Here is a 41588-nt window from a genome sequence, read left to right as displayed (position 1 = left end):
ATATTACAAGTGGAACTGTTTTTGGTAAATAATCAGTAAATGTCATAAATCAAACAAGGAATATCACAACCAATATTACCTGTTATCTTATGAACTTTGTACTCAAGAAATACAATTAAAAAGTTCAAAACAATGGAAAGCAAAAACCTTCAATTCAAGACAAACCTTAACTGTGGTAACTGTGTTGCTAAAGTACAGGGTGATTTAGATAGCGCTAATGGTATCAGCGAATGGAATGTAGATACTACAAATAGTGATAAAGTCCTTACGGTTAAATCGGAAGGAATCAGCGAAGACGAAATCGTTACAATTATTAAGAAAAAAGGGTTTAAAGCCGAACCTATTTCACAATAATATAATAAGCAATTCATTAATCATAAAAAAGAGATAAAAAATGAAAAAGTTAATAATAGCAATAACCGTAATGTTGTTTGGATTTTCTGCCTTTGCACAAAACACAAACAATCTGTTAAACAGTTACATCAGTGTAAAAAACGCTTTAGTAAGTAGTGATAGCAAAGCAGCGAGCACCGCAATTTCGGTTTTCAACGATGCAGTAAAAGGTGAAGATAATTTTTCACAGAAAACTGATCTGTTAAAAGCGACAGAAAAATTAAACAAGGCTGGAAACAATATTGAAAAGCAAAGAGCAGCTTTTAACGATGTTTCTACTATAATGTGGAAACTGGTAAAGTCGTCTGATAAAGTAATTCAACCTGTTTATTATCAGTATTGTCCTATGAAAAAAGCATATTGGTTGAGCAAAGAGAAAGATATTAAAAATCCTTATTATGGCTCATCAATGCTTACCTGTGGCAAAGTTGCAGAAACTAAATAATAAAAACCTTTAAGGCATTGCTTATTGAGCAATGCCTTTTAATCTTTGTATAACCAATGCGATTTTTAAAATGAATAATAAAAAATTTCTTCACAAAAAGTTGTTGCTGCTAACTCTGTTAGCGCTCTTCATATCACAGGTCGGTATAGCCCAAAAAGTAGTACGTTACGATTTGTATGTAAAAGATACCATCGTAAACTATGCAGGCAAAGAAAAAAGAGCAATCGCTGTAAATGGGCAAATACCAATGCCAACACTTGAATTTACTGAAGGCGATACGGCAGAAATAGTGTTACATAATCAACTTAAAGAAAGTACCTCATTGCATTGGCACGGATTATTTCTGCCCAATAAAGAAGATGGCGTTCCTTTTTTAACGCAAATGCCCATTGAACCTGGTGAAACCTTTACGTATCGTTTCCCTATTATTCAAACGGGAACGCATTGGTATCATTCTCATTCAGGATTGCAAGAGCAGATTGGTATGTATGGGAGCTTTATCATGCATAAGAAAGCTGATGATAAAACATTTAGAAAAGGGATTGACGATTTACCGGAAATTCCCATAATGCTAAGCGAATGGACGAACCTGAAGCCCGAAAATGTACACCGTATGCTGCACGCAGCAAGCGACTGGTTTGCGATAAGGAAAGGCGCAACACAAAGCTACGCCGAAGCCATTAGAAGCGGAAAATTCAAAACCAAGCTGAACAACGAATGGAAGCGTATGTTGGCAATGGACGTGAGCGATGTGTATTACGACCGTGTAATGATGAACGGTAATCATCATACCGATTTAAAAAGCATTGACGGCAAGCCCTTAAAAGCAGGCGATAAAGTACGTTTACGCATTTCCAATGGGGGTGCATCGTCTTACTTTTGGCTGCGCTATGCAGGCGGTAAAATTACCGTAGTGGCGAGTGATGGCAACGATGTGGAGCCTGTGGAAGTGGACAGGCTGATTATTGCTGTATCGGAAACTTACGATGTGGTTGTTACCATTCCCGAGGACGGCAAAGCCTTTGAATTTATGGCAACCACCGAAGACCGTACCCAATCCACAAGCTATTTTATTGGCAACGGTACAAAACAATTGGTCGGGGAAATGCCACGCCTGAAATATTTTGAGGGTATGCAAATGATGAACGATATGATGAAGATGAACGGCGACCTGGAAGATATGGGAATGAATATGAGCCTGAACCAAATGGATATGAACGTAGTGATGTACCCGGAGATTACAGGCGAGGAAAAGAGCAAAAAAAACAAGGGTACAGCACCGTCTATGGAGCATCACGGCGACCATAAGATGAATAGCGACGAAGACCCCAACCGTTATAATGCTAATGCGTTGAGCGACATTAAAACGCTCAATTACGCAATGTTGAAATCGCCGCATAATACCACGCTTCCGGCTGATGCCCCGGTTAAGGAACTGAAATTTACCTTAACGGGAAATATGAACCGTTACGTTTGGAGTATGGATAACAAGGTTTTGGCAGAAACAGATAAGATACCTGTTAAAAAAGGCGAAGTATTGAGGATTACGATTTATAATAACTCAATGATGCGCCACCCGATACACCTGCACGGTTTTGATTTCAGGGTGCTGAATGAGCACGGCGAAAATGCACCGATGAAAAACATCATCGACATTATGCCGATGGAAACCGATACGATAGAGTTCCTTGCGAATACCGAGGGTGATTGGTTTTTCCATTGTCATATCCTGTATCATATGATGGCAGGTATGAATAGGGTTTTCGCTGTGGATGATTACAAAAATCCGTATTTACCCAATAAGGAAAAAGCATATAAAATGTTGCAGCGTGAAAGCAATATGCCACATTTGATGGCTCAAAGTGATTTTGCGACCAATGGTATTGACGGAGAAGCAATGTTGATGAACGCCCGTTACAGTTTGGGTACGGAATGGCGTTTAGGCTATAATGATATGCACGGCTATGAAGTGGAAACGCATTTGGGACGTTACATTGGTAAAATGCAATGGCTGATGCCTTTTGTCGGTTTCGATTGGCGATACCGCAGAATGGGAATGGACGAGCACGAGAAAAACCTCTTCGGACAGGTTAATAAAAAAGACAACCGAGCTGCTGTGAGCTTAGGGGTAATGTACACCTTGCCGATGTTGGTCAACGTACAGGCAGAAGTTTACCACGACGGTATTTTCAGGGTATCATTGATGCGGGAGGATATACCTATCTCCAGACGGTTAAGAGCCGGGTTTATGGTCAATACCGATTTGGAATATATGGCAGACCTGCGGTACATTTTGACGAGGCATATCGGTATCAGGGCGCACTATGATAGTGATATGGGCTTTGGTGCAGGACTTTCGCTCAATTACTAAAGGATTTCATTCATAAAATAGACAAAGGTTGTAGCGGTTATGCTATAACCTTTTTGCATTTACAATACCAGACTAAATCAGTAAACCTCACAAATCAAACAAGAAATATCACAATAGGCAGCCCGAAACAAATTGCCAATTTTGCATCATAAATTTTAAGATTATGACAGCAAAAATAAAATGGAACAACGTGTATCTACTGTTTACCTCGCAGGCGTTGTTCCAGACTGCATCCATATTGGTCATTACACTTTCGGGTGTGGTAGGCTTACAAATGGCTCCCGATAAAAATCTGGCGACCTTACCATTGGCAATGATTACCGTAGGTACGGCAGGTATGATGATACCCGCATCCCTCATTATTAGAAAATTAGGTCAGCGCAATGCCTTTATGATAGGTACACTGATAGGTGTTTTGTCGGGTTTGGTTTCGTGGTACGGTATTATCCAAAATTCCTTTTGGCTGTTTTCAGTGGGTAATATGCTCATTGGTACTTATCAAGGCTTTTCGCAATACTATCGTTTTGCGGCGGCTGATGCCATTCCCGACTATGCGAAAAGCAAGGCAATTTCTTTTGTTATTGCAGGTGGCATTGTTGCAGCATTCGCAGGACCCAACTTAGCGAGGTTTACGCAGCATTTAGGGGCGGTTCCTTACGCTTATCCCTACTTTTCTATTATCCTGTTAAGCGTGGTCGCTTTGGGTGTTGTTTCCTTTTTAAAGCTGCAAAGAACATCTGCGGTACAAACCAATGAAGCGGTAAAGAAAGGTCGCCCGTTAAAAGAAATCATTAAGAATAAAGATACCATACTTGCAATACTGGCATCATCTACCGCATTTGCCGTAATGGGAATGTCTATGACTGTTACCCCGATAGCAATGCACAGCGTAGGGCATTCGTCCGACAGCTCCGCAACGGTTATCCAGTGGCACGTATTAGGTATGTTCCTGCCGTCATTCTTTACAGGTATGCTTATTCAGAAATTCGGCGTTTACCGTATCATTATTTCCGGTTTGGCGATTTTGTTCCTGTACATCATCATTGCCCTGATGGGAACAGGCTTTGCGCATTTCGTTTCCGCATTGTTCATCGTGGGCTTAGGTTGGAACTTCCTGTTTATCGGCGGTTCGTCATTGCTTACCAAAGTGTACCGTCCCGAAGAGAAAGAAAAAACGCAGGCTTTCCACGATTTCACGGTTTTTGCAGTAATCAGTATTGCTAGCTTCTTTGCAGGCAGCCTGTTTAATTACTGGGGTTGGAATGGCGTAAACATTGTACTGATACCGATGCTTATCATCACATTGATAGCGGTTATCAGGATTGTAATGAGCCAAAAGAACAGCGTTAGCAATCAGTAAAAATCGTAAATCAAACAAAGAATATCACAATAGATACAACCCATTTAATGCGGAAATTTGTATTGTAATAAGAGAGATAAATAAATGAATAATTTAAAACCATATTACTAAGCACGGTTGTTTCACTGGCAGCGTTATCTGCCTGCAACAATTCAGAAAGTAATAATAAAAAATCAGAGGATATGAATGCACATCAGCACGCAAATCACGACAGCGCATACGCTTGTCCGATGCACCCGGAAGTAAAAGGAAACAAAGGCGATAAATGCCCTAAATGTGGTATGGCTTTGAGCCCTGTTAATAAAGAGAAAAGCCAGTATGAAGTAAAAGTGGCTGCCGACCCGCAAAATGTGGAAGCAGGTAAACCAACTAATCTATCCATCGCCATTAGTGAACACGGTAAAAATGTACCGTTGGAAGTAGTGCACGAAATGAAAATGCACCTTTTGGTAGTGAATGAAGAACTGACCTGGTTTGACCATATCCACCCCGAAGAACAGGCAGACGGTTCTTATAAGGTTTCAGAAACATTCCCTACAGCAGGTAAATACCTGTTATTTACCGACTACAAACCGAACGGAGCCGAGGGAGAGGTCAATAAGCAAACCATTGAGGTAAAAGGTACGGCAGCAACACAAACAGCCGATTTAAAGACAAAATTGGTTTCAACCGTAGATGGTTTTACGGTAACGCTGCTTAACGGCGAAGACTTTAAAACAAACAGAAATCAGGGCTTGCAATTTTCGGTAGAAAAGGACGGCAAGAAATTAGAGGAAAAGGATATGCAGAATTATCTCGGAGCGACTGCCCATATCGTAATGATAAGTAAAACTAATAAGGATTTTCTACATATACACCCGGTATCAAAAGAGAATTTCCCAATCTATGCCGAAACGCTTATCAAAAAAGCAGGGCTTTATAGATTGTGGGCACAGTTCAAAATAAACAATGTGGTACATACGGCAGATTTTACTATTACCGTATCAGAAGGCGAAAAATCGGTAGAAGACCACAGCCACCACACGCACAACCATTAATAGTCTGTAACAGGAAAACAGTAAAAGTCACAAATTAAACCCGGAATATCACAATAGCAGACTTCGGGATTATGTTGAATTTTGCGACAGTTCAAAACAATAGTAAATAAGTTTAAAAAAATATGGAAAATACAGAATTTCAGTTCAAGACCAATCTTAATTGTGGCGGTTGTGTATCAAAGGTAAAAGCGGATTTGGACAGTACCGACGGTATCTGCGAATGGAATGTAGATACAGCCAACAATGACAAAATTTTAACCGTAAAATCAGAGGGTATAACACAAGATGAAATAGTTGCCATCGTTAAGAAAAAAGGCTTTAAAGCAGAACCATTAGTGGTTTAATCTCTTAGCCCTATCCAGTTTTAATTAAGGATAGGGCTCTCTTATACTCAATCAATACATACTAAAATGAGGCAATTTATTGTGGGCTATCTGCAATTGCTGCCTCATTTTGTGCTTTTTAATTGGTTTCATACTTTAAATTTCGCTTTCGATGACAAATTATTACCAAACTATAATAAACGAATTAGACGATAGAATTAACGAATTGACCTATGAGCCAAGTAATTCATTGATATCGTATGAAAATGCAATTATATCAGTCTTGCAGAAACTTGAGGAGATAAAAAAATACATTAAGAAGAATGGATTTAAAGATGATGAAGCCGAAATACTTTTTTTCAAACAGCTAAAGCCTCAATTAGTATCGAAGCTCATCTACTTCAATGCCATTTACAAGATTGAAACAAAAAGACCACGAGGCGGCGATAAAATCATCAAGAAATATCTGAATGTTGAGCTTTCCAAAATCAAGAGGTATTTCGATGCTAATTTGGAATTTTACAAGTATTACAGAACCAACAGCACTCATCTGGACTATAAATTCTTTTTACGTGGCAAGCACGATATAAAGTTGAGTTTAGACACCTATTATTTTGAAGCAGACCATAATTTTGCAACCTCGCACGATTACAAGGTAGCTAAGATTATTGCCAACGACTTGATACAGGTTTACCTCGAAGACCAGTTGAGCAATAACAATCAGAGAAAGCTACTTGAAACGCCTCCCCTAAACTGGACAGGTAGTAAAACTTCACTCATTGAGTTGATTTATTCGCTGCATTCGCAGGGTTCAATTGACAATGGTAATGCAGATATAAAAATCATCGCCAAGACTTTTGAAAATATATTTAATATTGACTTAGGGGATTTCTACCATTCCTATTTGGAACTGAAAGGCAGGAAGATAAACCGAACAAAGTTCCTCGATAGTCTTCGGGATGCACTTATCAAAAGGATGGACGAGCAAGACGAAAAATAAAGGTAAAGTTTCACTGCTTTACCTTTATTTTTTATACATTTGCAGTAATGATTTACAAGGTAATTGAATGAAAGCAAGTGTAGTAAGCACCATTACTAAATCGTTACCGATAACTCTTTCGGTTCTTGTAAACTACTCTTTATTAGTCAGTTTTGACTAAATTAATCTTTTTAAAGAAAAAAACAAAAGGATGTCGCTTCGATCTGGGCTAGAAGATTCGTTTTTTCAGGAAAAAATGATGTTTTTTGTGATAAAATGTAAAGTATTGAAATTCAAATACGAAGCTTTTTCTGATGTTAATTAAGGTTTAAATTTAGCCTCTAGATAAAAATTAGTTGTTAAAAAGTGTGTGTTTTTTACTTTAAAAAGTTAAATTCGCAATGCACGTAATAAAAATGATTTTTTTGAGTTTAAAAAATAACGTTTTGAGCTCATGGAATAATAATAAAGATGTAATTCAAAAAATATGGTCTATAGGTTAATAATAGTTTTGTTTTTTTTCGGTTTTGGAGCTTTTGCACAAGATAATTTCATTAAGCACAAAATTTCGCAAGGAGAAAACCTTTCTGTTATAGCTAAAAAATATGGAGTAAAAGTAAAGGAAATTGCTGATGCGAATCCAAACGCTCCTAAAATTCTTAAACTGAACTCTGTTCTTTTAATTCCTAATAAAAATAAAAGCACAACAAAAGCTAAAACTAAAACAGTTGAAGCGGTTGTGAATAATACTCTAGGCTCACATGAGGTATTGTCTAAAGAAACACTGTGGGGGATTTCTAAAAAATATAATGTCAGTGTCGATCAGTTAAAACAAGCCAATCCGCTTTTGGAAACTGAAGGGCTGAAAGTTGGGCAACAAATCGTTATTCCTTCAAATAACGTTGCTTCAAACGATAAACCTGTAATACAAGAAATAGCTCCTGCAGAAGTTGAACTCATAAGAGAGGTTAAAACTAAAGAAACTAAATATGGAATTTCTAAAGAATACGGAATTTCAGTTGCAGAATTAGAGCGTCAGAATCCTTCTGTCAAAAGAAAGATGCCAGTTGGATATCTTTTGAAAATACGCTTGCCAAAAGAAAAAGCCGATGCGATTCAAGCATCAAAAATACTTCCAGAATCTAATGAAAACGTAGTTTCTTCTTCAACTCAAATTGCTGAAAGTACCGCTATTCCAGAAATAAAAAGAGATTCTACCTATATCAAAGCATCAACAGGAAGTTATTCAGGATTAATTGATCAGCTTATCGCAAGTGCAACCGAAAATATAGGAACACGTTATCGTTCTGGTGGCACCACAAAAGCAGGTTTTGACTGTTCAGGATTAATGTTTTGCACTTTTGGCAATTTTGATATTAAGCTGCCAAGAAGTTCAATAGAACAATCTCGAATAGGAACCAAAGTAGCTTCAGACGAAGCTCAAAAAGGAGATTTAATTTTCTTTAAAACCAACGGACGACGCCACATAAACCATGTTGGGATGGTTGTAGAGAATATCGATGGCGAAATTAAATTTGTACATTCATCAACACACGGAGGAGTAATTATTTCCTCTACAAAAGAGCCTTATTATACTAGATCATTTTCTCAGGTAAATCGTGTTTTAGAATAATCTTTTTTAAACAAAAGTCTTTTGTAATAATTCCAATCTGAAGGGTTTGTTCCAAAAATCAGAAACGTATTTGTTTTCTTTCACTTTGTTGATTTCGTCGGTATCCAAAGTAGACGAAAGTACGAAGATTTCAATTTTATCTTTTATATTTTCAGCAAGTCTTTCGAATTCATCTAAAAATTGAAATCCGTTCATAATAGGCATCTGAATGTCTAAAATTATAACCAGTGGTTGGTTATTTTGATGTTTAAGAAGCCACTCCAATCCTTCTTTTCCATTATTGGCAATATATAATGGGTTAACATCTAATCCTTTTTTAAGTAATTTTTTTGTGACAAACTGATCAATTAAGTTGTCTTCTATGATAATAAATTGAGATCTAAATGGCATGTTGGTTAGGTATAGTTACTATAAATTTACTTCCAATACTACTTTCTGAAAAAACAGAAATATCACCTTTGATATTTTCAACGGCTTCTTTTACGATATATAATCCTAATCCGGAACCTTTGTTTTTGTTGGTTCCGAAATACATATCAAAAATATTTTCTTTGTGTTCGTCTTGAATTCCAATTCCGTTATCCTCGACTTCAATTTTGTTCAAACCTTCGCTGAAATATGTTTTGACTGTAATGAACATTTCTTGTTTACTGCAATCGGCATATTTTATAGCGTTTGAAATTAGATTGTTGATGATGATTTTTAGACGAAGACTATCGCTCTCAATTTGATCTATCTCAATTTCCTGTGTGAATTTTATTCTACTGGCATTTTCAATATGCATTAATTGTAAAATAGCTTCATTAAACAATTCTTTTAAACTGACAGGTTCCATGATTACCTCTTTTCTTTTGTTTTTAGAATAATCAATAATGTCGCTAATAAATTGATCCTGACGAGCCAGACTTTGATGCATCATTTGCAGATAACTACGAACCTGATTAACATCGTCTTCTAATGCTGTGATTTCGATTAGCCCTTTTAATGAAGTTATTGGAGATCTAAGATCGTGGGAAGCACTGTAAACAAATCGGTCTAATTCACGGTTTACAATCACCAGATTTTCGTTTTTAACTTCGATTTCTTTTTTCGAAATCAAAAGTCTTTTAACCATAATCGAATAGTAAAGACACACACTGCAGATTATAATCAGGATGAAAAAGATATTTGTAAAAATGAGCAAATCTTTTATTTTGCGTGTTCCTTCTCCTAAGATGTTAGAAAAATTACGTTGATTAATTGTTAGTTGATCACTTATTGTGCTTATTTCTTTTAGGTAACGTTTTTGATCTTCGAGAGTTAGAAGTTTGTGGTTAATTTTGGCATTAATTTCTTGGCCAATAACAAATAATTGAAAAATGAGTTTGTCGCCTTTTCCCCATTCTTCTATGGCTTTTGATAAATAAGAAACTTGCTTGAAATTGTCAAATAACCAAATAATATCATCTAAATCTTCTTCGTGATTTCGACCAATTAATAATCCTTTTCGAGCGATTTTATTGTCTCCTGCTTTTAAAAGTGTAATTCTTGCAGTGCCATCTCCTTGTGGTATTTTTAATTCTTCCAAATACAATTTCCATTGATTTGGATTTTTGGTATAGAGATAAGTTATAAGATGACGGGAAGCATCTTTTTGTCCCTTAGAATAATGCGATTCTCCATTTACATAAGCTCTGCTTGCAGATAGCATTTTAATGGTGAAAAAGTTAATACAGATAAGTAATGCGCAAGAGATGAAAACAATTAAAATAAGGATAAAGACATTGGGAAAACGAAAGTTTTTTAAAGCTTGTAACTTAGACATAAACTTATAATTAGTAGGTTAATAATAAAGGTGTCTTTCTTTGTTTTTTCTAATCTTAAAACAATCTTATGGGGTAAGATTATTTTAATGTTAAATTAAACATTTGTTAAAATTATAGGCGTTTAAAAAATAGATTTGGAATGATTTACTCAAATATAATGAAATTTATCTTATAAGTTTTACAAAAAAATGACTTTCAAGCAAATTTTTTTATAATTCGTTGATTTTTGTTTAAGTCGTTAAAAGGTAGTTGTTTAGGTGTTTTCTTCGTGTAGAAAACTAAAATTTAGCATAAAGAATTAACCTTCTGAATGCATAAATAGATGGAACGTTTGGGAAATAAGTATTTATTCTTTTTTTAAATTCTGTACTTAATTCGTGAAATTGATTTTCATTCAATCGTTCCTGATAAACGGTTAGTGCTGAACCAGAAATAAAATCGAAAAAATCATTTTGTTTGGCTGAAATTATAGGATATACTTTTTCATATATGATAAGATCTTTTCCTCCATTGTCGAACAGAATTGTAGCATATTCATCTAAAGTCAGAACAGGAGAAGGTCTTGTCCAATTATTCAGATAAGAAGCAAAAGGTTCTTCTTGAACTAGATTTAAAAGTATTTTATTGAGAATGTTTTCGTTTTGCTGTGGCATTTGTACAGCCAATTGCCCACCAGCATTTAGGTGCGAAATGATTCTCGGAAAAAGTTCTTTATGATCGTCAACCCATTGTAGTGCTGCATTTGAAAAAATCAAGTCCCATTTGGTTTCTTCTTCTAGTTGTTCTAAAATAGTTTTTTCTTTAAACTGAAGATTTTCTCTTGCAGGAGCTTTTGTCAGCATTTCGGCAGAATTATCTACACCAAGAACATTGGGTTCAGTTAATCTTTCGGCTAGTTTTTGGGTTAGTTCGCCAGTTCCACAACCTAAATCAATCACTTTTAGATTGGGTTTGTCAACAATATGGCTAAAGAGATCTTCAAATGGTTTAAAACGTACTTCTTTAAATTCGTTGTATTTTTTTGGATCCCAAGTCATAATGAATGTTTTTATTTAAAGATAAAAAAAATCTTTAAGCTTTAAAAATCACAAGAACTTATCTAATTGATTTCATGCCAAAAATGCCCACATCCATTTTTGCATTCTGTATTTCTTCTTTCGGTATCGGTTATTTTAAAAATCCAAAGTAGAGCTGTTATTGTTTTCTTATTTTCATTCTCGGGAAGTGCCTCCAGTTTGTTAAAAGCAATTTTTGTTGGAAATTGTTTCAGAATTACAATTGAAGTGTAAGTCGGTTTTAATGGAATTGTATTAATTGCCATTTGATAACTTTCTGAATTGTAATCTGTTTTGTTTGGAATTGAATTAAAAATATAGAATTGAAGGGTTTTGAAAAGTTCTTTAAAATTATAACTCTCCAATAAAATTTGCAAGCCAGAATCAAAGCCTATTTTGCTCTGAGCAATTTTATTAATTAATAATTCGTGTTGTTCCATACGATAAAAGTAAGACTTATTCTTAAATGAGTTACTCAAAAAGTTCTTATGAAAAAGATTTGCGTAAGGGATAGAGGCGGTATCCTTTTATGGAGAGAAGCGGAATAAAAGATATAGCCGATAGCCCGACCCGAAGGGATACGCCCAAATTATTAAACTTAGATTTTGTTTTAAATTGGTTTTGATTATGACTCAAATTGACAGATAAGGGTAAGATTGGAATTCGGAATTTTTGGATTTGGGATTTAAAAAAAGTATATCTTTAACCAACACTAAACCAATAAAAATGCAAGAAAACGACCAAGAACATTTTAAAAGAGAACTCGGATTATTAGACGGAACCATGCTTGTGGTTGGCTCTATGATAGGATCTGGGATATTTATTGTAAGCGCTGATATTGCTCGGCAAGTGGGCTCGGCAGGATGGCTGACTCTCATTTGGCTAATCTCGGGATTAATTACAATTATCGCCGCAGTAAGTTATGGCGAATTAAGCGCGATGTTTCCAAAAGCTGGCGGACAGTATGTGTATTTAAAAGAAGCGTACAACAAATTGATTGCTTTTTTGTATGGTTGGAGTTTTTTTGCTGTAATCCAAACCGGTACAATTGCTGCTGTGGGAGTAGCTTTTTCAAAATTTGCAGCTTATTTGTATGAACCTTTAAGTGACGAGAATATATTGTATGAATTGGGTTCGTTTAAGCTCAATGCAGCACAATTGGTTTCTATTTTTACAATCGTTTTGTTGAGTTATATTAATAGCCGAGGAGTAAAAAATGGTAAAATTCTCCAAACGGTTTTAACCATTATCAAAATTTTGTCATTGGTTGGATTAATTGTTTTTGGATTAACGCTTGCCGCTAAAGCTTCTGTTTGGGATGCAAATTGGGCTGATGGATGGAACACACGAACATTTGATAAAGAAAGTGGCTCATGGCTACCAATTGGCGGAACGGCTTTGATTTCTGGAATTTCTGCTGCAATGGTAGGATCTTTATTTTCTAGTGATGCCTGGAACGGAGTAACTTTTATTGCTGGAGAAATTAAAAACCCACAACGTAATGTTGGCCTCAGTTTGTTTCTTGGAACTTTTATTGTTACGATTATTTATGTTTTAACGAATATTATGTATCTAGCTGTAGTTCCTCTTGATGAGATTGCAACAGCAAAATTTGATCGTGTTGCAGTTGTCGCTTCAGACTATATTTTTGGAAATGTTGGAGCGCTGATTATCGCAATTATGATTATGATTTCAACTTTTGCCTGTAACAACGGTTTAATTATGGCTGGTGCAAGAGTGTATTATACGATGGCAAAAGACGGTTTGTTTTTTAAAAAAGCGGCCGTTCTCAACCGATCAAGTGTACCAGCATGGGCATTATGGGCACAGTGTATTTGGGCTTCGGCTTTATGTCTTACCGGAAAATATGGTGATTTATTGGACTTTGTAATTATCATTGTATTGATTTTTTACATCCTGACAATCTATGGAATTTTCATTTTAAGAAAAAAGATGCCAGATGCAGAAAGACCGTATAAAGCATTTGGATATCCATTTTTGCCAATGTTGTATATCATTATAGCGGCTGCAATTTGTGTTTCGTTATTAATTACAAAATTTTCAACCTGTGGATGGGGAGTTTTGATTATGTTGACAGGAATTCCTGTTTACTATTTAACCAAACCAAAAGAGGAGTAGTTTGCCTGAAGTTTAAAATTCTAAATTTTTATTATAAAATTAAAGCGTCTTGTAATTTACAAGACGCTTTTTTTATAGAGTAAGATTAAAAATTGTTGTTGGATAAATCGTTTGTAATTCTTTCTTCTGTTGGTCTTAGGAAAATAAGATAGATGATAAGCAATATTCCAAATAAGATGAATTCAGGTTTTAAGAATAATATCAAAAAAGCAGCACCTTCAAGAACTGCCCATCGCATAATAGAAGCTGTTTGATAAATTGGAAGTTTATCCTCCAGTTTTAATTTCGGATTAATCTGTTTTAATTGTGTTTTAAATAGTATACTGCTTAAAACAATAGCCAGAACCGGAATGATAAGATATACAATCGATGACGAATCGATAGGTGGAATATTGAGGCTCTCTAGCGTAAGATCGCCTATAATGTAATACGCAATAATTGTCCCGGCACAAATGCCAAGGTGAATAATTTGTAAAGCTTTGATTTTCTCGGTCATGATTTGGGTTTGTTTGAGGTTGAATTTATGCAAGTTAAGGTTAATTGTTCTTAAAATGGATAATTTCCTGCCGAGATTTTAGTGAATATATAATCACAAAAAAAAGACACTAGAATTATAGTGTCTTTTAAATGTAAATAATCGTTGTAAACCTGAGTTAAAGTACAATTGGTTCATCAACAGATTTTATAGTTGAATTAATAATAGACAAAGTCAGAGGATCTGTTTCTCCTGAGAAGAAAGCTTCTAAAACTTCCTGAAAGATTGGATTTGTATTTTCTGTTAAAGAAAACAAAGTCATACAAGAACGTAATTTTCGAGCATCTAAATCTCCAAAAATTCCATCAGCCGATTTCATTTTAAAAGTTAATAACAATTCTGAAATCTCGATTAAATGTTTTCCTAAAATTGGATGTTCCAAATAATCTGTAGCTTCTTTTAAATCATTAATGGCATAAAGATTTGCAGTATCGCTTTTTCCTAAGCCTTTTATTTGCGGGAAAATAAACCACATCCAGTGTGTTTCTTTTTTCCCTTTACTGATTTCAGAAAGGGCGGTAAGATAAAGTTTGTTCTGTGCGTCTAAGAAACGCGCTAAATCATTGTTCGAATAGGCCATTACGGTATTGTATTTTAAAAAAGGTTGCAAAAATAGTAAAAAAGATAGGTTTTGCCTAGTAAAAGGTTCATATAGTGCATGTTTTAACTTTTTAAAGAAGGAATATCCTACGTTGTTTTAATTAAAAAATGCTTCTTTTTGAAGATTCAATGCTATAAAAATCAAAGATTTCGATTGGTTCTTCTAAAGGTAAGATTGATCCTCGGCAAAACATCGCGAGCTGTTTTCGGAACTTGATGTTGCCAAAAACTATTAGTCGTTCCCGCCATTAATAAGAAAGATCCATGATGTAGCGGAATCTCAATAGGCGCAATATCTTTCCTGAATTTATGACGTAGCTTGAACATTCTCGTTTCTCCAAAAGTGACAGAAGCAATAATAGGATTTGGGCCAGAATTATCTTCTCTGTCACTATGCCAGCCTACACCATCGTTTCCGTTTCTATACAAATTGAGGAGTACGGCATTAAAATCGAGCTGTGTTTCTTTTTCGACACGGCCTCTAATTTTTAACAATTCATAAGTCCAATCAGGACCTTTTGGATCTGCTCCAGTATTGTCTTTGTCCTCGTACCAAGCAATCATTCTCGGCACCGTATAGGTTTTATCATAAATTTCCATTTCATATTCTCTCCATTTGGTCTTACGAAGTATTCTTTCATAAAAAGCATCAGATTCTTCTTTGGTGAAGAAGTTGTCGATTAAAATCAATTCAGAATCTGGAATATCAAATATTTTTTTTCCTCCCAAACCTGTGGTAAATAATTCGGTGTCGCTAAATAGTGTCATAATTCAGATTTTAGTTTTACAGCTCTATTTTATTTGTATTCGGTTTAGGAAATGAAAAATTGTTTATTGAAGAATACTTTACGTGGATATTTTTCAGCGTAAGCAAAAATTAACTGATCGATATATTGATTGCTTTTATAAGGTGTCACGTAACTTTTTACTTCATCAGAATCGTTAATTGCTATATCTCTTGAAATATATCCCATTCCATAAAAATGGCCATTTTCAATCCAGATACAGCTTCTTTCGTCTGAAGATCGTCCCTTGTCTATAATGGCAAAACTCGGTCTGTTATTCAATAAAAAGGAAATGGCATTGTCGACTTGTTCATTGTGAAGTAAAACATCTGGCAATTCTTTTATTTCATTGTTATAGAAAAATTCGCCTTCCTCGGGTCTTGAATATTTACAGAAACGATGGTCGATTTCAAATTGTTCTGCAAGACTTCGCAAGAAATGAATACCAGTATGTTGGTTGTTGAATTCATGAATACAAGTCTGAAATTTGGTCATTTTTCCGAGTGCCAAATACTTATAACCATTTCTAGCTTCGTATTGATAAATACCAAATTTGGCTTCAAAACGTTTTAAAGCTCTGTTGTAAGTGGGCCAAAGTTTTTTGATTTCGGTACATTCTAAAAGAAGCGCCATCAATTCAGTTGCGCAGATTTCAAATGAAATTCCGTAAATATCTCTCAGAAAATGCTGTCTTTGCGGATTGATATTATTTCCCGTAAAATGCGAAGTCACTCGTTTTTTCAGATTGATCGCTTTTCCAACATAAATGACTTTCTTCTGTTGATTATAGAAATAATAGATTCCGGGTTTAGCCGGTAAATTATTAAAATCGTCTGCAGGAAGATTTGGAGGCAAACGTTGATCTTCTGCTGTTTTCTTGATCATTTTATCAATTTCTCCAGCATCATCCCATTCTAATAAAAGTGAAAATAATAGAGCAGTGGCATCGGCATCTCCGCCTGCGCGGTGTCTGTTTTCTAAAGATATATTTAGAGAATTGCAAAGATTGCCTAAACTATAAGAACCTAATCCGGGCTTGATTTTTCTCGCAGCACGAACCGTACACAATTTTCTCGCAGACCATTTAAAACCCGCTTGTTCCAATTGATGATGCACAAACGAATAATCGAAGTTGACATTATGTGCCACAAAAACACGATCGGTTAACATTTCTAGAACTTTCTCTGAAATATCATCGAAAATTGGTGCATTAGCAACCATTTCGTTATTAATTCCGGTTAATCCAAAAATAGAAGGAGGAATGTCCTGCTCAGGATTTACAAGTGTTTCGTAACGATCCAACACATTTGTACCGTCATGAATAATAATGGCAATTTCTGTAATACGGCTTCCACTAGCATTCCCGCCTGTGGTTTCAATATCGACTATGGCATATTCTTGCTTCTTCATTTGTATATAACGTAAAATGTTCTATTTCTGTTGTTTACTTAATTGTCGCGAATAGATTCATAAGTTTTTTCTTTTTTTAATCTCGCAAAGTCGCAAAGTTTTTTCTTTTTAAGTTTTTAAATAAAAACTTTGCGCCTTCGCGACTTTGCGAGCAATTTTCATCGCTTAAGAATTAAACTTCATTCGATGTCTAGGCATATTAATTTCATGAGCTGACGGATACGGTTTTCTATTCGTCATACTGATATCTTCTTTAATCTGATTTTGTGTTCGATATTGATCTTTAGCATCCATATATCGCGGATCTGGAATGAAAGGCATTTTTGCCATTTTAAGAATCGTAATCGTTGGAAAATGATAATCGACTTCTACATTTCCTAACAAAAGATAACAGCCTCCGCCCTGAAAAGGATGTTGAGCCAAACTATCTGGAAAATGCGCTGTATCAAAATAAGTGCCTTCATGATCAATCCAAGTTCCAAAATACATCGTGCCTTTTTTGGTCGGAACGTGTTTTCTTGAAATCAAATAAGCCAGCATTCGAACTTGTCTTTTATGATATTTTACTAAATCTTTCGCCATAATATCGCCTCGATGTTTGGTTTGTAAAAGATCGAAAACCGTACATGAAATAGGAAAACTCAATAATTCGATTTCATCAAAAGCATCTTCAAAAATAGAACGTTCTAAAACTGGCAATTTGAATTCTTTAGCAGGTTCTTGAAGTAATTTCAAATTCCTGTTTTCGGGCTTAAAATTGTTCAGTAATAAACTCGCAGTAATCAAAAGCTGATTTTTTGTTTTTCCTGTAAAACGAAAAGCACCAATGAAAATGAGTACTTTAACACCTTCAATTCCAATCGGAATGCGATTGATGAAATCTTCTAAAGAAAGAAATTCGCCGTTTTGTTCTCTTTCAGATTCAATTAAATGAGCAACTTTAGATTCCAGACTCTGTATGTGCATAAAACCTAAATAAATATCAGTTCCATACAAAGTGGTTTGATATTCGCTTTTATTCACACACGGATTATGAACGGTTCCGCCCGACATTCGCGCTTCGTGTACGTAAACCTCTGTTCTATAAAATCCGCCTTGATTGTTGATTACCGCTGTCATAAATTCAACGGGATAATTCACTTTCAAATACAAACTCTGATAACTTTCAACTGCATAAGACGCCGAGTGCGCTTTACAAAAAGAATAGCCTGCAAAAGATTCAATTTGACGGTAAATTTCCTGACTCAAAGCTTCTGGATGTCCTTTTTGAGCACAACTGGCAAAAAAGTTGTCTTTCACTTTTTGCAAAGCTTCCAAGGATCTTCCTTTTCCTGACATCGCACGACGCAGAATATCTCCGTCGGGTGCGGGAAGTCCCCCGTAATGTTGGGCGATTTTAATAACGTCTTCTTGATAGACCATAATTCCGTAGGTTTCGCCAAGATGTTCTCTAAAAACCTCATGAAAATATTCAAACTGATTCGGATTGTTATGACGAAAAATATACTCTTTCATCATTCCAGATTGTGCTACTCCAGGACGAATGATAGACGAAGCGGCAACTAAAATTTTATAATTGTCACAATTCAATCGGCGTAATAATCCACGCATGGCTGGACTTTCAATATAAAAACAGCCAATTGTATCTCCTTTTGCCAAATGAGAATTACAAACTGCTTCATCTTTAGAAATCGAAGTATTACGAATATCTACTTTGATACCTCGATTTTTTTCAATCAGTTTTACGCTGTCATCAATATGACCAATACCACGCTGACTTAAAATGTCGAATTTGTCAAAACCAATTTCTTCGGCAATATGCATATCAAAAAGTACGATTGGAAATCCTTTTGGAGGGATTTCTAATGGAGTATAATTGGTAATGGGTTCTTCAGAAATGATAATTCCGCAGGCATGCATACTACGTTGGTTTGGATATTTGTTCATCATTTTACCATATTCCTGAACCAACCTTACAATTTTATTGGTAGGATGTAGTTCTTCTGGATTTTTTGCCAAAACATCCAATTCTTCTTTTGGAAGACCAAAAACTTTTCCAACTTCTCTAAAAATAGAACGGTATTTAAATTCGACATTCGTACCACAAAAAGCTACGTGATCTCTACCGTATTTTCCGAAGATATATTCTAAAATTACATTGCGTTCCTGCCAGCTCCAATCAATATCAAAATCGGGTGGAGTTTTACGATTCAGATTTAAAAAACGTTCAAAATACAAATCAAGTTCTATTGGACAGATATCGGTAATTCCAAGACAATACGCGATGATGCTGTTGGCACCGCTTCCGCGTCCGATGTGCATAAAACCTTGACTATTGCTGTATTGAATAATGTCCCAAGTAATTAAGAAATAGGCGCTAAATTTTAATTCGTCAATAACTTTTAGTTCTTTTTCAACACGTGCTTTTGCTACTGTATTTTCTTTTCCATAACGAAGTTCAAAACCTTCCATCGCTAGGACAGTAAGCATTTCTATATCTTCTTCACGGCTTTTTTTAAAGTATTTTTTGTTTTGCGGAACACCAAATTCATATTGAAAATTACATTCGTCAATAATGCGTTGTGTATTCGAAATGATTTCAGAATATTTTTCATAGAAAGGCAAAAGACCGTCTAATGGTTTTATAAAATCAGAAGTTTTGCAAAAATCTGCTTCGGTAAGTTTTGACAGAATAATATTGGTATCAATTGCCCGAAGCACTTTATGCAGATTGTATTCTTTTTTACAGCTAAAAGTTACAGGTTGTAAAACCACCATTTTAGCCATTTTGTTTTTATGTTTTGAAGTCAGAAGACTTGAAACTTCTTCAGGACGAACACCAATAAATTCATTTTCAAAAAGTGTTTCTGGAGCATTTTCTAAAGTATAAATTACAAAAGCAGATTCAAATTTAGGTGCTCGTAAAGGCAAAGTTTCTCCGCTGAAATTATGATCCGTTAAAAAGCGATTCATTTCAGCTAAACCTTCAGCATTTTTAGCTAAACCGATATATCTGAATTCATGATTACAGCGAAATTCCATTCCAACCAAAGGCTTAATTCCGTTTTTCTCACAATCTCTTATAAAATCATAAATTCCAGTTACTGTATTAATATCAGTTAATGCCATTGCTTTTACATCATGCAAAACAGCCTGCTTGACAAGTTTATCAAGAGGAATCGTGCCATAACGCAGAGAATGATATGAATGACAGTTTAAATACATATTAAGGTTTAGGATTCTCGTTTTTTCGTTTTAAAATTTCGTCTTTAGTATTCGGTTTAAAATGAGCACCAGCACAACGCATCACAGCATCAAAACCATAACGGCTTTTCATTTTGTCCATAGCGGCATAAAGTGCGAGCATTTCCTGAGTATCTTCAAAAAGATCAATTTGATAGGTTCCGCGAACTAATCCGCTAAAGCGAACGCCAATCAAGCGCAGACGCATACGACGCTGATAGACTTTTTCGAAAAGTTCCATTACGGTTTTAGTCAAAATATGATCGGCAGAAGTGTATGCAACTCGAGATTGTTTGGTTTCTGTATCAAAATTGGCGTAACGAATTTTAACCGTAACGGTAGAAGTCAGCCATTGTTCAGAACGCAATTGAAAAGCCAGTTTTTCGACCATTCCTAAAAGCACTCTTTTGAGTTTTGCAATATCAATTGTATCCTGAGAAAAAGTATGTTCGGTCGAAATAGATTTTCTTTCGCTATAAGGTTCAACAGGCGTATGATCGATTCCGTTGGCTTTTTTCCAAATATCGAGACCATTTTTTCCAATCATTTGCTGTAAAACTTCGGCAGGCATTTCGGCTAAAGTCTGAATTTTACGAACGCCAATTCGGGATAAAAGCTGAAATGTTACGGTTCCGACCATTGGTATTTTCTGAATCGAAAGCGGATTCAAAAAAGTCTGTACTTTATGTTCTGGAATTTCAAGATTTCCTACTGGTTTTCCTTCGCCAGTAGCAATTTTAGAAACCGTTTTATTGATTGATAATGAAAAACTAATCGGTAATCCAGTTTCTTTAATTACTTTTTGAGCCAATTCATCGGTCCATTTATAACTTCCGTGAAAACGATCCATTCCGGTAATGTCCAGATAAAATTCATCGACACTGGCTTTTTCTAAAACAGGCGCTTTTTCTTGAAGAATTTCGGTAACATCGTGAGACATTTTTGAATATAATTCCATGTCACCTTTCATGACTTTTGCATCTGGACAAAGTTTTAATGCCATTTGAATTGGCATGGCAGAACGAACTCCAAATTTACGTGCTTCATAGGAACAAGAAGCCACGACACCACGGTCGCCTCCGCCAATAATAAGCGGAATTCCATTAAGTTCCGAATTGGTGAGTCGTTCGCAGGATACAAAAAAGGTATCCAGATCCATATGTACAATTGCCCGTGCCATTTTCCTTTTGTTTTTGTATGAAACAAAATTAGTACAGATTAGAACATTTTGTGTATATTTGCTGTTCCAAATTATAACAAATTTATTATGTCCTTATTTTCAGACAACATCAGAGCATTAAGGGTTAAGCATAAAATATCTCAAGAGAAATTAGCTGAAAACCTTAGCATTACCAGAGGTAGATACGTAAAATATGAAGACGGAACTTCAGAAGCGCCGTACGATATTTTAAAGAAAATTGCATTGTATTTTCATATGAGTATCGATTTGATATTATCGGTCGATATTCGTAAAATTGATGTGCAAAATTTGATAAAACTAGAAGGCAACCGACTTATTTTGCCTATTCAAGTAGATAGTTTTGGAGAAAACTTTATTGAAATTGTATCTCAAAAAGCAAAAGCAGGTTATCTAAATGGATATGCTGATCCAGAATATATTGAAAGTTTACAACAGATTACGCTTCCGTTTTTAGGCCCTGGAAAACACCGCGGATTTCCCGTTGAAGGCGATTCGATGCCTCCGCACGAAGATGGTTCTATTATTATTGGTCGTTATGTAGAAAAGTTAGGAGAGGTTATGGATGGTAAAACCTATATTTTGATTACTAAAAATGAAGGAATGGTTTACAAACGCCTCAATAAAAATAAAAAGAACAGTTTGGTTTTAGAATCTGACAATAGTTTTTATCCAAATTATGAAGTGAAAGCTTCTGATATTTTGGAAATTTGGGAGTACGAATGCAACATTGGCCGTTCAGATAAAAAACAAGAAACGACGGAAACTGGAGCTATGAAAGATTTACTTTTAGAATTAAAAAGAGAAGTTCGAGAAATTAAGAATAATACTTCTAACGCTTAATTTTTTTTCCGCCACGAATTCACGAATTATTTTAAATAAAAATTCGTGAATTCGTGGCGGAAAATTTAGACATATACCAAAATGAACATCCAAAAAGCCAAAATCGAAGATCATATCCGTTTAACGGAAATCACCAAAAAGTCAAAAGCGTATTGGAGATATTCTGAAGAACAAATTGAAAAATGGAGTAATAATCTAACAGTTACAGCAGATTATATTGAAACAAATCCCGTTTTTAATTTGGTTATTGAAAATCAGATTGTTGGTTATTATTCTTATTTAAAACAAGAAGATAATAAGGTAAAATTGGATAACTTATTTATTTTACCTGAATATATTGGAAAAGGATTTGGTTCTTTTTTAATGAATGATTTTTTGAAAAGAATGAGAAATGAAAAATGTCAAAAAATCATTTTAGATTCAGAACCCAATGCCGAACAATTTTATCAGAAAATCGGATTTACAAAAATCGGAGAATTTGAAACTTCAATAAAAAATAGATTCATGCCGATTATGGAAATGAAACTATAAAGGTTCTAAGGTGCTGAGATGCTAAGATTCTGAGGCTTTTAAAATCGCCACGAATTACACAAATTAGCACAAATTTTATTTAAAAACACGTATAATTTAGACCAAAATAATTCGTGTAAATTTGTGTAATTCGTGGCGAAAAATCTCAAAAATCCTTTCAATCTGTGGCAAAAAAATTAAACCTTCAACGTAAACCAAAAAGTACTTCCCAATCCTAAATTACTTTCTACGCCAACGCTTCCGTTTTGTGCTTCAATAAATTCTTTGCTGATTGCTAAACCTAATCCAGTTCCCGATTTCTGACTTCCTGGAATCTGAAAATATTTATCGAAGACTTTGTCTTTATATCTTGGCTCAATTCCTTTTCCAGTATCAATAACTTGAAAAACCATTTGATTATTTTCTTCTTTTAATTTAATGAGAATCGTACTTTTTTCAGACGAATATCGGATTGCATTAGATAAATAATTAATCAAAACCCAGCCTGTTTTTTCAGCATCGGCTTTTACGTGTTTTAGATTTTCATCGGCATCAACAATTAGCTGAATCTGTTTTTGATCGGCTTGAACTTTTACAGCTTCTACAGCATATTGTACAATTTCATGCGGATTGCTTTTGCCAATATTCAACTGAATATTCCCCGTTTCCAATTGGGATAAATTCAATAATTCACCCGTGATTTTCAATAAACGCTGACTGTCGTCTTTAATGCTTTCTACCAATTGTTTTTGGTCGTCGTTCATATCGCCAGTTTTAGCATTTTCAAGTAATTGAAGACTCAATTTTATAGACGCAATTGGTGTTTTTAATTCGTGTGAAACAGTGGCAATAAAATTGGTTTTAGCAAAATCCAATTCTTTAAAAAGTGTAATATTTCGAAGAATAATCACATCGCCAATATTAATTTCCTTTTCTTCGCCCGTTGGTGTTATCGTAATATTGTGGATTTCCTTTTCGAAATAACTTTCTTTTCCGTGAGCAAAAATTTTGAGAGGCTGTTTTTTCGTAGTTTCATTTTCTTTCAGAATTAAAGAACGAATTAAATCATTAGAAACCGCTAATTCAGAGGCAGGTTTTCCAATAATATCTTCCGATTTTAAACCAACAATTTTCAGCGCTTCATCATTCACAAACAAAACAATTCCTTCGTTATCCAAACCAATAATCGGATCGTTCATATTATTGATCAATGTTTCCAATCGTTTTTTCTCAAACAGCAATTTATAAACATTGCTGTCATGATATTCTTCCAGCTTTTGCGCCATCGTATTAAACGATTTGGCAAGATCTCCAAATTCGCTATGACTCGTAAAATGAACACGTTCTGAATAATTTTTATTGGCAATCTCCTTAATACTCAATGTTAATTCCTTAATCGGATTCGCAATGTTATTCGGAAGATTAACCAATAAATTAAAAGCAATTAAAAAACACAAAGTCCCCACAATGGCAATCGACAAATTAGCCGTTTCAGCCGATTGTTTGGCGATGTCGCTTTTCTGTTTTATAGCGTCGAGATTCAGCTTCATAATAGCAAAAATATCTTGACGAATTTGTGCTTTTATAGTTTCATCAGAATTGTTTTTAGTCAGAAGAGCAAAACTTTCTTTCAGCTTTTCGGTCGCTTGTTTTTCGCCTGGTTCCGTAATATTTCGGGTTTGCTTTTTAAGATTTTCCTCAAAATTCAAAATCGTTTTTTTTGAATCTGATTTTATTTCGTCCAAAGCAAAAATCATGTTTCGCGAATATTCCAGCGTATTGTAATTGGATTTCAAAATATTCTCTGTGTCCTGCTTAATCAAGAAAACAGAATAAGCACTCACTAACGAGAGAATGATGATCATTAAAAATAACAATCCAACACCCAGATTCAATTTGGTTTTAATTCTCATAAGTTTAAAAACAAGTTTTTTATATACGAACCATTAAGATATTAAGAAAATTAAGGTTTAGCACCTAGTTTTAATCTAGAATTAGAACATTAAGCTTAATGTACTTTAGACAAAGAAAAACTTAATTTACTTAATCTCTTAATGGTAAAAAAAATCAAGATAGAATAACAAGATCGACGTTTGATAACGACAATTTATTCAGCAAACGCCTGAAAATTGTTGTTGACAAAATTACTTTAAATAAATTCAAATGCGGTTTCCCGATGCAGACAGTTGTAATTTGTTTTTCTTCAACAGTTGTCAAAATTGCATTGGTAATATTCGAATTTTCTAACTTAATAACTTCGGCTCCCAATTGCACAGCGAGTTTAAAGTTATTAATTAAATGCCTTTGTTTATCAAGTGCAATTCTTGTACTGCTTTCTTGTGGCGTTTCGACATACAAAACATACCAAATCCCATTGTAATAACTTGCCAAACGTGCTGCTTTTCTAATCACAATTTTAGCCGTTTTATCATTACTGCTAATGCAAGCCAACAATTTTTCATGACGCAAAGCATGCAGATTCGGAACTTCATTTTCTACTTTTCGAACGACTTGACTTGCAACTTCTTTCAAAGCCAATTCACGCAACTGCAGAATTTGTTCGGACTTAAAAAAGTTCTGCAAAGCCATCTGAATTTTATCAGCCGTGTAAATTTTGCCTTCTTTTAAACGAGCAATCAAATCTTCTGAAGTCAAATCGATATTCACTACTTCATCAGCCAGACGCAAAACATTATCAGGAATTCTTTCCTGAACATCAATTCCAGTAATACGTTTTACATCTTCATTTAAACTCTCAATATGCTGAATATTGACAGCCGAAATCACATTAATTCCAGCCTCTAGAATCTCCAGAACATCCTGCCAGCGTTTTTCGTTTTTGCTTCCTTCCACATTTGTATGCGCCAATTCATCAACGATAACCACTTCTGGTCTAAGGTTGATGATGGCTTGAACATCGAGTTCATCAAGTTCTTTTCCTTTATAAAAAATCGTCCGTCGTGGAATAATCGGCAAACCAGACAATAACTCATGCGTTTCCTTCCGCATATGCGTTTCGATGTAGCCAATTTTGACATCGATTCCGTTTTTCAATAACGAATGCGCTTCCTGAAGCATGCGGAAAGTTTTACCCACACCGGCGCTCATTCCAATGTAGATTTTAAATTTCCCTTTTCGAGATTTCTGAATCAAATCCAGAAAATGCTGTGCGTTATTTTCGTTTTCCATTTTTAGGTTTTTTTGCCACGAAGACGCTAAGCCACTAAGTTTTTTGTTTCACGCAGATTTATAAAGATTTAAGCTGATATTCGCAGATTATTTAAATTAAAAATCCAATTTAATCTGCTTTAATCTGTAAAATCTGCGTGAAATATTTTTTTCTAGAAGCTAATAGCTAATGCAGATGTTACAAAAGTATTAGTGTCTGTTGGCAGATTGTTTTTGGTAAAAATTTCATCTTTGCTTGACAGATTTCTCGCTTCAATTCTAAACATAACATTATCCGTAATTAAGTAATCAAAGTTAGCTGAAAATCCGTAGGTTTTGAATCCGTTTGGCGTTGACGTTGCGATAATTACACCTTTTTCGTCACTGTAATATTCCCCTCGCGCTGCCAATTGAATTTTATCTGTCGGTTTGTATTGCAAAATCAAAACAGGCGAAAACCACGTATCGTATTTATTACTGTTTTTAGCTGATTGCTGCGAACCAATATCAAAACCAGTTGTCAGATTCGTTTTGTCTGTTACTTTAAATTGTCCGTAGAAATTATTAAAGTAACGCCATTTTTTGTCAATATCAGGCAGTTCATTTCCTGCGTATGTGCTCCAATTCAAAACCACTCTGTCAGTAGGTTTAAAAGTTACTTGTGTTCCAAAAGCCGGAGTTTGATTTCCGTCGATTTTCTGAATTCTCTGCCAGCCGTTCAAATACATCGCCGCCAAATACCATTTTCCAGAATCAGAAGTGTAGCCAATTTTTACGCCTGCTTCATAATAAGGTGAATTCTCAGCAAGAATACTTCTCGTTAAATTCGAGCAGTCTTTTCCAATTGCACTTTCAAAACCAATATGCGAAGGCATAATTCCCGCATCAATCCACAAATCATGTTTCTGCGAAATCTTCACACCAACATTTGCTTCATAAACATTTTGCAATAAATCCTGTTCAGCCGACATATTATATTGTGCATAAGTTCCTGCCATCAGCGCAAAATTCCCTCGAATATTTTCTTTCGAATAATTCACTTTCGCCAAACCCAAATTCAGGTTCACTTCATTGCTTCGGTTATAATTATAAAAAAAGTTTGGCCGTGTATGATTTTCCGGTTTCCCGAAATCATAACTATAATAAACATCTACATATCCCGAAAACGTAAACGGATTTTTAGATTCTTCTTGTGCGTGTAAATTGCTAAAACCAAAAGCGATTAAAGCGGTAAGTATTATTTTTTTCATAAGTCATTGCGAGGAACGGAGCAATCTCGTCCTCTTAATTAAATTAATATTTAGTAGATTTTTTAGGAGCTGTTTCCCGCTATCCGTTTCAATCTTTTGTGCCGAACCCCGGCACAAAAGGATTTCCACTACTATCGGGGCTAGGGCATTTGGGGTAAAAAGGCGTATTATTTCCTGTAAGATTTTCAAAACCTTGCAGGTATTTAATTTTTAAGTTTAGTTTTCGATTAAAATTTGCGTCTAGTTTGTCATTTCGACGAAGGAGAAATCTCCGCAAGAAACTCCACACAGAGAATCGACAATACTTTGACGAGCTACTTGCGGAGATCCCTCGTTCCTCGGGATGACAAACCGTGTGGTTACTGTGCTTCTAAAGGGAAATCATACCTACAAGGTTTTCAAAACCTGTTAGGATAAAACTTAGAATCTTAGCAACTCAGAACCTTAGCATCTTTTAACGCAACGCATCTAAAGCCACATTCAACTCCAAAACATTCACAGTTTCAGGACCAACAACAGCCGTATTAATTTTAGATTCCACCAAAGCTTTTACTTTAGCTTCAGCTAAATTTCGTTCTTTAGCCACACGTTTTACTTGGACCAAAGCACCTTGAGGAGAAATATTCGGATCTAGACCACTTCCTGAAGCCGTAACCATATCAGCTGGAATTTCAGCTTTTTTCAAGTAAGGGTGAACAACAAGGAAAGTATCAATTCTCTTCTGCACCAAAGTTAAATATTCAGCATTGCTCGGACCTTTATTGCTTCCGGCACTTCCCGCAGCATTGTAATCAACTGCCGAAGGTCTTCCCCAGAAATAATTCGATTTATCAAACTTTTGTCCGATTTTCTGATAACCAACCACTTTTCCGTTAACCGAAAGTGTTTCTCCTTTTCCTTGATTAGGAGCAATTTGTGCGATTCCGTAAATCGCAAGAGGATAAATAACTGCGAATAAGATTAAAGTAACTGCAGTAAGTTTTATGATTGAAAATATTGTTTTCATTTTTTTGAGGTTCTGAGGTTCTAAGTTGCTAAGATTCTAAGTTTTTCTTCTCGGAACTTAGCAATTTAGTACCAATGTTTTTATTGAGTTTTTTCCAAACCCGACAGGCTTTTAAAACCTGTCGGGTTTAATTTTACATGAATAGTGCAACAATCACGTCAATTATTTTTATTCCGACGAAAGGAATAATCAATCCTCCAAGCCCATAAATCAAAAGATTACGTTTTAAAATAGCACTCGCACCAATCGGACGATATTCAACACCTCTCAACGCCAGCGGAATCAAGATCGGAATAATAATCGCATTGAAAATTACAGCCGATAAAATCGCACTTTCTGGACTGTGTAAATGCATAATGTTCAAACCTTGCAGTGCTGGAATCGCAGTAATAAAAAGAGCAGGAACAATCGCAAAATATTTAGCAACGTCATTCGCAATTGAGAAAGTGGTTAAAGTTCCGCGAGTCATTAAAAGCTGTTTTCCAATTTCGACAATCTCGATAAGTTTCGTTGGATCATTGTCAAGATCGACCATGTTTCCGGCTTCTTTAGCTGCTTGAGTTCCGCTGTTCATGGCAACGCCCACATTAGCTTGGGCAAGAGCAGGAGCGTCATTTGTTCCATCACCCATCATGGCAACTAGACGACCTTCAGCTTGTTCTTTTCTTATGTAATTCATTTTATCTTCAGGCTTCGCTTCAGCAATAAAGTCATCAACTCCGGCTTTTTCAGCAATAAACTTAGCCGTAAGCGGATTATCGCCTGTAACCATAACCGTTTTGATTCCCATTCTGCGCAAGCGCTCAAAACGTTCTTTCATTCCGGTTTTAATGATATCCTGCAATTCGATAACACCTTGGATTTCGTTGTTTTTGATCACCACTAAAGGCGTTCCCCCATTAGAAGAAATTGAGATAACCTGTTGTAAAGTATCTTCAGGAAAAGCATTTCCAGCTTGTTCTGCGATTTTTTTAGCTGCGTCTTGAGCCCCTTTTCGAATATTGGTCCCATCTTTTAAAACCACACCCGAAGTTCTGGTTTCAGCAGTAAATTTTATGGTGTGTGAAATGTCTGAAGTCGTTTGTAAAAAACTCGCTTTTGCTTCACTTTTTACATCGATCATTTCACTTAATTCTAAAATACTTTTTCCTTCGGGAGTATCATCCGCAAGCGAACTCAATACCGCAGATTTAACGAAATCTTCAAAAGAAATACCTTTAGTTGGATAGAAATTGGTTGCTTTTCTGTTTCCAATGGTGATTGTTCCCGTTTTATCCAAAAGCAAAACGTCAATATCTCCAGCAGTTTCAACCGCTTTTCCCGATTTTGTAATTACATTGGCACGTAGAGCTCTGTCCATTCCCGCAATTCCAATCGCAGAAAGCAAACCTCCAATTGTCGTTGGAATCAAACAAACGAATAGCGCAATAAAAGCTGCAATAGTAATAGGAGCGTTGGCGTAATCGGCAAAAGGTTTTAGGGTAACACAGACAATCACGAAGATTAAGGTAAAAGCAGCTAATAAAATAGTCAACGCAATTTCGTTTGGCGTTTTCTGACGGCTTGCACCTTCAACCAAAGCAATCATTTTATCCAAAAAGCTTTCCCCAGGTTCTGAAGTTACTTTTACTTTGATTTTATCAGACAACACTTTTGTTCCTCCCGTAACAGAGGATTTGTCTCCGCCAGCTTCGCGAATTACAGGAGCACTTTCTCCCGTAATCGCACTTTCGTCGATTGTCGCCAGACCTTCTATAATTTCACCGTCGGCAGCTATTAAATCGCCGGCTTCACAAATGAAAATATCGTCTTTTTTTAATTGAGAAGAACTGATATTTTTGATTTCTCCATTTGGCAAAATCTGTCTTGCAGGAGTTTCTTCACGGGTTTTTCTTAAACTGTCGGCTTGTGCTTTTCCTCTGGCTTCGGCAATAGCTTCGGCGAAATTGGCAAACAAAAGCGTTACAAATAAAATTAGGAAAACAATTAAGTTGTAAATAAAACTGCCTTGATCTGTTGCGCCCATTAAGATCGAAACGCAAACGGCAAACATAATGGCAGTTCCAATTTCTACGGTAAACATTACCGGATTTTTAATCATCATTTTTGGATTCAGCTTCACAAAAGATTGCAATAAAGCTTCTTTTACCTGTTTGCTTTCAAACAATGATGTGGATTTATTAGTTGTCATTTTATATTATATTTTGTTTCACTGAATAGATTTTTAAACACATAGAAACATAGATTTTACTTTGCGGAAAAGGTATTTCACTTGCATACACTCACATAGCTATGTGTGAAAACTAGTTTTTCTTTTATACTCTTTTATGGATTTAATTCCTATGTTTCTATGTGTTTAAAATATTTCAGCATTAAAAAAATGAATTATTATTTCAGTGTAAAATATTCAGCAAGTGGACCTAACGCCAGCGCAGGAAAGAAAGATAAAGCGGCAACAATAGCGATTACAGCAAAAATCATGATTCCGAAAATTGTGGTATCGGTTTTTAAAGTTCCTGCACTTTCTGGAATGTATTTTTTATTGGCTAATAAACCAGCAATTGCCAAAGGTCCAATTATCGGAATGAAACGGCTTAACAGTAAAACAATTCCCGTAGTGATATTCCAAAACGGATTATTATCGCCTAAACCTTCAAAACCAGAACCGTTGTTAGCAGCGCTTGAAGTGTATTCGTATAACATTTCAGAGAATCCGTGATTTCCTGGATTGTTGAGCCAGCCCTTTGCATTTCCGTTGAACCAATAGCCCATCGCAGTATCATTCGCAGCAAAATAAGAAGCTAAAGCTGTTCCTGCTAGAATCAATAAAGGATGAAGAATAGCGATAAAAGCAGCAATTTTAACTTCCCGAGCTTCGATTTTCTTTCCGAAAAACTCGGGAGTTCGACCCACCATTAATCCAGAAATGAAAACAGCCAGAATAATGAAAATGTAAAAGTTGAGGTAACCAACACCGCATCCGCCATAGAATACGTTAACCATCATAGCTAATAACTGCATAGCTCCAGAAACTGGCATAGAACTATCGTGCATACTGTTTACAGAACCTGTAGAAATTACCGTTGTCGCAATACTCCAGAAACCAGAAATAGCTGGGCCAAAACGGACTTCTTTTCCTTCCATCGCTCCATTTAACTGAGAAATTCCCATTTTTTCGATAGCAGGATTTCCGCTGATTTCGCTTGATATTGTCGGAATTACCAAGAGCAGGAATCCCACGGTCATTACACCAAAAATGATGTAAGCGAATTTTTGTTTTTTAAGGAAGAAACCAAGTGCGAAAATCATCGCAAAAGGAACAATCATTTGTGCCCAAAGTTCAACTGCATTTGTAAAATAAGTTGGGTTTTCTAAAGGATGTGCAGAGTTCGCTCCGAAGAATCCACCACCGTTTGTACCAATATGCTTAATGGCGATAAAAGCAGCAGCAGGTCCGCGAGAAACTTCAACGTGATCACCTTGCAAAGTAGTAATAGTATCTTTTCCTTCAAAAGTCATAGGAGTGCCACTAAAAACCAAAGCAGTTGCTACGATTGCTGAAAGTGGCAATAAAATACGAGTACAACTTTTTACGAAATAGTTGTAGAAATTCCCCAATTTGTCTGTGGTTCTTTCGCGCATAGCGGTAAAAACCATTACAGCAGCAGCAATTCCGACACCTGCCGAAACAAATTGTAAAAACATCAAGACCATTTGCGATAGGTATGAAACCCCGCTTTCGCCTGAATAATGTTGTAAGTTGCAGTTTACAACAAATGAAATAGCGGTATTAAATGCCAAATCTGGCGACATTGACGGATTATTATCTGGATTTAATGGTAAAGAACCCTGAAAAAGCAGGACAAAAAAGCAGAGAAAGAACCAAACCATATTGATGCTTAAAAGTGCTTTTAGATGCTGTTTCCAGTTCATTTCTTCAGCTGGATTGATACCGCTGATTTTAAAAATAAATTTTTCAAGCGGATTGAAAATCGGGTCAAGAAGTGTTTTGTTTCCTAAAAAGACTTTAGCAATATATTTTCCGAAGGGAATCGCTAAAACAATAGTTAGGAGAAAAATACCTATGACACCTAGTAATTCTGTATTCATAATATTGTGAGTTGTTGATTGTAAAAAGTGAAATGTGAAGTTGTGAAAAGTGAGATGTGATTTGTAAAATGAAAGACATCTAACATTTCACTTTTGACATTTCACATTTATTAAAATTTTTCAGGTTTAATTAATACATAAACCAAATACACGAAAACGGCAATTGAAACAATAAAGAGTGCAGTCATGATTTAGATTTTTTCAAAGAATTCAACAGAGAGAAAACAAATGGCAAACAGCAAAACGGCTAGCCCGAGTAAAAGAAAAGTGATCATAATTATTTTAGATTTCAGATTTTAGATTGTTGCAGAAAACGATTAAACAGTTAACCGATTAAACATTTTAGACTCCAGAAGCATTAACCTGTTTGATATATTCTGCTTTAAGTGTTTGTGGAAAAAGATGCGAAATATTGCAGTGGCGCATTTCCATAAAAGAAGAAACCGAAAAAACGTACACGTTTGAAATAGCATTTTTAGTTTCGATGCTTCCGGTAATAAATAACCGTTCAGCAAGTGCTAAACACTTTTTAGCCCGAACGATATTACCGCTGATAATATTTTTTTTAGTTATCTCGGCAAAACGTTCCGCTTGTTTGTAAATAGAATTAGCTTGATTTTTCATGAGAAGGAATTTTTATGTTCTTCCTCTTTATGCCAAAATATATTCCGAAAATGTAGAGTAGAGTGTAAGGTATTGTAAAATAAGAAGTTGTTGTTTTATGCCAAAAAGCAGGTATAAAAAAAGCCTATCATTTTGATAAGCTTTTCTCGTTTTGATATGTTTCTGTTTCCATATTGCAAGCTCCAGAGGAGCGAAATATTTATAGAAGCAAACATGTGTAATTATCGAAGCCCCAGCGGGGCGACATATTAGAATGTAGGTGTCGCTCCGATGGAGCTTTTTTCTATGGGAATATATTATTTTCTATAAATATTGCGCTCCGCTGGAGCTTTTTTAACGGTAATAATTTATTCTATAAATATTTCGATCCTCCAGAGCTTTTCAAATCGAATTAAATATTGATTTTTGAAATTTGCCGTTACCATTGTCATTGTTATTGCCATTGCCATTGGAATTTGGAATTTTAAAAAATTGGAATTTATTCTATTGAATTCCGTATTCTTCAATCTTTCTATACAAAGTCGCAATTCCAATTTCTAGCAATCTAGCCGTTTCAGCTTTATTTCCTTTAGTATAATTCAAAACTTTTTGAATATGCAGTTTTTCAATACTCTGCATCGAAAAAGCCGACATTGATTTTGTGTTTTTTTCCGTTTGATGCTGCATTTCATAAGGCAGAACATCAGAAGTCAAAGTATCGCCATTACTCAAAATAACCGATCTTTCAATAACATTTTTAAGTTCGCGAATATTTCCCGGCCAAGAATAATTTTCTAATTTCTCTAGAAAATCAGCTGAGGTTTGTAATGTTTTTTTATTCGTCTTTTCCGAAAACTGTTTCACATAAAAATTCGCCAGCAACGGAATATCTTTTGCTCTTTCGCGAAGCGAAGGCAATTTGATTTCGAAAATATTCAAACGGAAATACAAATCAGAACGGAAACGATATGCTTCACTTTCTTCCTTTAAATCTCGGTTTGTTGCTGCAATCAATCTGAAATTTGATTTTTTAGAAGTCGTGTCTCCAACAGGAATATATTCGCTGGTTTCTAAAACACGTAATAATTTCGCCTGAAGATCTATTGGCATTTCTCCAATTTCATCCAAGAATAAAGTTCCTCCGTTTGCTTCTTCAATAAAACCTTTTTTATCTTTTAAAGCTCCTGTAAAAGCACCTTGTTTATGACCGAAAAGTTCGCTTTCTAAAATTTCTTTGCTAAACGTACTGCAATTTAAAGCCACAAAAGATTTCCCTGCGCGATTGCTGTTTTCATGAATTGCCTGCGCAAAAACCTCTTTTCCCGTTCCTGTTTCTCCAGTCAATAAAACAGTCGAATCGGTTTTGGCTACCTTTTGAGCCAAATCGATAACCTGTTCGATTCCTTTTGATTTTCCGATAATCGTATTAAAAGAATATTTATCGCCAATACGTTTTTCAAGCTGTTTTACTTTTTTCTGCAAATGCACTTTTTCGACGGCTTTATAAAGAAGCGGAATAATTTTGTCGTTATCATCGCCTTTTACAATATAATCGAAAGCACCGTTTTTCATTGCCTGAACGCCGTCGGGAATATTTCCGAAAGCCGTTAGCAAAATAACTTCTGTCAAAGGAAAACTGCTTTTTATGTTTTGGACAAAATCAACACCGTTTCCGTCAGGCAATTTTACATCACACAAAACAACATCAATATCGGTTTGTTCCAGTTTTTTAAAACCAGATTTTAAATCTTTCGCTTCAAAAACTTCAAATCCTTCCGATTTAATAATGCGAACCAGCAGACTTCTCAGTTTTTCTTCGTCGTCTATAATTAAAATTTTGTGTGTCATTTGCAGAGATGCTAAATCAAATTTTGGTATTTGATGTACAAATTTAGCTTTAAAATAGGTTCACTTTTTTGATTGAGGAGAAATTATTTCTTCATTTTGGTTCCAATATTTTTAACACATAGAAACATAGTTTTTTTCTTTTTCTAAAAGAAGATTAAAAGAAACTCGTTTCTAACACATATAAACTATGTGCATTAATGTAAGTGAAACGCCTTTGATCGCAAAGAAAATCTATGATTCTATGTGTTTAAACAATTATGTGCAAACGAAAAAACTTAATCAATCTCTTTCTCGTTGTCCTTTATAAAAGTGTCAATATTGATTAAATAAGGATCAATCACGATTCGTTGAGGTTTGCTTTTGATTTTAATTTTACCTTCAATTGTATTGTTTTTAATTGGAAAAGTATAACGAAATAACTTTCCATTTTCATCATAAATTCCAATATCAATTGTTGCGTCGTTGACAATTTGCTTCCGAACTCCTGTCGCATTTTCAAGGTATTTTTTAGAATCGGCTTTAAAAGAAACTTCATAAAAACTATTCTTTTTTACACTTTCAACTTCAGAAATTTTAGAAGAATAAGTAATAATCTTTTTAAACATTTCGTCCAGTTTTGGATGAAGTTTAGAATCGGTCACCAAATAAATCTCTTTCAATAAATCCTCAGAATCTGGAATTGGATTTGGATATTTATAATGACTCAGGAAATTTTTCAAAGCCAGATTTACTTTTTCTTCTCCAATTAAAATTCGCAGTTGATGCATTACCAGCATTCCTTTGTCATAAGGTAAATGTGGCGTTTCGTAATTGGTTTTATATATAGGTGTTTCGGGTTCGTAACTTCTGCTGCTCAAATACAAATCCAGATGAATTTTTAAAGTTTCCAACGCTTTTTCCAAACCATGTTCTTTTTCATACAACATCAATTCGGTGTATTGTGCGAGAGTTTCAGTCAAAATCCAGCTTCCTTCTTTTTGTTCAGGACTAATCTGCGCATTTCCCCACCATTCATGCGACAATTCATGAGCCGTCAATTGATTGATTATATCTTCTTTATCTCGATTATTCAAGTTGCTGTAAAAACCGAAATTCTCTTTCATAAAAACCGTCGACGGATAAGAAGTTGCAGCAAATCCATCCGCGAAAGCAGAAACTTCGGCATAACGAATTGTTTTATATGGATATTTTCCAAAGTTATTTTGGCAATAATCCAAAGTGTTTTTTACATCTTGAATTAGTTTTTCAACATTTCTAGAATGCCTTTTATCATAATACACTTCAATTGAAATGCCTTTATAATTTGTTTTCTGAATTTGATATTCGGCAGAAGCAAAAGCAAAACGAAACGGAATTTTTCCATTAGATTTATAATGAAAATAATTGCGATTGTCTTTTTTCCAGTTTCCAATTAAATCTCCAATTCCAATTGCGGTTTGATTTTTTGAAGTAGAAACTACAACATCATAATCAATGAAATCATTTGTAGTTTTCGATTTTTCTTCCAGCTTTTTAAGTGGCGTTTGCGGTTTTAAATGTCTTTTTATACGATCTTTTTCACTGCTGATTTCATTAGAATCCTGATAACCAAAAGTTGGAAAGTAACGGCTTATTCGCATAAATGAACCATTTTCAATAATCGAATTAAAGGCGGTATGACCTTTAAATGGTGACCAAGTTGAGGTAAAAGCAAAACTCATTTTTATTTTCTGTTGAGGTAACAAAGGTTTTTCCAATCGATACCAATAATGCTGAAATTTAGAAACATCATCCAAATTTTTAGCATTTTCAATTTCAACAGAAATCAGTTTCGAATTTCGATCTATATATAGGAGTAAACTATCGATTGTTTTTTCCGAATTATTGATCAATTCATAAGTGCCTTTTACTTCGTAACGATTTTCTTCAGGAAATAAATCGACTATACTTTTTACTGCAATAATCGTTGGCTGAACAAGATTCGTATATTTTTTAAATTGCTTTTCGTATTGCTCGCTCCAATTGTTAAGATCATCTTTGGTCAAATACGGATATTCAATATTCGTTTTATAAAAAAGATAACTTCCAAAACCGATAAAAAGAATACTTCCAAAGGCAAAAGTTGTTTTCTGAATGGCATTAAATGAATTTCGGCGAATGGTTTTTAGAATCGTAGCATTTCGTTTCCATAAAATTCCAGTCAAAGTCAGCAGTATTAAAGCCAAACCAAAATTGTACAACATAGAAATATGAAACGGAAAAGTATAACTTCCAAAACCATTCAAATCAAAATATTCTCTTTTAAAAGAATCACCAAATCGGAATAACGGATGCGAAATTCCCAATTGTTCTCCAATTCCGGTACAAAACAAAAGCACAATAAATGCCGAAAATGCCAATCCTAAATATTTGTTTTTAATAAAAGTCTGAATCGCGATTACCAAAATTGAAATCAGAAACAATGGAAATCCAATAAAATAGAACATCGAAAAATAAAGTCCGATTTCTATTGGCGCATTTGAGTTTGTGATTTGAAATCCAATTCCAATCAAAATACTAATTCCAATTAAAATTAGCGGAATCATAAAAAGGGCTGTCAATTTTGAAAGCAAAACTACAAATGAAGAATAAGGCGCTGTATTTTCGAGCATTTCAAATTTCGAGTTTTCGCTTCGATTCAATAATTCACTGCTGTAAAAAAGAAGGATCAGAATCAAAATAAAAGGCAGGCGATCCATAATAGTAGAAATCATCAAAGCCGTGTTCGTAATACTTTCCGGCAATCTGATGCCACCGTCAATTTCATCTGAAATCTCAATTATCAATAATCCTGAAAATAAAATAATAATCAGTAAAAACGGAATTCCTTTTAGAACCAAATAAATATCCATTTTCAAATTGCTTTTAAAAATAGCCCAATTGTGTTTTGAGGTTTTAAATTGCAGCTTCGGAATTATAGCAGAAAAGACTTTTGCCTCTTTTGTATCGATTTGAACCGATTTGACCTTTTTAGTTTTTGTTTTTCGAAATGAAAACATTTTATAGGAAACAAAAATTAGAAGGAAAGAAATGCAAATCCACATGATTCGGTTGAGTAAAAAATTCCCTGAAAGCGAAAGCAGTTGCGTATTTTTTTCAATGGCTGTCCAATATCTTGTTTGTTCCAAAAACGCTGCCAAACCAAACGGATCTATTTTTGCTGCCATAGACATCGCTTTCGCGGAAGACGGAGAAGCATTTGCAAATAACGGCGAGTTAGAAAAAATCGAACCTGCTATATATAATATGTAGATGAATAATCCGCCAACATAAATAAAAAGTTTACTTCGCGTAAGCCAAGCCAGCGTTGCAAGAATCGACAGACACAATAAAATGTTAGGAATTACAATTACAAGATACGGCCAGAGATAATTTAGAATTTCAAAAGGAGCAATTTCGCTTTTGGGAATCCACGACATTTGATGTCCGACAATCATCCCGATAATGAACATTCCAAAAGAGGAAACCGCAATTACAAAAGCTGTGATAAACTTACTTCCCAAATAATGAAACTTAGAAATAGGAGTAGAGAAGACAATAGCATCAAATTTGGTTTCGTATTCTTTTAAAAATTGCTGTGCGACTTGAAGCGTTATAGAGAAAATCGTCATCAGCGATAGCAAACCAATCGCATAAGTCAATACAAACGGACTATTTTTATAAGCGCCCGAAAACGAAAAGTTCGCAAAAGCGCTCACAAAAAAGCCGAGAATTAGATATATAATATAGGAGGCATAAAATGTCCAGTTTCTGGTATTGTTATGCCATTCAAATTGAATTAATTTCGAAAGCATAACGTTATTTTTTTAGTTGATTTTGAGATAAAATATTGAAGTAAACGTCGCTTAAATCTGGAGAAACCAATTCAAAACCAGAATCAGGCTGTTGATCAGAGAAAACATGAATGTTGATTTTTCCTGAATTCAAATGAGACGAAATAATATTAAAGTGTTCCTTGTGTTCTTTTAATTCATTTTTATGAATCGCTTTCGTCCAGATTTTTTCTTTCAAAGAATCGACAGCTTCATTTGGATTTCCTTCTAAAAGCAATTTTCCATTAGAAATAATTGCCATTTTGGTGCACAAGTCGCGAACATCTTCTACAATATGTGTGGATAAAACCACAATAATGCTTTCGCCAATTTCGCTTAAAAGATTATTGAAACGGTTTCTTTCCTCAGGATCCAATCCCGCAGTTGGTTCATCAACTATAATAATCTTCGGATTTCCGAGCAAAGCCTGTGCAATTCCAAAGCGCTGACGCATGCCGCCCGAAAAAGAATGAACCGCTTTGTCTTTGTGTTGTAATAAATTCGTTTGCTGTAATAAATACAAAATCTGGTCGTGTCGTTCTTTTTTATTGACAATTCCTTTCAAAATGGCCAAATGATCCAATAAACGATAAGCAGAAATCTTTGGATAAACGCCAAATTCCTGCGGAAGATATCCCAAATTCTCCCTAATAAACATTGGATTTTCGAGAATATTAATTCCGTTAAATTCAATAATTCCGGAAGTCGGTTCCTGCAAAGCGGCAATGGTTCGCATTAAAGTCGATTTTCCAGCGCCATTCGGACCTAATAAACCAAACATTCCGTTTGTAATTTCAAGCGATAAATGGTCAATCGCCTGCGTGCCGTTCTCATACGTTTTGCTGAGATTTTTGATTGATAAACTGTTCATTTTTTGATTGATTTTTGATGATTATATAAATGATGATTTTGAAATTTTTAGGCAATAGAATTCCTGTCGGCATCAAAAAGCCGATTTTTTTGATTCAGAAAATTTGATTTAAAAGAAAGCTACTCGCTTACATATTCTAAAATATCGCCGGGTTGGCAATCCAAGATTTTGCAAATAGCTTCGAGCGTATCAAATCGAATACCTTTTGCTTTTCCGGTTTTTAGAATCGATAAATTAGCAGGTGTTATATCTAATTTCTCTGCCAATTCTTTACTCTGCATCTTGCGTTTGGCAAGCATTACATCAATATTTACAATTATTGGCATAGCTATATAAATAAGTCTTGTTCGTTCTGAAGGTTTAAACCTTGTTTGAAAATGGCAGCTAAAAAATAAGCAAAAGCGCCAAGCATTCCGTGCAATATGATAAAAAGCGCGACTTCATTATCTAAAGGAACAAAGAAAAAAGCAAACAATATCACGATACTCGGAATGAATAAATTCGATAAATAAAAACGTTTTAATTGCACTACACTATTTTGAGTAAACAACTTCGGCTGGAAGAAAACCTTAAAAACATTACTGCTCAATAAAAAGAAAAGTCCATAAAGACTCAACGGAGCTAGAAAATCAAAAAGAATATACGGCAAATTGTAATCTCCTAACATCAATGGATGTGAAGTAAACGGATAACAAACCTGAAAATACTTTCCGTTTTCTTTAAAAGTTAGAAATAATCCCGTCACTAAAGTAAAAACAGAATAAGCAGCCAAGAAAAAATAAACTACAGCCAACAATCTAGTGAAATAAAATAATATTCTAGAAACAATATGGGTCGTCTTCATACACTGAAAATTAAATTTGATATTGCAAATGTATAATTAATTATTGTAAAACGATAATTAATTATCAAAAAATAATCATTTGAAACAACTAAAGAATATTATAATTCTATTAACATTAGAAAGTAAAAGGCATTCGTATAAATGACTTAATTTTACACCTTAGCATTATTTTATATGAAAAACCCAATTTCAGTCTCATTATTAGACCTCGCTATCATTACTCAAGATAGCAATGCCACAGAAACATTTCAAAAAACAAAAGACATAGCGCAATTAGCAGATACACTTGGATACAAACGATTTTGGCTGGCAGAACATCACAATATGGCGCACGTTGCCAGCACAGCAACGGTAGTTTTAATAGGATATGTGGCAAGTCAGACAAAAAATATCCGTGTAGGTTCTGGCGGAATCATGTTACCGAATCATTCACCTTTAGTAGTAGCAGAACAATTCGGAACTCTAGAAACCCTTTATCCTAATAGAATTGATTTAGGGTTAGGAAGAGCGCCAGGAACAGATCAGCCAACTGCCGAAGCAATCCGAAAAGACTTTTTCGAGCAGGCACAACGCTTTCCACAAAATGTAAGCAAACTTCAAGAGTATTTTTCATCTGAAAATGCGACGGGAAAAGTTCGTGCATTCCCAGCTGAAGGTCTAAATGTGCCAATTTGGATTCTAGGTTCAAGTATGGACAGTGCAGCTTTAGCGGCGGCTTATGGATTGCCTTACGCTTTCGCTGGTCACTTCGCACCAAAGCTAATGATTCAGGCATTTGAATTTTACAGAGAAAATTTCCAGCCATCAGAGTATTTGGATAAACCCAAAACAATGTCTTGTGTCAATGTAATTGCTGCCGATACAAATGAAGAAGCAGAATTATTATCTACAAGTTTATATCAAATGTTCCTAAACTTAATTAGAAACGACCGCAAAGGATTACAGCCGCCAGTTCCATCATTAGACGATATCATGAACGAAGCAGAACGTTTCCATGTTAACCAAATGACAGCAGGAACCTTCACAGGAAACAAAGAACAACTGGTAACCGATTTGAAAAAGTTCATAGACTACGCAAGAATCGACGAGCTAATGGTAACAAGTCCGATCTTCGATCACCAGGCAAAACTAAAAAGCATCGAAATCACCAAAGAAGTAATAGACGCTTTAAATCAATAATACATATTATATATAGTGTAGCTTTTCTACTCTCTATATATAAGAGTAATTCTCATTTCCAACCCGACATGTTTTCAAAACCTGTCGGGTTTGTTTTTTTTATACATAATAATATATAATAAGTGAAGCAAATGATGTTGAGCGCAGCGAAGCCTTTCATTTTTGGAATTTGGAATTTCTAAAATTGGAATTTAAATAATAATTAGGAGCAATTT

Annotated in this window: 35 protein-coding genes; 12 read left to right on the top strand and 23 right to left on the bottom strand. The window is 35.0% G+C overall.

Annotated elements, in window-relative coordinates; genetic code table 11:
• Positions 1-132 precede the first annotated feature (132 nt).
• From NQQ59_RS24870 to NQQ59_RS24835, 8 genes are all read left to right on the top strand, one after another.
• Positions 133-354: a heavy-metal-associated domain-containing protein gene (locus tag NQQ59_RS24870; RefSeq protein ID WP_065720928.1), complete on the top strand. Its 222-nt coding sequence runs from the start codon at positions 133-135 to the stop codon at positions 352-354.
• Positions 355-394: 40 nt separating this feature from the next.
• Positions 395-838 (top strand): DUF3347 domain-containing protein, encoded by a 444-nt coding sequence (locus NQQ59_RS24865; protein WP_065720927.1) that lies wholly within the window; start codon positions 395-397, stop codon positions 836-838.
• A gap of 70 nt (positions 839-908) precedes the next feature.
• On the top strand, positions 909-3209 hold the full coding sequence (locus NQQ59_RS24860) for a multicopper oxidase family protein (RefSeq protein WP_219071570.1): 2301 nt from the start codon (positions 909-911) through the stop codon (positions 3207-3209).
• Between the two features lie 163 nt (positions 3210-3372).
• Positions 3373-4569 carry an MFS transporter gene (locus NQQ59_RS24855; protein WP_066434337.1) on the top strand — a complete coding sequence of 399 codons (1197 nt, stop codon included), beginning with the start codon at positions 3373-3375 and terminating at the stop codon, positions 4567-4569.
• A gap of 182 nt (positions 4570-4751) precedes the next feature.
• The gene (locus tag NQQ59_RS24850; protein WP_219071571.1) at positions 4752-5606 is read left to right on the top strand and encodes a heavy metal-binding domain-containing protein; all 855 of its coding nucleotides are present in this window, start codon (positions 4752-4754) and stop codon (positions 5604-5606) included.
• 122 nt (positions 5607-5728) lie between these two features.
• A complete protein-coding gene (locus tag NQQ59_RS24845; RefSeq protein ID WP_066434334.1) occupies positions 5729-5950 on the top strand; it encodes a heavy-metal-associated domain-containing protein in 222 nt (73 codons plus the stop codon).
• Between the two features lie 151 nt (positions 5951-6101).
• Entirely contained in the window at positions 6102-6929 is an 828-nt protein-coding gene (locus NQQ59_RS24840; protein ID WP_257698465.1) for an RteC domain-containing protein, read from the top strand.
• Between the two features lie 466 nt (positions 6930-7395).
• Positions 7396-8541, top strand: a complete 1146-nt coding sequence (locus NQQ59_RS24835; RefSeq protein WP_144215148.1) for a peptidoglycan endopeptidase — start codon at positions 7396-7398, stop codon at positions 8539-8541.
• A 6-nt stretch (positions 8542-8547) separates the two neighbouring features.
• On the opposite strand, the gene NQQ59_RS24830 is transcribed toward NQQ59_RS24835, so the two are convergent.
• The 4 genes from NQQ59_RS24830 to NQQ59_RS24815 form a co-directional block, all read right to left on the bottom strand.
• Positions 8548-8931 (bottom strand): response regulator, encoded by a 384-nt coding sequence (locus tag NQQ59_RS24830; RefSeq protein WP_144215147.1) that lies wholly within the window; start codon positions 8929-8931, stop codon positions 8548-8550.
• Positions 8921-10231 (bottom strand): sensor histidine kinase, encoded by a 1311-nt coding sequence (locus NQQ59_RS24825; RefSeq protein WP_257698464.1) that lies wholly within the window; start codon positions 10229-10231, stop codon positions 8921-8923. The genes NQQ59_RS24830 and NQQ59_RS24825 overlap by 11 nt, the downstream gene beginning before the upstream one ends.
• 393 nt (positions 10232-10624) lie before the next feature.
• Positions 10625-11383 (bottom strand): methyltransferase domain-containing protein, encoded by a 759-nt coding sequence (locus NQQ59_RS24820; RefSeq protein WP_144221517.1) that lies wholly within the window; start codon positions 11381-11383, stop codon positions 10625-10627.
• A gap of 62 nt (positions 11384-11445) precedes the next feature.
• Positions 11446-11841 carry a DUF5958 family protein gene (locus tag NQQ59_RS24815; protein ID WP_144215145.1) on the bottom strand — a complete coding sequence of 132 codons (396 nt, stop codon included), beginning with the start codon at positions 11839-11841 and terminating at the stop codon, positions 11446-11448.
• Between the two features lie 286 nt (positions 11842-12127).
• On the opposite strand from NQQ59_RS24815, the gene NQQ59_RS24810 reads away from it, so the two are divergent.
• Positions 12128-13540, top strand: a complete 1413-nt coding sequence (locus NQQ59_RS24810) for an APC family permease (protein WP_144215144.1) — start codon at positions 12128-12130, stop codon at positions 13538-13540.
• An 85-nt stretch (positions 13541-13625) separates the two neighbouring features.
• Here the strand turns inward: NQQ59_RS24810 and NQQ59_RS24805 are convergent, their stop codons facing one another.
• The 6 genes from NQQ59_RS24805 to dinB form a co-directional block, all read right to left on the bottom strand.
• Positions 13626-14036: an MFS transporter gene (locus tag NQQ59_RS24805; protein WP_144215143.1), complete on the bottom strand. Its 411-nt coding sequence runs from the start codon at positions 14034-14036 to the stop codon at positions 13626-13628.
• A gap of 157 nt (positions 14037-14193) precedes the next feature.
• The gene (locus NQQ59_RS24800; protein ID WP_144215142.1) at positions 14194-14655 is read right to left on the bottom strand and encodes a DUF1810 domain-containing protein; all 462 of its coding nucleotides are present in this window, start codon (positions 14653-14655) and stop codon (positions 14194-14196) included.
• A gap of 161 nt (positions 14656-14816) precedes the next feature.
• Entirely contained in the window at positions 14817-15443 is a 627-nt protein-coding gene (locus tag NQQ59_RS24795; protein WP_144215141.1) for an alpha-ketoglutarate-dependent dioxygenase AlkB family protein, read from the bottom strand.
• Positions 15444-15487: 44 nt separating this feature from the next.
• A complete protein-coding gene (locus NQQ59_RS24790) occupies positions 15488-16870 on the bottom strand; it encodes an exonuclease domain-containing protein (protein ID WP_144215140.1) in 1383 nt (460 codons plus the stop codon).
• 165 nt (positions 16871-17035) lie between these two features.
• Positions 17036-20095 carry a DNA polymerase III subunit alpha gene (locus NQQ59_RS24785; protein ID WP_144215139.1) on the bottom strand — a complete coding sequence of 1020 codons (3060 nt, stop codon included), beginning with the start codon at positions 20093-20095 and terminating at the stop codon, positions 17036-17038.
• Between the two features lies 1 nt (position 20096).
• Positions 20097-21293, bottom strand: coding sequence for a DNA polymerase IV (gene dinB / locus NQQ59_RS24780; protein WP_144215138.1), 1197 nt, complete (start codon positions 21291-21293; stop codon positions 20097-20099).
• Between the two features lie 87 nt (positions 21294-21380).
• On the opposite strand from dinB, the gene NQQ59_RS24775 reads away from it, so the two are divergent.
• Together NQQ59_RS24775 and NQQ59_RS24770 are read left to right on the top strand one after the other, a co-directional pair.
• Entirely contained in the window at positions 21381-22154 is a 774-nt protein-coding gene (locus tag NQQ59_RS24775; protein WP_144215137.1) for an XRE family transcriptional regulator, read from the top strand.
• A gap of 81 nt (positions 22155-22235) precedes the next feature.
• Entirely contained in the window at positions 22236-22685 is a 450-nt protein-coding gene (locus tag NQQ59_RS24770) for a GNAT family N-acetyltransferase (protein ID WP_144215136.1), read from the top strand.
• A gap of 176 nt (positions 22686-22861) precedes the next feature.
• On the opposite strand, the gene NQQ59_RS24765 is transcribed toward NQQ59_RS24770, so the two are convergent.
• The 13 genes from NQQ59_RS24765 to NQQ59_RS24705 form a co-directional block, all read right to left on the bottom strand.
• Positions 22862-24577: a sensor histidine kinase gene (locus NQQ59_RS24765; RefSeq protein WP_144215135.1), complete on the bottom strand. Its 1716-nt coding sequence runs from the start codon at positions 24575-24577 to the stop codon at positions 22862-22864.
• 154 nt (positions 24578-24731) lie between these two features.
• The gene (locus NQQ59_RS24760; protein ID WP_144215134.1) at positions 24732-25853 is read right to left on the bottom strand and encodes a sensor protein KdpD; all 1122 of its coding nucleotides are present in this window, start codon (positions 25851-25853) and stop codon (positions 24732-24734) included.
• A gap of 152 nt (positions 25854-26005) precedes the next feature.
• On the bottom strand, positions 26006-27082 hold the full coding sequence (locus tag NQQ59_RS24755; protein ID WP_144215133.1) for a porin: 1077 nt from the start codon (positions 27080-27082) through the stop codon (positions 26006-26008).
• Positions 27083-27536: 454 nt separating this feature from the next.
• Positions 27537-28088, bottom strand: coding sequence for a K(+)-transporting ATPase subunit C (locus NQQ59_RS24750; RefSeq protein ID WP_144215132.1), 552 nt, complete (start codon positions 28086-28088; stop codon positions 27537-27539).
• Between the two features lie 133 nt (positions 28089-28221).
• The gene (gene kdpB, locus NQQ59_RS24745; protein WP_144215131.1) at positions 28222-30279 is read right to left on the bottom strand and encodes a potassium-transporting ATPase subunit KdpB; all 2058 of its coding nucleotides are present in this window, start codon (positions 30277-30279) and stop codon (positions 28222-28224) included.
• Between the two features lie 197 nt (positions 30280-30476).
• Complete coding sequence (gene kdpA / locus NQQ59_RS24740) at positions 30477-32198, bottom strand: potassium-transporting ATPase subunit KdpA (RefSeq protein WP_144215130.1); 1722 nt, start codon at positions 32196-32198, stop codon at positions 30477-30479.
• Positions 32199-32308: 110 nt separating this feature from the next.
• Positions 32309-32386, bottom strand: coding sequence for a K(+)-transporting ATPase subunit F (gene kdpF / locus NQQ59_RS24735; protein ID WP_073489533.1), 78 nt, complete (start codon positions 32384-32386; stop codon positions 32309-32311).
• Between the two features lie 154 nt (positions 32387-32540).
• Positions 32541-32822: a DUF7674 family protein gene (locus tag NQQ59_RS24730; protein ID WP_257698463.1), complete on the bottom strand. Its 282-nt coding sequence runs from the start codon at positions 32820-32822 to the stop codon at positions 32541-32543.
• A gap of 483 nt (positions 32823-33305) precedes the next feature.
• Entirely contained in the window at positions 33306-34649 is a 1344-nt protein-coding gene (locus NQQ59_RS24725) for a sigma-54-dependent transcriptional regulator (protein ID WP_144215128.1), read from the bottom strand.
• Between the two features lie 275 nt (positions 34650-34924).
• Positions 34925-38461, bottom strand: a complete 3537-nt coding sequence (locus NQQ59_RS24720; RefSeq protein ID WP_144215127.1) for an ABC transporter permease/M1 family aminopeptidase — start codon at positions 38459-38461, stop codon at positions 34925-34927.
• 4 nt (positions 38462-38465) lie between these two features.
• The gene (locus NQQ59_RS24715; protein ID WP_144215126.1) at positions 38466-39350 is read right to left on the bottom strand and encodes an ABC transporter ATP-binding protein; all 885 of its coding nucleotides are present in this window, start codon (positions 39348-39350) and stop codon (positions 38466-38468) included.
• Positions 39351-39469: 119 nt separating this feature from the next.
• A complete protein-coding gene (locus tag NQQ59_RS24710; protein ID WP_144215125.1) occupies positions 39470-39676 on the bottom strand; it encodes a helix-turn-helix domain-containing protein in 207 nt (68 codons plus the stop codon).
• A gap of 2 nt (positions 39677-39678) precedes the next feature.
• On the bottom strand, positions 39679-40194 hold the full coding sequence (locus NQQ59_RS24705) for a DUF2975 domain-containing protein (RefSeq protein ID WP_144215124.1): 516 nt from the start codon (positions 40192-40194) through the stop codon (positions 39679-39681).
• 174 nt (positions 40195-40368) lie between these two features.
• Between NQQ59_RS24705 and NQQ59_RS24700 the strand changes: the two genes are divergently transcribed.
• Positions 40369-41373 (top strand): LLM class flavin-dependent oxidoreductase, encoded by a 1005-nt coding sequence (locus NQQ59_RS24700; protein ID WP_144215123.1) that lies wholly within the window; start codon positions 40369-40371, stop codon positions 41371-41373.
• Positions 41374-41588: the final 215 nt, after the last annotated feature.

The sequence above is a fragment of the Flavobacterium panacis genome (assembly GCF_024649945.1).
GTDB classification, from domain to species: domain Bacteria; phylum Bacteroidota; class Bacteroidia; order Flavobacteriales; family Flavobacteriaceae; genus Flavobacterium; species Flavobacterium panacis.
Note: the sequence above shows the minus strand (reverse complement) of the source record. Positions and strands in the feature narration are given on the sequence as shown.

Excerpts from the sequence above, each read along its gene's own strand:
- NQQ59_RS24800 (WP_144215142.1), bottom strand. The coding sequence starts at position 14,655 with ATGGCCTATTCGAACAATGATTTAGCGCGTTTCTTAGACGCACAGAAC.
- kdpB (WP_144215131.1), bottom strand. The coding sequence starts at position 30,279 with ATGACAACTAATAAATCCACATCATTGTTTGAAAGCAAACAGGTAAAA.
- NQQ59_RS24755 (WP_144215133.1), bottom strand. The coding sequence starts at position 27,082 with ATGAAAAAAATAATACTTACCGCTTTAATCGCTTTTGGTTTTAGCAAT.
- NQQ59_RS24790 (WP_144215140.1), bottom strand. The coding sequence starts at position 16,870 with ATGAAGAAGCAAGAATATGCCATAGTCGATATTGAAACCACAGGCGGG.
- NQQ59_RS24850 (WP_219071571.1), top strand. The coding sequence starts at position 4,752 with ATGAATGCACATCAGCACGCAAATCACGACAGCGCATACGCTTGTCCG.
- NQQ59_RS24835 (WP_144215148.1), top strand. The coding sequence starts at position 7,396 with ATGGTCTATAGGTTAATAATAGTTTTGTTTTTTTTCGGTTTTGGAGCT.
- NQQ59_RS24715 (WP_144215126.1), bottom strand. The coding sequence starts at position 39,350 with ATGAACAGTTTATCAATCAAAAATCTCAGCAAAACGTATGAGAACGGC.
- NQQ59_RS24820 (WP_144221517.1), bottom strand. The coding sequence starts at position 11,383 with ATGACTTGGGATCCAAAAAAATACAACGAATTTAAAGAAGTACGTTTT.
- NQQ59_RS24770 (WP_144215136.1), top strand. The coding sequence starts at position 22,236 with ATGAACATCCAAAAAGCCAAAATCGAAGATCATATCCGTTTAACGGAA.
- NQQ59_RS24750 (WP_144215132.1), bottom strand. The coding sequence starts at position 28,088 with ATGAAAACAATATTTTCAATCATAAAACTTACTGCAGTTACTTTAATC.
- NQQ59_RS24810 (WP_144215144.1), top strand. The coding sequence starts at position 12,128 with ATGCAAGAAAACGACCAAGAACATTTTAAAAGAGAACTCGGATTATTA.
- NQQ59_RS24860 (WP_219071570.1), top strand. The coding sequence starts at position 909 with ATGAATAATAAAAAATTTCTTCACAAAAAGTTGTTGCTGCTAACTCTG.
- NQQ59_RS24775 (WP_144215137.1), top strand. The coding sequence starts at position 21,381 with ATGTCCTTATTTTCAGACAACATCAGAGCATTAAGGGTTAAGCATAAA.
- NQQ59_RS24830 (WP_144215147.1), bottom strand. The coding sequence starts at position 8,931 with ATGCCATTTAGATCTCAATTTATTATCATAGAAGACAACTTAATTGAT.
- NQQ59_RS24730 (WP_257698463.1), bottom strand. The coding sequence starts at position 32,822 with ATGAAAAATCAAGCTAATTCTATTTACAAACAAGCGGAACGTTTTGCC.
- NQQ59_RS24760 (WP_144215134.1), bottom strand. The coding sequence starts at position 25,853 with ATGGAAAACGAAAATAACGCACAGCATTTTCTGGATTTGATTCAGAAA.
- dinB (WP_144215138.1), bottom strand. The coding sequence starts at position 21,293 with ATGGCACGGGCAATTGTACATATGGATCTGGATACCTTTTTTGTATCC.
- NQQ59_RS24805 (WP_144215143.1), bottom strand. The coding sequence starts at position 14,036 with ATGACCGAGAAAATCAAAGCTTTACAAATTATTCACCTTGGCATTTGT.
- NQQ59_RS24855 (WP_066434337.1), top strand. The coding sequence starts at position 3,373 with ATGACAGCAAAAATAAAATGGAACAACGTGTATCTACTGTTTACCTCG.
- NQQ59_RS24865 (WP_065720927.1), top strand. The coding sequence starts at position 395 with ATGAAAAAGTTAATAATAGCAATAACCGTAATGTTGTTTGGATTTTCT.
- NQQ59_RS24845 (WP_066434334.1), top strand. The coding sequence starts at position 5,729 with ATGGAAAATACAGAATTTCAGTTCAAGACCAATCTTAATTGTGGCGGT.
- kdpF (WP_073489533.1), bottom strand. The coding sequence starts at position 32,386 with ATGACTGCACTCTTTATTGTTTCAATTGCCGTTTTCGTGTATTTGGTT.
- NQQ59_RS24705 (WP_144215124.1), bottom strand. The coding sequence starts at position 40,194 with ATGAAGACGACCCATATTGTTTCTAGAATATTATTTTATTTCACTAGA.
- NQQ59_RS24700 (WP_144215123.1), top strand. The coding sequence starts at position 40,369 with ATGAAAAACCCAATTTCAGTCTCATTATTAGACCTCGCTATCATTACT.
- NQQ59_RS24815 (WP_144215145.1), bottom strand. The coding sequence starts at position 11,841 with ATGGAACAACACGAATTATTAATTAATAAAATTGCTCAGAGCAAAATA.
- NQQ59_RS24765 (WP_144215135.1), bottom strand. The coding sequence starts at position 24,577 with ATGAGAATTAAAACCAAATTGAATCTGGGTGTTGGATTGTTATTTTTA.
- NQQ59_RS24720 (WP_144215127.1), bottom strand. The coding sequence starts at position 38,461 with ATGCTTTCGAAATTAATTCAATTTGAATGGCATAACAATACCAGAAAC.
- NQQ59_RS24795 (WP_144215141.1), bottom strand. The coding sequence starts at position 15,443 with ATGACACTATTTAGCGACACCGAATTATTTACCACAGGTTTGGGAGGA.
- NQQ59_RS24825 (WP_257698464.1), bottom strand. The coding sequence starts at position 10,231 with ATGCTATCTGCAAGCAGAGCTTATGTAAATGGAGAATCGCATTATTCT.
- NQQ59_RS24870 (WP_065720928.1), top strand. The coding sequence starts at position 133 with ATGGAAAGCAAAAACCTTCAATTCAAGACAAACCTTAACTGTGGTAAC.
- kdpA (WP_144215130.1), bottom strand. The coding sequence starts at position 32,198 with ATGAATACAGAATTACTAGGTGTCATAGGTATTTTTCTCCTAACTATT.
- NQQ59_RS24725 (WP_144215128.1), bottom strand. The coding sequence starts at position 34,649 with ATGACACACAAAATTTTAATTATAGACGACGAAGAAAAACTGAGAAGT.
- NQQ59_RS24840 (WP_257698465.1), top strand. The coding sequence starts at position 6,102 with ATGACAAATTATTACCAAACTATAATAAACGAATTAGACGATAGAATT.
- NQQ59_RS24710 (WP_144215125.1), bottom strand. The coding sequence starts at position 39,676 with ATGCCAATAATTGTAAATATTGATGTAATGCTTGCCAAACGCAAGATG.
- NQQ59_RS24785 (WP_144215139.1), bottom strand. The coding sequence starts at position 20,095 with ATGTATTTAAACTGTCATTCATATCATTCTCTGCGTTATGGCACGATT.